This is a genomic window from Mesorhizobium qingshengii (assembly GCF_900103325.1).
Classification (GTDB): domain Bacteria; phylum Pseudomonadota; class Alphaproteobacteria; order Rhizobiales; family Rhizobiaceae; genus Mesorhizobium; species Mesorhizobium qingshengii.
In genome coordinates, this window is the sequence record NZ_FMXM01000002.1 from 57,672 (window position 1) to 114,739 (window position 57,068).

The window sequence follows — 57,068 nt, forward strand, 5'->3', positions numbered from 1 at the left end:
CGATGAGGCCCATCGGGAACCCAATTTTTGCGGGCCTTGGGACAATGCGGACTTTAGCCCGCGCCCGCCGGCATCCCCAGCGCACAAGGCGGCTTGAACTGCTTCCAATGACGTTGACCCAGGTCCTATACCCGTGTCCAATAGCGGGTGGCATTTGCCCAGTGGTCGAGTGCGCCAGTTGAATGGATAGCTGGCACCGAACGCCTTGGCCTGGGGGCAATGGATGTTGTCGAGGTCAAGGTGCATTATTCGTGTTGATGTTTTGCGCCAGGTCAAGGCGGCGACAGGCCGGGTCCAAGCAAGCTGTTTCTAAGATAGCCAGTCGCGATTGGCGTACGCGATACACAAGCGTCAATGACTGCACGGGTTGGTGTGGAAGATTGCCGAGCAGCTCGTGACACGGATCCTAACCATAACGCTCAACCCAGCGCTCGACGTTTCAAGCGAAACGGAAACCGTGCGCCCGACTCGCAAGGTGCGAACCACCGACACAAGGTTTGATCCCGGCGGTGGCGGTATCAATGTTGCCCGCGTCATCACGGCGTTAGGAGGAGAAGCCGAAGCCTACTTCCTTGCAGGAGGAGAGACAGGCTCGCTACTGGCGCGCTTGCTGCAAAAGGAAGGAGTGCTCGGTCACCTTGTGCCGATCAGGGGCGATACCAGGATCAGCTTCATGGTTCGCGAACGCAGCACGGGCCTCGAATATCGCTTCGTTCCCGAAGGGCCTTCAGTGCGGCCTGGAGAATTGAAGCCGTGTCTAGATATAATTGCATCCCACGCGGGACAGTACGTTGTTGCGAGCGGAAGTCTCCCCAAAGACACTGCTTCCGACATTTACGGCCGAATGGCCAAGTTGGCAGCAGCGCGCGGTGCGAAATTTGTTCTCGACAGTTCCGGCACCGGTCTCGGTACGACGCTCAAGCATTCTCGTGTCTTCCTGGTGAAACCGAGCCTTGGGGAGTTGGAGCAGTTTGTCGGCCACAAACTTGATGAAATGGGTGTCCGCCAAGCTGCGTCCGACATAGTGGCCAGCGGCGCGGCAGAGTTGGTCGCGGTTACCATGGGGGCGGACGGCGCACTTCTTGCCAGCGCTCAGGGTGTGCTGCGCGTGCCTGCGATCCATGTGCGCGCGCGCTCTACCGTCGGTGCGGGAGACAGCTTCCTCGGAGCAATGATCTGGGCACTTTCCGAAGGTAAGGCCCCTGAGGAGGCCCTCAGATTGGGCGTTGCGGCCGGTGCAGCTGCAATTATGAGGCCCGGCTTTCAGCTTTGCCGTCGACAGGACGTGTTCGACCTGAGCGCGGCTGCATCGTCACAATAGCGGATGGCGCCAACGCGTTGAGCTAACGCGGACCTATCCCGCGAAATGCTGTCAAATATGTTGGCATCAGAATTCCGAACGGGACAGCGCCACTGCCGCACCACGCAATCCTGCGTCCAGCGCCTTGATCACAAAGATCGGGATCGGCTCGAGATAGGATGACAGGCGCCCCTTGTATTGAAACTCCCTGTGGAAGAACGCCAAACGGAACGCGGTGGCTTCTGAAGGGTCGAAAACCCTCGCTGGGATGCCACCGCCCAGGTAGACGCCGCCCCGAGCGCCGTAGACAAGGGCCATGTCCCCAGCGAAACGACCGAGCCACCTCTCAAGATACCCGAGAGCCTCGAGGGCGAGGCGATTCTCGCCGTGCAGCGCCTGTTCCACGATCTCGGGTGCTGTTGCTAGTCCCACCGCGTCCCCCTGCGTCTCGGCCAGTGCCTGGTAGATATGCACGAGCCCTGGACCCGAAATCAAACGCTCCGCCGAGACGTGCTTTTCGTTTTTTGTGATGAGCTTGATGAGCGAGAGTTCATCCGCATCTTCCGCCGCGAAGGATATGTGGCCGCCTTCGCTGGGGATTGCGACCCATCCTGACGGAGAAGAGACAAGACCGGCGACCCCTAGACCCGTGCCCGGTCCAAGCACCACCTTCGGCGCGCGATCCACCGGGTCTCCCCCGCCGATTTTATGAAGGTCGTGTGGCCCCAAGAAGGGCAGAGACATGGCAAGCGCCTCGAAATCATTGACCAAATGAACGTACTTTGCGCCGCTCGCCAAGCACAGCTCCTTGCGCGAGAAGGACCATGGAAGATTTGTCATGCGGACAGTCTCCTCCGTAACCGGACCGGCAATAGCGAAACCCGCGATCGAGGGCCGGTGGGGGATGCAATCCATGTAGGCTTTGATCGCGGTCTGGAGCGATGGAAACATGTCGCACCGAAAACTGGCGAAATGTTGGATTGTGAGTTCATCGATGTCCGCTATCGCAAACCGCGCGTTGGTCCCACCTATGTCAGCCACAAGAGCAATGCGAGATTTATCGGTCAGGGTCATGTTTCCAACACTCATTTCAGACGGATAGGCCCAAACGCCAAAGGATGTTTGCGCTGAGTTCCCAACTGACCATCCGCAAATGCAGGTGCATAATAGGCGTCGTCATGCACCCAAGTGTTTGAATGCTAGCACAGGCTCCCAAAGCCATTTTGATTCACGTCAACATGAAAGTCGTGTCTCTCCTCGAGCTTTAACAATGAGCGTTTGAGAGAAACTCCCAGGCTCGTGCGGCGTCTGGCAGTTGCTGGTCACAGTCTGATTTCGACATTTCAAATGGCGTTTCCAATAGCGAACGGTCGGCGTCGCCAGACTGTCCGCCTGCACACGGCCGACGACTCAAATCACGAACTCGTTCTTGGGCCTGAGCGGTCTCCAATGATCGCCATATCAAATCTCTTGTGGGGATCCCCAGGCCGCTCGTATCCTTGCCCAGCAACCAATAGCCGACGCGATTTCGGGCAATTGCGATCAATTGTTGATCGCGACAACGGCGGGCCTGCTTTGGTGCGACCTTTCGAAATGCAGAACTATGACGACGCTCGCCGCAGCGGCGAAGAAGCACCAGACGGAAACAAAAGCCTCCCAGTAGAGCGTGTAGGCGACGACCAAACCCACGAGAATGATCCCTCCAAGAGCGACCACCGTTCGTTGCGTCGACAGCATCAAAGGGAGCACGGTCGCGGCAAGATAAGCAAGTGCCACCACGACACCGTGTTCAGTCACATTGACGTAGACAATATGGCCATCCTGGATGGTGGCGCCGTGTGGCCAATTGACGATGTCCCAAAGGAGGTAGGTGCCGACACCCAGACCGGCAGCTACACAGGCTAGGATGACTCTTCGGCGACTTTGGTTTGGCTCGACCAACATCACGGCAATTGGCGCGTAAATCGGCCAGAACGACTCTGCAAGGATGAGAAATAGAAATGTCAGCCCGGCTGAAATCGATCCGTCTCGCGCTGTCGGGAGATTGAGCCACAGCAAGCCTTCTAAGACCTGCTGGGCGGCGAAGAAAATAGGAGCCATGGCCAGGGGCAATTCTCGCCATGTCCTGGCTCGTCGGAGTGCGGTGATTCCCATCGCGGCGGTCAGACCCGCGGTGAGAAAACTTGCCGTTGCTGAAAAGCACATCGCCGGTCTTTCGCTGCCTAGATCCAAGCTTGGCAGGTTTAGGCCAGCGGCGCTCCAATATTCTCGAATAGTTTCGCCACCGGCTCTCCACACGTGCCGTGTCAGCCTGTACTGGATCTAGATCGCGCCAGGGCCCGCACGATTTTCGCTCGGCGCATGCCGACATGCCCCCGACTGACGCCCTTTCAGCCATTCCCGGCAAAATGCGGGACAGCCCATTGCTACGTGTCAGGCTCCAAATCGCGTCCTCCCCCGGACTGCGTTTTCGAGGGATCGCTTTGCCTTGAATCAATTTGCAGGCCTCCGGCATCGCCTAGGCTGACGCTCAATTCTGGGCGCCCCGCGCGGTGAGCACCGTTTCACTTTTTTCCCGGATTGAAGCACTTCCACCCGCCAGATACGGGACCGAACGAAAGCCAGGCCCATGCTCGCTCCCTCAACGATTTTACCCATAGAAACGCATGGCCTTTCGAAGTCGTTCGATCAAAACGTGGTTGTCGACCGCGTTGATCTGCAGGTGCGCCAGCGAGAGATCTTCGGCCTGATCGGCCCCAATGGCGCGGGAAAAACAACATTGATCAAGATGCTGACGACCCTGTTGCCGCCATCGAGTGGCAGTGCCACGGTCGCGGGATACGACCTGCGGCGCCAAGCAGGGCGCATTCGTGCCCACATCGGTTATGTGCCGCAGTTGCTTTCGGCCGACGGGGCGCTGACCGGCTACAAGAACCTGCTGTTGTCCGCGCGGCTCTACCTCATTCCGCGCGCCGAGCGCGAACAGCGGATCAGGGAAGCGCTGGAGATGACGGAACTTGCCGGAGCAGCGGATCGACGTCTTCATGGCGATCGCCGGCGGCGATGTCGAAATGGGTGGCGACTACCGGGATGTCAGGCAGACGCGCAGGAGTGCCAGCGATCATGGCTAGGACCGTTCAAGCGATCATCGATTATGGCACCGAGGTTCATGCGGTGGCCGATGCGGAGATACGCAAATTGCGGCATGATCCGAGCGAAATCCTGACACGCGCCATCCAGCCGGCGATCTGGCTTGTTTTGTTCGGCGAGGTGATGACCCAGGTGCGTGGCCTGACGTCTGGCAACGGTCGCTATCTCGACTTCCTGGCGCCGGGCATCCTCGCCCAAAGTGTGCTTTTCGCGGCGATCTTCTACGGCATCGCCGCTATCTGGGAGCGCGACCTCGGCATCCTCCACCGCTACATGGTGAGCCCGGCGCCGCGCAGCGCGCTGGTCCTCGGCAAGGCGTTGTCGTCCGCTGTTCGCGGCTTGACGCAGGCTGTCGTCGTCTATCTTCTGGCGCTGGCGCTGGCGCTCGGCAGTCGAGGTCGACCTGAGCCCTGCCAGCCTTCTTGGCGTGGCGTGCCTGATTGCACTGGGTTCGGGACTGTTCTCCACATTCTCGCTGATCATCGCCTGCATCGTGAAAACGCGCGAGCGTTTCATGGGCATCGGTCAGGTGCTGACGATGCCAATCTTCTTCGCCAGCAACGCCATCTATCCGATCGATATCATGCCGAGCTGGCTGAGGACGATCTCGCTCGCCAATCCGCTTACCTATCAGGTCGACGCCCTGCGAACGTTGATGCTGATCGGTGGACAGAGCAAGTTCGGGCTTGCGGTCGACTGCTCCGTCCTCGCGGCCGCCTTCGCGGTTTTGGTCGCGATCGCCGCAAGGCTGTATCCACGCATGACCACGTGAAGGCACTGCCGTGCCATGTGCCTCGACTGGGGCTCGCCTCGAATTGCAGCTTATCGAGAAGGTTCCGGTGTTGGCGCGAGCAATGAACCGATCCACGGCATACCTCTCTGCACCAGAGCCGCATGCCTATGACATCCGCCGAGCCGAAGAGCATAGACATTTCAGATGTGCGCCACGTCGCCCTCTTCGTTAACTTAAGAAGTTACGAACTATCAATAGGTCAGGCCAGATCTTTCTTGTTGAATGTCAGGGAATCCAATGGCTTCCGGTTAGACTGAACCGCCGGTAGCAGGTGAGTGCTTGCTATTGTCGCCGCTTTGCCGGCCTTCCCTCCGGATCATCCACAACCCAGGCAACATAGGAAGCCAAAGGGTGAAGCCGCGCAGGATCAGGGTTGCTGCGAGACTGCCTTCAACGCCTCCACCCATCAGGTGAAGCATGGCCATGCAAGTGCCTTCGAATGTCCCCAGGCCAAGTGGCACCGGCGAGAGCGTCGCCACCACGGATGCAAGCACGAAGCTGACGAAGACGCCTGCGGGATAGAGCGTCATGCCAACCGCGCGAACGACACACCACAGTGTCATTACGTCCAGCAAGAAAACGGCTATCTGGAACGCGACCGCTTCAGGATGACGCCTCCATCGCGGAGCATGTCGATGTGAACCCGCTTGAGGATATCGGCAAGCCACGCTGCCGGGCGCCAGTTGAGCACGAATTTGGGGATGAAGCGCCCGCGTGAGCGCGTCAGGGCAAGGACAGTGACGCCCAAAGTGATGACAACAGCGAAAAAGGCGATCGATAGCGATTTCCATGCCGTGCCGAGATCCCCCATGTCCCACAACAGGATGAAGGCCAGCAGCGCAACCATGAAGTAGGCGGCATAGTAGGATAGAGCCGCGACAAGCAGAGCGGTCATCGCAATCGGCGCCGAAACCCCTCGACGTTGCAGACCGCGCACGACCATCACCGTGCCACTGATACCTCCGGACGGCACAGCCTGATTGACGAAGAGCTGCACCAGCGCCAAGTTCAAAAGGCTCAAGAATGGGCGTGTTTCGCCAGCCCGCCTCAGCACGCCCCACCATACAGCCGAGGCGCATAGATAGGTTGCAGCCTGGCACAGGGCCGCTGCTGCGATCCACAGCGGATCGGCACGGCGGAGCTTGCCAACAAAAACCTGGATATCGCTGAAATGCAGGACGAAGGTAACGAGGCCGGCAAGAGCCAGGATACCAAGCACCCACCCCGCTGCAATGCCGAGCGTGAGGCCAGTTGGCTCTGGATGATCGGGAAACGGAACGTCAGCTAAAGCTGGTGGCTGCGGTACTGCAGGTTCGCGGCCACTATCGTCTGGTGCCGGTTGATTTGCGCCAACGAGCGTCAAGCTAGCTTCACCACAGCGAATGGCGCCATGCGCGCGCCGCCCGCCAAATTCAACGATGTCACGGCGTTGTGCAGAGTCGACGACGCGATGCCCCGGATGACCATTTCCGCGGAAGGTGGTGGCTCCATGCCGCGAAACCGAACCTGTGGTGTGATTTCCATGGCTGACCTCGCAACAGTAAATCCATAGTAGTCAGATTCCGCGCAGTGCGGGTCTGTGCATTGATCGGCATCAATCCGACATCCGCAGCCCCATTGCATTCTTCGGAAATTCGAGGTGACGTTCGAACACCGCGAGTACCGGCGTCAGGATCGGTATCCGATGAGGCTCTTTGTTTGCGGAGACGTGATGACCGGCCGCGGAATCGACCAGATTCCGCCGCACCCCTGCGATCCAACGTTTGCGCTTTTATTCCGATACGGATCATCTCAATCGCGCGGGGCCGGGTCGACTGGATCGTGCCTTCCGCCCCCGCCGACACCAGCTCCGACGATATCTCCGTGTCGAATATGGCGTGGAGCACGCTGGTCATCTCAGCGCTCACGTCGCCCGAGGCGGCAATGAAGCGAATGAGATGCTGGATCAGGGTCTTGGAAAATGACGCGTTGACGTTGCAGTGGGACATGTGGTCGCCGTCGCCGTACGTGTACCAGCCCAGCGCGAGCTCGGACAAGTCGCCAGTGCCGACGATGAGGCCGCCATTCTGGTTGGCGGAATAGGTAGTTCGGACAGTTTAGTCTGCACTTCCTTGCACCGAATTGACCATGATCAATGCCGCGCATGTGAAGCCGTCGATGATTTGATTTGGACGTATCCAATATCACAGAGGAAGAAATCGGCTATGAGCAGGCCCGCGCACCCGATCGAACCTTCGAGTGACCAGATCACGAAGCTATCTTCTTCTTTTTCGAAGGTGCCAAACCTTACGGACTACGCGGGCGAGTACATGCGCTTCAACTGGCGGGATGCCTGGAAGTTGCTCGACGGCCTGCCCGGCGGAAAAGGCTACAATATTGCTCACGAGGCCGTCGATCGGCATGCCGCCGGCCCAAGGGCCGACAAGGTGGCGATCCGCTGGCTCGGCAAGTCGGGTGACCGGCGAGAATTCACCTACCGCGATCTAAGCGAAGCAACCAGCCGTTTTGCAAACGCACTGATCAACCTTGGAGTTCTACCCGGTGAGCGTGTGTTCGTCCTGATGGGCCGTCTGCCTGAACTCTATGTAGCGGTTCTGGGAGCACTCAAGGCGCGCTGCGTAGTCTCACCGCTCTTCTCTGCATTCGGCCCCGAGCCGATTGCAACGCGTGTCGAGATTGGCGACGGGCGGGTCTTGGTCACGACACTCGGGCTCTACCGCCGAAAGGTGGAAAGCGTACGGGCGAAGCTTCCTGGGCTTGCCCACGTCATTGTGGTGGGCGACGAGACTTTCGAGGATGCCGGACTGCATGCTTGGTCCGCGCTGATGGAAACGGCATCAGCCCGTTTTACGATTGCCCCGACCGACCCCGAAGACATGGCGCTTCTGCATTTCACCAGCGGCACCACGGGCCGGCCAAAGGGAGCGATCCATGTGCACGGTGCGATAGCCGCGCATCATATGACTGGCATCTACGCACTCGATCTTCACGACGATGATATCTTCTGGTGTACCGCCGATCCTGGCTGGGTCACCGGGACCAGCTACGGCATTCTGGCGCCGCTGACGAACGGGGTAACCAGCGTTGTCCTCGAGGCCGAATTCGATGCGCAGACCTGGTATTCGGTGCTTCAGCACGAACGTGTGAGCGTTTGGTATACTGCACCGACCGCCATCCGTATGATGATGCGGCTGGGTTCAGACGCGGTGAAGAGCTACGATCTGTCGGCACTCCGCTTCATGGCAAGTGTTGGTGAACCCCTCAATCCTGAGGCGGTGGTGTGGGGCCAGGAAGCGTTCGGAATACCGTTTCATGACAATTGGTGGCAGACCGAAACCGGCGGCATCATGATTGCCAATTTCGCGGCACTTCCCATCAAACCGGGCTCGATGGGTCTGCCGCTGCCTGGCATCGCAGCGGCAATCGTTCGCCGCGTGAAGGATGGCGGGGTCGATGTCATGGACACGCCCATGGTCGAAGGCGAACTCGCACTCAGGAAGGGCTGGCCGTCGATGATGCGAGGCTATCTCAACGAGGAAGAGCGCTACCGCAAATGCTTCGTCGGTGACTGGTATCTGACCGGCGATCTCGCCAAGCGTGATTCCGACGGCTATTTCTGGTTCGTCGGACGAGCCGATGATGTCATCAAGTCGGCCGGCCATCTTATCGGTCCGTTCGAGGTGGAAAGCGCTCTCATGGAGCATCCGGCAGTGGCGGAGGCCGCTGTTATCGGCATACCCGATCCGACGGTCGGCGAGGTGGTCAAGGCTTTCGTCGCTCTGAAGCCCGGTCACGAGCCGAACGAGGATTTGCGCAAGGAACTCCTCGGGCACGCTCGCAAACGGCTCGGTCCCGCCGTTTCGCCAAAACAGATCGACTTCCGCGCAAACCTCCCCAAGACGCGCTCGGGCAAGATTATGCGCCGGCTGCTCAGGGCCCGCGAACTTGGGTTGCCGGAAGGGGATTTGTCGACTCTCGAAAGCGATGAGAAATGAGCGAAAGGCCACACATCGACCGTCAGCACGGGCAACAGCTTTTCAGGGATATGCTGCGCATACGCCGCTTCGAGGCCAAATGCGCCGAACTTTATCAGGCGCAGAAGATCCGCGGCTTCTTGCATCTCTATGATGGGGAGGAGGCGGTCGCAGTTGGTGTCATGCAGGCGCTCGAAGCGCACGATGCCGTCGTCGCCACTTACCGTGACCACGGCCACGCGATTGCCAGAGGCCTTGCCATGGGCTCGCTCATGGCCGAAATGTTCGGAAAGGTAGAGGGTTGCAGCCGCGGTCGTGGCGGCTCGATGCACTTTTTCGATCGGGCCAGGCGCTTCTATGGCGGCAATGCCATCGTCGGCGGCGGCTTGCCGCTTTCCATCGGCATCGCGCTCGCTGACAAGGAACTTCGTCCCGGTGCAGTCACGGCCTGCTTCTTCGGCGAAGGTGCGGCCGGCGAAGGCGAATTTCACGAGAGCATGAACCTCGCCGAGTTATGGGAACTGCCCGTCATATTCGTATGCGAGAACAATCTGTACGCCATGGGCATGCCGCTTGAGCTTGCGGAAGCCGAGACTGACATCTTCCGCAAGGCTCAAGCCTACCGCATGCCGAGCGAGAAGGTGGACGGTATGAACCCGGTCGCGGTCGAGGCCGCAGCGCGGCGGGCGGTGGAGCGGGCGCGAGGCGGAAAGGGCCCCTCCTTCCTCGAATGTCGCACCTATCGATTCCGCGCCCATTCCATGTTCGACGCCCAGCTCTACCGCACCAAAGAGGAGATAGCCCTTTGGAAGGAGCGCGACCCGGTCCCGCGAATGCAGGCGTGGCTCGAAGAGAACCACATGCTTTCCGCTGAGGAACTCAAACGCATCGAGGATCAAGTCGATGTCGAGATCGATGCAGCCGTCGCCTTCGCCGAGGCAGGCCAGTGGGAGAAGGTGGAGGATCTCGAACGTTTCGTGCTGATGGACGAGGTGCCCGAATGAGTTCCTCTGTGGCGAAACCTGTTCGAATGACCTACCGAGAGGCGTGCCGGCAGGCGATCCGAGACGCGTTGACCAACGATCCGCGCACCTTCCTCATGGGCGAGGATGTCGGCCTCTATGGCGGCTGCTACGCCGTTACCAAGGGGCTGCTCGACGAGTTCGGTCCGAGTCGTATCCGCGATACGCCGCTTGCGGAGAGTGCTTTTGTCGGCGCCGGGATTGGGGCGGCGATCGCGGGGATGCACCCGATCGTCGAAATCATGACATGCAATTTCAGCTTGCTCGCACTCGACCAGATTCTCAACAACGCCGCTTCGATCGCGCATATGTCGGGCGGGCAGTTTGCCGTGCCGCTTGTCATCCGCATGGCAACAGGCGCAGGGCGCCAACTCGCAGCCCAGCATTCCCACAGCCTCGAGGGCTGGTACGCCCATATTCCCGGCCTCAAGGTGTTGGCGCCGGGCACCGTCGAGGACGCGCGACATATGCTGAGATCGGCGTTGGCAGATCCCAATCCGGTGCTGATCTTCGAGCACATCGTGCTTTACAACGCCGAGGATGAACTCGATCCGGCGGTCGAGTCGGTGGACATTGGTTCCGCCAAAATCCGGCGGCCGGGACGCGACATAAGTGTGCTGACCTACGGCAACAGCCTGCCCAAGGCCTTGGCAGCCGCCGAGACACTTGCCAAGGAAGGCATCGAGGCAGAGGTCGTCGACCTTCGCGTTCTGCGCCCGCTCGACAATGCGACAATCTTCGAGTCCGTCACCCGCACGCGGCGCTGCATCATTGTCGACGAGGGCTGGAAGAGCGGTTCTATTTCCGCCGAGATTGCCGCACGCCTGTCGGAGGACCTATTCTTCGAACTTGACGCACCGATCCGCCGGATCTGCAGCAGTGAAGTCCCCATTCCCTATTCCCGACACATGGAAGAAGCGGCCTTGCCGCAGACGTCTGCCATCATTGAAACCGCTCGAAGCCTGGTTGGACGCCGATGAGCGATTTCCTTATGCCTTCGCTCGGAGCCGACATGGAGCGCGGCAAGCTCGTTGAGTGGCTTGTCAAACCTGGCAGCAAGGTCAGAAAAGGCGACGTGATTGCCATCGTGGAAACTCATAAAGGGGCGTTTGACGTCGACATATTCGAGGAAGGGGTGATTTCAGAGTTATGTGCCGGAGAAGGCCAAGAGGTTCCGGTTGGCGCAGTGCTGGCACGGCTCCTGCCGCCAAACGGGGTACCCGCCATCGTACCACCCGGTCCAACGGCTCCCACTGCTGCGGTGAAGGCCCCCGAAGTAGCCTTGGCAGCACCGCCCTCACCCGAAGCGTCTTCCGCCTCTGCAACACCGCCCACGGGGCAACAGAAGGTATCCTCCATCCGTCCTGCATCAAGGGCGCGTGCCAAGGTGACGCCGGCCGCTGGGCGCCGGGCGGCTGAACTTGGAATCGATCCCTACCCACTTAAGGGCACCGGAATCTACGGCTCGGTGACAATCGCCGATGTCGAGCGGGCATCAGCTTCGCAGGTCAGCCGGGAGGCATCGGCAAGACCGACAAGGCCGGGGCGTGGTTTCGATCCCCTGCAGATGCGCCAGGCAATTGCGGCGGCGATGTCACGTTCGAAGCGCGAGATCCCACACTACTACCTCACCACTACCATCGATATGGGCCCCTCATTGTCCTGGCTTGAGACGTTCAACACGGAGCGGCCGCCAGATCAGCGTCTGCTGCCCGCCACTCTGTTCCTGAAGGCCACTGCCCTGGCGCTGCGCGAGGTACCGCAGCTCAACGGCTTTTGGGAGAATGGTCGGTTTAGGCCAGGAAGCGGAATACACATCGGCTGGGCAGTGTCTTTGAGAGGTGGCGGGCTGATCGCGCCGGCCGTTCACGATGTCGACACTATGACCCTACCGGAGCTCATGAGCGCGCTGCGCGACCTCGTGGCACGTGCACGTGGTGGCGGCCTGCGCAGCTCCGAGATGACCAATCCGTCATTTACTGTAACCAGCCTCGGCGAACGCGGCGCCGATTCCGTGATCGGTGTGATTTATCCCCCTCAAGTGGCGACATTGGGTTTTGGGCGCATTGTCGTACGTCCTTGGGTCATTGACGGCAAAGTGACCGCGCGGCCCATAGTGGTGTCCTCGCTCTCAGCCGACCACCGCGCCAGCGACGGACATGCCGGCGGGCTGTTCCTCGCTGCCGTCGACCGCCTGCTTCAGGAGCCTCTCAAATTATGACCAAGGCCGAGATTCGACAGCTTGCTCTGGACATTCTCTCTGGCATCGCGCCCGAGACGGATCCTTCCGCAATTGCAGGCCACGAGGATATCCGTGAAGCCCTCGACATCGATTCAATGGATTTTCTCAATTTTGTCATAGCCCTGCACCAGCGCACGGAAATTGAAATCCCGGAGGCCGACTACCCCAAACTGTTCACTCTTGACGGGGTGGTTGCGTATCTAAGTCGATGACGCCGAGGTGGGATGGGTGCCGACAAAAGGCAATGCGGACTATGGCCGGAACGACAGATAAAGATCGCGACATGCGACCAGGCCCTCGATCTCATCAACGAGTTTCAGGGTCACAACGTTCAAGAACATCGTCTGCGAACAGCCCTCAGGACTGCGCTTCCAGAGGAGGCGGTGGTGTGACCAGCGATTTGAAGGGCGCAAGACGACACCTTGATCGGGCTTGCTACTGCCTATGTGGGGACGACGACACCAGTTGCGAGATAAGTGCATCGCTGGAGCAGTTGATTGAGGCCTCGGCGGTCATCGAGCGCATCCGTGCATCAAGCTATGTGGTGCCGCTGCGCCGGAAGGCGCAGCGGAGGCGGACTTTTTCATTAGCCCTTCACGCATCGCAATCTCAACGGACGTTCATTCGACAACGGTCTTGCGGTATGAGATACGATGCTGACCGAGCTGCTCCGCAGCTACCCCAAGGTGAATGCCATGCATTTCAGGCGCGGTAAGTTGGTGCTTGACCTGCAGCCGAGCCACCGGTCCTGATACAAAGAAGCTCAGTCCGGCATGACGGCGGAGGCGTAGGGCCCCTTCTCTCCTTCGTTCTCGGTAAAACGTACTTGAGTTCCTTCTGTAAGGGTCCCCCAATGGCTGTCGGACGCCATGCTCTCTCGCCGGAAGAAGAACTCGCGCCCATCCGGGCCTGAGATAAATCCGAAGCCTTCCTCTGGCACCAGCCTGACGACGGTGCCGTGATGCGTTTCCGGATGCGGCTTGACGCGATGCCCACTCATCTTGCGCGTGACGTCTTCCAGCTGGCGCTGTGCCGCATTGAAGCTATCTCGGATAGCAACATACACATCCTCATGAGCATGGTTTTCTTCCGAACCGTGGCCCGCGACGATTTCCCGGCCAGGCACAGTTATATCAACCCGAACATGATAGATTTTGCCCTTGTGGCCATGCCGGTGCGGCGCTTCGACCACGACGTTGCAGGATGTTATCCGGTCGTCGAAGCGCGCCAACCGCCCGATGCGCTCGCGGATGACTTCCTCCACCGACGGCGACGGCTCCATGCCGCGAAACCGGATCTGTGGTGTGATTTCCATGACTGTCCTCGAAATAAAGAATCCGTTGCAATCAAATTCCGCTCAGCACCGAGCTGATGCATTGATCGGCATCAATCCAACGCCTGCAGCCCCATTGCATTCTTCGGAAATTCGAGGTGACGTTCGAACACCGCGAATACCGGTGTCAGGATGGGTATCCGATGAGGCTCTTTGTTTGCGGAGACGTGATGACCGGCCGCGGAATCGACCAGATTCTGCCGCACCCCTGCGATCCAACGTTGTATGAGCCTAACATGCGGTCCGCTCTTGGCTATGTGGATCTTGCCGATCGCAAGTCGGGCGAGATTCCGAGGGCAGCACCCTACGACTACATCTGGGGCGATGCCCTGGATGAGATCGATCGGCGGGAACCCGATTTCAGAATCGTCAACCTCGAAACCAGCATCACCGCCGACGGCATGCCGGAAGCCAAGGGGATCAACTATCGAATGCATCCCGACAACCTTGGATGCATAACCGCAGCAGAAGTCGACTGTTGCGTGCTGGCTAACAACCATGTCGCGGACTGGGGACCCAACGGTTTGAAGGACACAGTTCAGGCTCTGGGGCGGACCGGCATTGCGACGTCGGGCGCCGGCGTAAATGCCGAAGAGGCAGCTCGGCCTGCGGTCCTCACACTGGCCGCTGGCACGCGGCTCCTGGTCTTTGCCTTTGCCTGCCCATCGAGCGGGGTTCCTGTCCATTGGGCAGCTGAGATAGGCCGTCCCGGCGTGAACTTTCTTGCGGATTTCAGCCGACACGCTGTCCAGGATATCGACCGCACCTTGGAACAGTGGAGGCGCCCTGGTGATCTTGTCGTGGTCTCAATCCATTGGGGTCTCAATTGGGGATACGATATCCCCAACGGTCATCGAAATTTTGCCCACAGTCTCGTCGACGAGGCCGGTGTTGACGTTGTCCACGGGCATTCATCGCATCATCCCTTGGGCATCGAAGTCCATGCGGGAAAGCCGATCCTCTACGGCTGCGGCGATTTCATAAACGACTATGAGGGTATCAGTGGATACGAGGCGTTCCGGCCGGACCTTGCGCTCGGCTATTTCCTCGATATCGATGATCGAACCCGCCGCCTGCGGGCAATCGAGATGGTGCCGTTTCACCTAAGGAAATTCCGCCTTGAACGCGCATCCCGCGCAGATGCCGGTTGGCTGGGCACCATGCTCGACCGCGAGTGCCGGCGCTTCGGCCATACTGTCCGCCTGACCGAAGACGATGCTCTGGCGCTGTCATGGTGAGGGCCCCTGCCCTTGGATCTTTTCTGGTCGGGCAGGAAAAACCGTAAGGAAGCCGGGATGGGCGCGCAGCTGTGGTTTCATGCTGACGCCGAATCCCAGGCAAAACGCGAGGTAGAACCGACATGGATATGATGTTCACCAGCCCAGCCTTCGACAACGACGCCTTCGTCCCGCGTCGCCATACCTGCGGCGGGGAAGATGTCTCGCCGCCCTTCAAATGGCAGGACGCACCTGAAGGCACCAAAAGCTTCGCGCTCACCTGTCACGATCCGGACGCACCGGGCGGCACATTCTTCCACTGGGCCATATTTGATATCCCCTCAAGCCAGTTGCAGCTTGCCGAACGTCTGCCGCGAACGGAGGCATTTGCTGACGGCACGAGGCAAGCGCTGAACGATTTCGGCAGGATCGGCTATGCCGGCCCCTGCCCGCCCAAGGGCCATGGCATCCACCATTATCACTTTCGGCTATTCGCACTTGATGTGGATCATCTCGACCTCGACGAGGCAGATTGCCGACAGGTCGTGGCAGCGCTACAGCCCCATGTCCTGGCTTTCACGGAAATCGTCGGCCGCTTTCAGCGCTGATCTCAATCAGAGGACGTCCACGTAACGATCAGGGATATGGCTGAGCCTCTATTTGTCGACCGCGGAGGGCCCTCCTGCGGCCACCCTGGCCCGTGCGGCGTCCATCAAAGCGATCACGTCCTGATCTCTCAATTGACGGAAATCGCGATAATAAAGACCGATCGCCTGAAAGAATTCCGGCTCTTCAAGACAGATGACATCGTCGGCCTCTTTCCTCAGCGCCTCGATCGTCTCAGGCGGGGCCACAGGAACCGCCAGTACGATGCTGCAGGGCTTGCGTCGCCTCAGGCCGCGGATCGCGGCCCGGACGGTCGCGCCTGTTGCGATCCCGTCATCGACGATGATCGCAATCCGGTTCTTGACATCGACACCATGGCGATCGCCAACGTAGAGACGACGTCGGCGTTCGATTTCGGCGAGTTCCCTTTCGCATGACTTGTCAAACTCCGCCGCCGACACCCAGGCAAGGCGAATGACATCTTCGTTGCGCACAACGATGGGATCATCGCCATCGATGATCGCGCCCATGGCGAGCTCAGGTTGGGTTGGTACCCCAATCTTACGCACCAGAAGCAGGTCGAGTGGAGCCTTCAGATAGGAGGCCACCTCTGCCGCCACCGGTACGCCGCCGCGGGGCAAGGCCAGTACCACGACATTGTCGCCTCGATAGCGATCAAGGGCCTTGCCCAGCCGTTTTCCTGCCTCGGAGCGATCTGTGAACGGCATGGGATCAACCCTCTCTCGCATTGCGGGCGGCCGGCGAGAGGTAGCGCGTGAACCACACGCTCGCCTCGGCGACAACGGCATCGAGCGCACCTGGCTCTGAAAAAAGATGGCTCGCGCCCGGAATGACTTTCAGCTCCTTGGGACAGGTGAGACAAGCGAGCGCCGATCTGTTCAGCGCAAGAACATCCTGGTCGTTGCCGCCGACAATCAGCAACGTCGGCGCACGCACCTCTTCCAGTGCAGCCGCCGCCATATCCGGTCGTCCGCCGCGCGACACGACGGCGCCTATCCTGTCTCCGAACGCCGCGGCCGAGACGAGGGCAGCTGCAGCACCAGTGCTTGCGCCAAACAATCCGACAGGCAATTTGTCCGTTCGCGGGTCCGCGAAGGTCCAATTCAAGGCTGTAGTCAGGCGCTCTGCGAGCAGCGGAACGTCGAAAACATTGGATCTATCCGCCTCTTCGTCCTGCGTCAGCAAATCGAACAGCAAAGTGGCAAATCCGGCATGATTGAGGGCTTCCGCCACATAGGTGTTGCGCGGGCTGAACCGGCTTGAACCGCTGCCGTGAGCGAAGGCAATGATGCCACGTGACTGTTGCGGAATGCGCAGCGATCCGACCAATCCAATCGGAGGGATCAAAACCTCGGCGACTTCCGCGCGATCACTGGGGTACGATTTGGGACTCCTGCTCATCGCTTCACTCCAGGCCGGTCTGATTTCAAGACCGTGACAGAGCTTTGCGGTTGGCCGTGCTGCTTCGAGGGCGCACAATGTTCGACATCAATCGGGCCGGTGAGCGTTCCAAGTGCGACCAGAACTTGACGCAGCACGTCAGTCTCTTCGCCAGGCATGCCTTCATCGAGAGCGACGGCCTCTTCTTCCGCATTGTAGAGCCAGCGACGGAGGATCTCGATCTTCTGTTCCTTTGATAGCGTTGTTCGCGCCAAGACATTCTCCGGCTGACCAAAGATCGATGCCGGGTCGTTCAAGGCCTCTTCGAGATCAATCGCTGCCATCGAATTCAATCCCTGGGCGTGGGGAGACGACGCCTATCGGTCCGATGCAAGGTCCATAATAGTATACTCACGCGCAGCAGTTATTCATGCGACGCTCAGCGCGGCATTGATGCCGATCAACGAATGTGAAAAACGATGCCTGCAAGACCAGGCGGACAAGGCGGGAAAGTTGACGATAGACCTCGCTACGATTTCTGCCCTTTCCACGGGTTACTCGACGTTCGTTCCCCAACGCCGGTGAAGAAATCGCTCCCAAGGTGAAAAAAGGATCCTGTCAGCCAGCGAACCGATGAGCACGATCATCGCCATGGCGCCGATTACCTGATCCATCGCCTGCAACTCCCGCCCATAGTGCAGCAGTTGACCAAGGCCAAATCCCGTCAGGATAGTCACATAAATCTCTGCCGCCATCAGCGAACGCCACGCGAAAGCCCAACCTTGCTTCATGCCGCTCACCAGGAACGGCAAGGATGCAGGTAGCATCACCCTGGTCCACAGATGCAGCCCCCGCGATCCCATGGTTCGCGCTGCGCGGGCATAGATCGGCGGAATTGTGCGTGCGCCGTGATCCGTTGCGATGATAACCGACCAAACAGTTCCCATGACGACCACGAACAGCATCGCGCCTTCGGTCTGGCCGAACCACAGAAGTGCGAGGGGTACCCAACATACGCTCGGCAACGTCTGCAGCCCAAGCGCTAGCGCTCCGACCGTGTCCTCCAGCATTTGTGAGGAACTTGTGACCAACCCGAGCGGCAAACCGATCAGCAAGCCGATCGCATAGCCAGCCAGAAGCCGCTTCATCGTTACAAAAATCGCCTCGACAAGGGTCCCATCCAACAGTGCTCCCCAAAGATACTCAGCAACGCTCCATGGTGAGGGAAACAGAACGGGCGACCACCGCCCACTGCCGGCAGCGATGCCCCAAATTCCCAGCAAGGCCAAGAAAAAGAGTGAGGGGACAACAATACGCCTCATTCAGGCACCCCTCCTCCAACTGTGCCACGGAGGGCATCGGCGATGCGCGCTGCGTGCCCTACCAGCTCGACGTCATAGATGCTTCGCGGCCGTGGCAACGGAATGTCAAACGCCTGGATAATCTTTCCCGGCGCCTGCGACATGAGCAGTACCCGATCACCCAGACAGACCGCCTCGCGCATGTTGTGAGTGACAAAGACGATCGTCTTGCCACTGTCGCGCCAGATGCGTTGAACGTCGTCGTAGAGGTGCTCCCGGGTCATCGCATCGAGCGCGCCAAACGGCTCATCCATAAGAAGCACTTGTGGATCCGCGGCAAGGGCGCGCGCCAATGCCACGCGCTGTTTCATGCCACCCGACAATTCGTGAACATGCACCCGCTTGAACTTCTCCAGCCCGACCAAGCCAAGGAACCGGTGTGCAATCTCGCGACGCTCGCCATTGGTAAGCTCGGGGCAGAGCTTCAGGCCGAACATGACGTTGCCGAACACGTCCAGCCACGGAAACAGCGACGGCTCCTGGAACACGACCAGCCGCTGCCGCCCGGGACCAGTGACCAGCTGACCGTCGGCGAGCACGTGCCCAGAGTCCGGCTTGGTCAGCCCGGCAATGATATCGAGGAGCGTTGACTTGCCACAACCGCTCGGTCCGACAAGGCAAACCACCTCGCCCGCAGCGACCTGCATCGAAATGCCGTCGAGTGCGTGTACGGTTGCCCGTGGCGTGCGGAACCACTTCGACACGCTTTCCACAATGAGCTTGCTTGAGGCTCCAGAGACATGCTCGGGTGTCACGCCCTGCCTTTGCGCCTCAGCCATGTTCATGGAACGTCAAGAAATCGCGACAAATCGGGTACGGCGTGCAGGAAGCCGACTTGCTGAGCGCTGCTGACAAATCTCTGTAACGTTTCAAGCGAGATGTCGCTGGTCACCGTCAAGCGCGACCACGCACGCGCAACAAGCTCTGGCGCCATATCGGTCCTGAACTGGAGCCTGAGTTCCTCCCTGACCATGCGCTGAGCTTCGGCAGGATTGTGGTTGATCCAGTCGGTCAGATCCCGGTGGGCGGCTGCGAAGCGAGCTACAACCTCCCGATGCGATGATAGAAACTCAGCACGCGACACGAGGATGGTGGTGACCGCATTTTTCTCCTCGACCAACACCTTGCCACCGGCTTCTTGCTCAAGGCGCGTTACCCATGGCTCAACGGTCCAAACAGCGTCGAGTTGTCTGGTCTTGAAAAGTGCCAGCTGATCAGGATTGGCCGTCGGTAGGACCAACGCGTCGCCGCCAGTTTGCGTGATCCGCAGTCCACCTGCCATGAGCCAAGCCCGCGCAGCAACATCCTGAGTATTTCCGAACTGAGGGGTACCGATACGTTTGCCGCGAAAGTCCGATGGGGTGGCGAGGTTCGCATCGGGCTGCACAACGAGCGCAGATCCTCCATTTACCGCTCCGGCGATCACGCGAATCTCCTGCCCGTCAGAGCGTGCGTAAGCATTGATAGCCGGATTCGGTCCAACGTAGGCAAGGTCGAGGCTTCCAGCAAAGATCGCCTCCATGGCGCTGGGACCGGCGTTGTACGCGTACCATTCGACCTTGACATCCTGGCCGATGCGCGCCGCAAACCAGCTCCGGCCCTGCCGTTCGAAATTTCTGGCTACCAGCGCTTGAGCGTGGGTGATGTTCGGAAAATGACCAACCCGCAGCGTGATGCCCTCCCCGCAAGCGGTCGATGGTACAAACACCGACACGCCCAAGGCGGCTAACAACGCCAACACCCGTCGAGGCTGAAGATGAGAGATCGACAACAAAGTGCGCCGACCCGCGTGGATTTCTCTCCTGCCGATCAATGGGCGCGGTATCCGGCGGAGGATCCCAAGGACGGCCCAAAGCACGCTCTCAGCGCGCCGGTGTAGCTCGCCGACCACGATTTCCCTCCAATACTTTGAGCCCTATGTCACGCAAGCGCCAATCCATAAGGGCCGACCCTGTCGACGCATTGATGCCGATCAACTCTTGGCCAGTGCAGAGGCGGTTCATCAAAAACCTGGATCGCGTTCCCACGTAAGTAACGGATTGTCACGAGCGTGCTTCTCATGCCATCTCGGTCCTGGCCCGCGCATATAGTGAAGTTCGGGCCGGTACGGGTCGAACAAATCTGTCGCAAGCCCTTGCAGTGCACTTGCAATGAGCTGACCTCTCCAAGAGGAGACGGCGATAACTTTGGATATCAGGTGTGCGCAGATCATCAATCCACCCCCTATGTCAGCCTACTTGAGTTGACCTCCCGTGCCCATCAGGTGCTTCAACTGAACATCGAGACGTCGTTTGCACATTGCATTTCAGTGCAAGAACGCCTTCCCGACAATTCGGTCTTACCCTTAGGGGAATCTACGAAGTGCCGCCCTTCAGGTCCGGTGGTCTTCTCACCTTCAGACGTGTCGACATGGTGTTCTGAACAGTCCCGAGCCGCGAGGCGATCTCGCCCGCCGGAATGCCTTCGGGCCCGGCGCGCACGAGCTGCTGGAAAACTTCGAGCCTAGTGTCCTTGGCCAAAGGCTCCGAGAGGCTCCACCGCAAGCTTCTTATCCACAGGCGAGGTATCCACGCTTATGGAAATGTCAGATTGAATCAGCAGGGAGGTCATCGGTTTGTAAAGATCCGTCGATCCGATTTGACGGCTCGGCACCTCGAACCGTCGTTTTCACTCTGAGGGGCGATCTTCCCGATCAGTCGGTGCCGGGGACCGGCGGCTGCCAGCCAGCGATTATGCTTTCGGGAACCGCGCGTTCAAGGGACGGACGCGCTCCGGCGTAAGTACCGATGGCAATGAAACCTACCAAATTCTCGTGAGGTCCGAGCCCGAACGATCGGACGAGGGCGCTTGTGCTGACCTTCTTGCCGCTGACGATCATGGCGCTGAAGCCGATATCCTCGGCCGCGAGCAGCATGTTCTGGATCGCGGCTCCGATCGAAATCCATTGTTCGCTTTCGGGTATCACCGGATGTGCTGTTTCGACGCGGCCGACAACCGCGATCAGGCACGGCGCGTTGTAGGCCTTTTCCGCCTCGCGCTTTGCGGAGTCACCGAAATTGTTCGGGTCAAGTTCGAGTGCCGCGTCATGGAATGCAGAGGCCAACGCTTCGCGGTCCTCATCGTGGATGACGATGAATCGCCACGGTCGCAGACGGCCGTGGTCCGGCGCGGCAACGGCAGCCTCCACCATAAGCCGGATCTGGCGTTCGTCCGGACCAGGCGCAGTCAGTCTTCGCGGCGAAATCGAACGCCGCGCAAGAATTGCATTGATGATGGGATTCTCTCCGGCCATCGCCGTCGAAACCTACTGGCAACAGAAGGATTCAAAGCGCAGCGGCATGCCGCGCTCGATCGAGCCGACGTCAGGCGGAAGCATGGCGATGCCATCAGCGAGAGCCATCGCCATCAGACTTGCCGACGAGCCACGACCGAGCATATCCAGAACGGGACGTCCGAATTCGTCACGGCCCGTGACCCGGACAGAAACGAACTCGGTCCGCCCGAGCCGTTTCTCATAGGCAAATCCTGCCACCGCCGGTGACCAGTCAGCTTCCACGCTGCGCAGTCCCGCGATCGCCCGGATCGCTGGCAGCGCGATCTGGCGAAAGGTCACCAGAGCAGCGTTAGGATTGCCGGGGAGTCCAGCGAACAGCATTGTCCCGATCATTCCGATCTTCACGGGCTTTCCCGGCCGCATTGCCACCTTGAGAATATCCAGCGTGCCACCGTGCTGCCCGAGCGCCGACACGACGTGATCCTCTTCGCCGGCGGAAACGCCACCTGTGGTGACGAGTACGTCGCAACGCGACGCCGCTTCGCCGAATGTCCGGACCAGCGCGTCGCGCCGATCGGGAACGATGCCGAAGTCAATGATCTCGGCCCAGGAAGCTGCCGACAGCATTGCCCGGATCATGACACGATTGGAATTGTAGATCTGTCCGAGATCGAGGATCTCGCCGGGTTCCTTCAGTTCGGTCCCCGTGGAGATCAGGCCGATGCGAACCTTCCGGAGCACCTCCACCTCGGCCATTCCCTGGCCCGCCAAAAGCGCAAGCCGTTGAGGCGACAGTTGGTCTCCAGCGCCCATCAGGCGCTTCCCGACCCGCACATCCTCGCCCGCGTTGCGAATGTTTTCTCCGCGCCGCGGGAGCGTTGTGATGACGACGGCATCGTTTGTGCGTTCGCAGTGCTCCTGCATGACGACGGCGTCGAACCCTGCGGGCACCGGTGCACCAGTGAAGATGCGCAGCGCTTCTTTCGAAGCAGATGGCTGTTCGGAACAGGTCTCACCTGCCGCGATCCTGCCGCTGACCGAAAAAGTCCACGGACCAGCCCCGACGAAATCAGCCAACCTTACCGCGTAGCCGTCCATCGCCGAATTGTCGAACGGCGGCAGGTCGATCGATCCGAAGAGGTCGCGAGCGAGGATCCGGCCCCTCGCCGCCATCAGCGGCACATGCTCCGTTTCGCGCACGGTCCTGGCGATCGCGATTGCCTTGGCGGCGGCGATATCGACGGAGATAACCTTGCCGCTGGCACCCGCCGGGCAGGATTCGTTTGTCAGGGCGATGGCAGTTTCCATGGGGCCTCTAATTGGGAATGCTCTTCAGGTATGCAATGACGTTCTGAATGTCTTCAGGTTTTTTCAGTCCGGCGAACGCCATTTTCGTGCCTGGAACAATCGCCTTCGGCTCAACGAGATACTTGGCCAGCGTCTCCTCGTTCCAAACCAGGCCTCCTGCTCCTGCTGTGGCCATCGCTTTCGAATAGTTGAATCCTGTAACGGTTCCCGCCGTGCGGCCGATCAGACCGCCGAGATGGGGGCCCACCTTGTTGGTCGTGCTGTCGGCCGCGTGGCAGACCGCGCATTTCTTGAAAACCGTCTTGCCTGCTTCAACGTCCTGCGCATTGGCCGCGGTCACACACGCAGTCAGAACGGAGACGGCAACGAAAACGCTTTCGCACTTCACTCAATTTCTCCCTTTTGGAAAGTCGACGGGTCCAAGGAAATCCCGCCGCGGGCTTGCGAACGCCAGGCCCGCGGCGGAGCGAGTGAAGAACTCTACGACGCCTGATATTCCAAAGACTTGAACGTCAAATGCTTCACACCTTCGGGCGCGTCCGAGATCTTTCGGATATCTGCCCAAGTCTGCTTGTAGTTTGGAATCACCAGTTCGTTGACGCCGTCGTTGATGACATTGCCCATCACCCCGGTCGGGAATCCGAACAGCATGAAGGTCTCGCCTTTCTTGGCCGTAGGCGTCGGATAGACCATAGCCTGGGTCGAGCCATCGTCGTTGAAGACCTCGACCAGATCACCGGCCTTGACCCCCAGTTCGGCCATGTCGTCCGGATTCACCTGGATGTAGGGGAACGGCATGCGGTCCATGACGAAGTCGTTGGCCTGATCGAGGAAGGCATTTTGCCAAATGAGATTGGCCCGCCCGTTGTTGATCAGATATTTGAACTTCGCCTTCTGCGCGTCCTTGCCAGGCGCCTGGAAGCCGCGCCATGGAGCATCCATGAACTGGGCTTTGCCGCCCTCCCCGGAAAACACGCCATCCGCGTAAAGGCGCTTCGTGCCGACGATCTTGCCGTCCGTAAAGGCCGTGGCCGGTTCCTGGAAGCCGTTGTTGCCCATGGCTTTCAACCGCTCGTAGGTGACGTGCTTGCCGCCGCCAGCATTCTGATGATAGCCGTCCATGAAGGCGTCCTCTTCGGTCTTCCAGTCAAAGCCCTTGAACTGGTCGGCATACTTGGTGTCGCCCATGTCGCGGAGCACCTTCTCCAGGTGCTGGGCCAGTCCGGCTGCGATCAGGCAATCAGGCTTGGCGTTGCCAGGCGGGTCCATATAGCGCTCGACAAGCCTCATACGGCGCTCGCCGTTCATGGAAGTGAGGTTCATCTCGCCGGACTCCGCCGCCGGCAGCCAGACGTGGCTCGCCGCGCCAATCTTCGAGGGGATGATGTCGACGTCGACCGAGAACAGACCTCCGGCCTTGATCGCGGCTGTGATCGCCTTGACCATTCCATCGCGGTCACCATAGGGCACGGCATTCATCGCATCCTTCACGATGTCGGTGCGCTTCTTGTAGACCATGTTGAACTGATGGGCATTCAACGTGGTCTTGTAGTGGTCGCAGGCCCAGATGTGATGAACGCCGCCCTTGCCTTCGATCAGCAGCTTGTCGACATAAGCCGCTGGCCTTCCGACATGCGCGTCGGACGGACGCACGTAACCTTCCTGGTGTCCGCCCAGGCGAACCACGCCGCCGCCTTCGCGTCCGATGTTGCCCGTCGCCAGCGCGATGTTCACGAGGGCGCCGTTGGTGCGGTAGTTGTCGTTGCCCCAGATCAGGCCCTTTTCGTAGCCGATCATGGTGCGCCGCCGCTTGCCGCCCTCCTTGGGCATGGCAATCCATTCGGCCGCCTTGACGATATCCTCCGCCTTCAGGCCGGTGATCTTGGCAGCCTCGTCGATCGAGAGTTTGCAGCCTTCCACCGCGCCCGAATAGTTCGTCAGGTGACCGGGTTTGCCGTCAGCCTCGCCGCGTGCCGGGTAGAGCGCTGGCCGTGGCTTGCCTTCCTGGACCGTGCTGTTCTTGATGAAGTCGTTGTCAGTCCATCCCTTGTCGGAGATGTAGGTGAAGAGTGCGTTGAAGAGCGCAAGGTCCGTTCCCGAATTGACAGCGAGATGGAGGACATTGTCCTTCCCGGCTTCCGCCTCGCAAGCGTTTACCGTGACCGTGCGACGAGGGTCGACGATGATGATCCTCGCCGCTGCGTGCGGCTCGTCGGGCATTTGCGCCTTCTTCTTGTCGAGCGTCGCACCCCGCAGATTGGGTATCCAGTGATTGAGAAAATAGTTGGTCTGGGTCTCGAGCGGGTTGGTGCCAACAGCCATGATCGTATCGGCCAGTTCGGCATCCTCGTAGCAATTGTTCAGTTCACCGACCCCCATGTCGCGCGTGGCGTGAACTTCGGAGTTGTAGGCCGGCCGGTTGTGGATGCGGACATTCTTGACCTTCATCGAGCCGAAATAGAGCTTTCCAGTGCCCCAGGTGTTCTCGTAGCCGCCGGCTGAGCCACCATGGTCGAACATGGAGACGAACAGCCCATCTTCGCCCTGATCCTTGACCACGGCGGCTGTCACCCTTGCGACGAGGTCGAGCGCGTCGTCCCAGGAGGTCGGCTGCATCTGGCCATATCGCCAGACCATGGGCGAGGTCAGGCGCTGCTGCTGTGTTCCGCGCGTGGCGCTGAAGCGGTTTTCAGCCATGCGGGCGCCACGGATCGATCCCAGTCCGGAATTCACCTCGCATTCCTTGTCCGGCTTGATGACGATGTGGACGTCCTGGCCGTTCTGCTTGACCACATTGTACATGGCGGGCGCATACCAGGCGTCCGTCTCGGCGGCTTGCTGCTGAGAAAGATCGACCCCGAAAGCGTTGGAGGCGGCATCGGTGCCGCCCTGCTTGTTGGTCGGCCACGTGTAGGCGTGATAGCCGCAGCCGACGATGCAGTAGTGGCAAGTGACGTTGTGCTTCTTGGCGTCGGCCGGAACGATCGGCAGACGGTCGATGTGACGTTTGTAAGCCATGATCCGATCCTCCCTTAAAGTACGTTGCTCAGGCGGCCGTAGAGGAGTTCGTCGACTCCCTCGGCATAGATGTCGCCCTTGGCGTCGATGCGCAGCGCGTATTGGGGAAGGTTGGCCGTCGACTGGCCCCAGATCTGCTGCCCTCCGGCATCCGCGTCGAAGCGCGAATAGTGGCCAGGACAGTTGAAGGAGTGATCTTCGGCGTTGTAGTTGAGCGGGAATCCCTTATGTGGGCATACAGTCGAGAACCCGACGATGTCTCCTTCAGCACCGGCACCGCCTTCCACTTTGGTTCCAAGCTTGAGCAACACGCCGGGCGCGTTCTCGTCTGGATAGTTGACCTCCAGCGGTTCGTTGACCTTCAGGTCGGCAACGTTGGCCAACTTGTTCGAAGGGTATTCGACCAGGGCGAGACCCGGTGCGGCCTTGGCCTGAGATTGCGCCGGCAAGGCCACTGCCGTGGCCATCCCTGCGGCGGCAAATGCCCCTCCCCTCAGAAATTGACGGCGACCGACGTCGACCAGCTTGTTGCAGCGATCCATGCATTCCTCCCATTGGCGAAGTCTTCTCCGCCAGGAGTGTAGCAACACCCATGCCAAACGAGCGGGTCGCTCATTTCATTAGGGAAAGTGCATTGAATCATCCGGCTGGCCGGTCGCGACGTTCGGAATTCCGAACATGTTGCAGCGCCGAAGGTTCAGCTTCCCGAACGTGGCCCTTCTACAAGGCCAAAGCGGGTCATCTTTTCCCAAAGCGTCGTCCTGGATATGGCAAGAAGGCCGGCCGCCTTGGCGATCTGTCCGCCAGTCTCTTCGAGGGCGCGCTCGATCTGGCGGCGCTCGGCGGCGTCGCGGACATCGGCGAGCGGCGCGAACGCAGCGCTTCCGACTTTCGAGGCGCGCTCGGGAAACAGGTCGCCGGGCATGATCCATTCGCTGGTCGAGAGGGCGACGGCGCGTTCGACGCGATTTCTGAGCTCCCTGACATTGCCTGGCCAGGGATGCGCAAGGGCGGCCTCCTCTGCCAGCGCGCTGAAGCCACGGATGCGTGCATCGGAGCGGCTGACGGCGTTTTCGAGGAACCTGTCGAGGAGCCAGGCAATGTCTTCGGGCCGCTCCCGCAGCGGCGGAATTGTCACCGGCAGCACCGCCAGCCGGAAGTAGAGGTCTTCGCGAAACCCGGAGGGCCCGCCGCGCTGGCCAAGGTCACGATGGGTTGCGGAAACGACGCGAGCGTGGAACGTGCAGGCCGTTTCACCACCGACGCGATTGAAACTGCCGTCCTCGACAAGCCTGAGAAACTTCGCCTGCAGCGGCAGCGGCATATCGCCGATCTCGTCAAGGAACAGCGTGCCTTTGCCGGCCCGCTCCGCATAGCCAAGGTGACGTTGCTGAGCGCCGGTAAATGCTCCCTTTTCATGGCCGAATATCTCGCTTTCGAGCAGGTCGGCGGGGATTGCCGCGCAGTTGACGGCGACGAATGGCTCTTTGCTCCTTGCCGAGATTTCGTGCAGCAACCTGGCCGCCACCTCCTTGCCCGATCCGGTTTCTCCTGTAATCAGCACCGGCAGGTCATGTCGCGCATAACGGTACAGCAGGTCTTCCACGGACTGGATGGCGCGCGATTCGCCGAGAAAATGACCTTTCAGCCGAGGCTTCGCGGTGCTCGTCCTGCGCCCCGCTGCGATGCGCCGCAGGAACTCGTCCATGGCAAAGGGCTTGGTCATGAAATCGACCGCACCCGACCGCATCAGACGAACCGCCTGGTCTATCTCCCCGTAGCCGGTGACAAACATGAAAGGCGGCGAGTTCGGCTGGTTGGCAAGCTCGTTGAACACGACTTCGCCAGATATGTCCGGGAGACGGACGTCGCAGATCACCAGATCAAGGGAATCGACAAGCCCGCCAATGCCGGAGACCGCGTCCCGGCCTGACCTCCACCAAATCACGCGCCAGCCCTCGAGTTCGAGGCGTTGAACGATGGACCCGCCCATCACCGGATCATCTTCAACGAGGCCTATTCGTGCGGGATCAGGCTGCATAGGCTTTGGTACTCTCCCTTTCGAATGGGATGGTCAGCGTCACCGTCGTCCCTCCGTCTCTTTTGGCGGCGATGGCGACACTTCCGCCAAGATCGTCAACGACGCGGCGGACCATCCAGAGGCCCAGGCCTCGCCCGGCCCGCACAGCGGGACCCGGATCGCTGTCGACGAGAATTCCGGCAATGTCGGCCGGGATACCGGGACCCTGGTCGCCGATTTCGATCTTCAGATGGTTGCCCGAGCCGTCCGCTTTCAGCGAGATCGATCCTCCGTCTGGCGTGATCGTGCTTGCATTCAAAAGAAGATTCAGCACGGCTTGGCGCACTGGCCCTCCCCTTATCGGCAATTCCCGCAATTCGTTCCATACGATATGCCAGTCCAACCGCTGCCGCTTTCGGCGCAATTCGGGTTTCAGCAGGAGACGGACATCGTTGAGATCATCCGCCGACAGCGGACGTTGCGATCGTTCCGGACGATAGGTAGCAAGCGCGGCCTCGACGACGTCGCGAATGCCAGCGAGGCCGCGCTCGATCAGGCTGATCGACGTATCGCGGACACCAGGGGTTTCGCCGTGCGTCTTCAGCGTATCCAGGGCATTGAAAAGGCCGCCCAAGGGGTTGTTGATTTCGTGGGCCATTCCCGATGCCAGCCGACCCAGGCTGGACAGCTTTTCTTCCTCGGCCAGTTGCATGGCAAAATTCGCGCGCTCACGCTCGGCATGGACGAGGGTGTTGTAGCCGCGGAAAAGCCCCGCCACCTCCGAGTCTCCTGCTGGAATTTCGCCCGGTGAAATTGGCTCGGCCGCTCCATGCGCGGCGGATCGCATGTGGTTCTCGAGGACGCGCATCGGTGCGATCATCTGCCGGACGATGAGAAAGCCGCCGAGCGAAAAAAGCACGGCCAGCAAACCATTGGTGACCAGCAGAGTGAACAAGATTTCACGACGCTCGGCGAACAGGCGCGAGACGTCGAAAGTGGCGTGGATGGTCCCGACAGGCTGTCCCTGATAGATGAGATCGCGCTTGGCGAAGCCGGTCAGCGCGGATTCGTCGATCGTCACGACACCAGGACCATAGCGGCTCAGATAACTGTCCGGCAGTTGCGAGAACGTCGCCATTCGGGTGGGGTCCGTCGCTGCCAGGATTCGACCATCCGACCCAGTCACGACCGTTTCGACCGGAGACAGAGCCGCATAAGACGACTTGGACCTGTCGAGTGCGTCGAACACCTCCCAGACGTCTCCTCTCAGGACCGATGGGATGACAGCGGACGAGAGGCCGTCGAGGTATGTTTCAGCAAGGCCGTTCAGGTACCCCTCTTGCGTGCGCGAGAGGCGGTCCAGAACGTGTTCCGAAATCACCGCGCTGATCACAACCATCAGCAACGCAACGATTGCCGGCACGCGATAGGTGACCGGGACCGACCTGAGGCGGCGGATCATGGTCATCCGAATTGCCTCACGATTTCGACCTCGGCCGCAATCGTATCGAAGAGCGATGGGGCGGTCGCCAAAAAGCCGTCCAGCCGAAGGAGGTCGAGGACTTTCTTGCCTTCGGTATCGTCTTTCATGGAAACAAGGGCCTGCTGCAGGGCCTTGACCCGGACATCGCTTGCAAGGGATTTTGGCGATGCCACCGGCGGAAAGCCGAGCCATTCCGATTGCCGGACAATTCTGGTTTGCCTGATCAGGTCAGGCTCCGTTTGGCGCATCACTTCGTAGACGTAGCCATCGACGCTGCCCGATTGTGCCAGGCCAGCTGCCACCGCGCGAACGACGTTGCGGTGCCCGTAAGTGAAAAAGTTCCGCGAAAAGAATGCCTCGGGCAAGAGCTTGTTCTTCGCGAGAAGCGTCCGGGTGACCAGGAAGCCCGAGTTCGAATCCGGGTCCGAGAATGCATGGACATCGCCCTTAAGCCCGGTCCAGTCTTCGACGACGCAGTCGGCAGACGCGATCAGGTAGGATTGGTATAGCGGTCTGCCGAGCCAGACTGGCGTTGCGACCAGATCGAGATTGGCTTTGAATTGGACGTAGGGATAGCCGCAAATCCAGGCTGAATGGATCTCGCCCGACACGAGCAGCGCGGTGATCTCCTGGTAGGTCCGACGTGTCACCAGTTCGACAGGGCCGCCGAGTTTGGACGACAGGAACGTTTGCAAATGGCCGAGAAGTTCGAGGTCGTTCGAGAGGAAGACCGGTGTCAGGCCAAACTTGAACGCAACGTCCTCTGCCGAAGCGTTCGTATGGAAAGCGAGCGAGGCTGCTCCCGCTAGCGCCCCCTTCAAAAGGGCGCGCCGGCTCGGTGGATTGCCTTGCCGCACGCACTGCCGCGCAAGACCGGTCAATTATTCCTCCCAATAGCGGCCATTCAGTCGCCAGCACGATCTTAATCGATAAACGACAGCGTGGCGACAGTTGGGCGCGCCTCGGTCCCTGTGCCTCATATCAGCCATCCGCGATGGTCCCTCACGCAGTCCCGGTCCGGCTGCACCTGCGGGTTGTCCCGAAGCACGGCCGGAACCCTGCTGACCGGACAGACGCGGCAGTTTGACCTAAATCATTGCGAATGCAGCTGCCGAGGTGTGAAATTAGATGATGGGAGGTAGTATCGATGCTGATCCGCACGCTATCTGCATTGGAATGCACGAAATTGCTGGCGTCCAATCGTATCGGCCACTTGGCCTGCGCCAGGGACGGACAACCCTACGTCGTGTGCTTCAACTACGCCTACGCCGACTATCACCTCTATGCGTTCTCCTTGCCTGGGAAGAAGATCGACTGGATGCGGACCAATCCCCTGGTGTGCGTCCAGATCGACGAACACAGCCAGGGGCGCGGATGGAGAAGCGTTGTTGTCGACGGCCGCTTTGAAGAACTGCCTGACCGGGTCGGCCACAAGCTTCAGCGCGATCACGCGTGGTCAGTGTTGAGCAAGCATGCGGACTGGTGGGAGCCTGGCGCCCTCAAGCCTGTCATACCTCCCGTGTCAGATAGCATACCGCACGTTTTCTTCCGGATCCTCATCGAGCAGGTGTCTGGCCGGGAAGCGAGTGACCGGGAAGCAAGTGCGTAGGCTGTTTCCACCGCTTGAAGCATGTGCCGAACCGCAAATGTAGATTGCGCCGGCGCGATCGTTTCGGCCGGCCCATTTGCCGTGCGTCCCCACCGAGGCGCAGAACACCCTGCCCCGGCCATCACGGGACGCAACCTTTGCGGTCAACAGAATCCGCCGCCTACCGCCTCAACGCGTAAATGTTTTCCATGTTTTCGCCACCGATGGGCAGCGCCATGTCGTCGTCCAGCAGACGGGTAATGCGGGCAAATCCAGTAAAAGCCTTCCTCGCTTCCTCGGCCGACATCTTGCCGGACAGCGCAGCGGAGCAGCAATTCAAGGCGCACTGGTAAACCGGTCCGCGCCGCCCTGTTGGCCACTTACGCAGGAACACCATCGCTTCGGCAACGCTGTCGACTTCCTGAACTGGGTATCCCACCCCGGGCGCAAGGCGCACGGGCGTGAAGAAATGCAAGCGGTCCATAAGTTTCCTCCTGGTCGATCGCCTCCGCTCGATCGAACCCCACTAAACTCCCAGATGGGCATTTGGTTCCAGAAAAAAATGAAGTTCCGCATAAAAAAGATGGGGTGGCAAGAAATGGGCAGCCTTCGGCCCTTGTTTCGGCGGAATTCGAATCGCCGTTGCAGGCATGCCAGCAGCAACTTACCCCTGCCGATAAGCGCGGTTCTCATTGAATATCTTTAAGGCCAAAGCCGGCAAATGGGTTGGTTGCCGGTTCCCCTGCGTCAGGCTTAACCTGCGCGGCCACCACGCGGAAGCGCGTGGCCATCAAGGGGAGGACATCGCAGTGACCATACAAGGCGCATCGCCTGACCTGTACAACGAGGATCTCGCTCCGGCGACGGTCCGCAACTGGGGACCATTCTCGATCTTCAACGTCTGGACATCGGACGTCCACAGCCTCTGGGGCTACTACCTGGCTGCCAGCCTGTTCCTGTTCTGCGGCGGCTTCGTCAACTTCATCATCGCCATCGGCATCGGTTCGCTGATCATCTATGCGCTGATGAACATGGTCGGCTATGCCGGCGTGAAGACAGGTGTGCCCTACCCCGTTCTCGCCCGCGCATCCTTCGGCATCTGGGGCGCCAACATACCGGCGCTGGTGCGCGCCATCGTCGCCTGCTTCTGGTACGGCGCCCAGACGGCCGCTGCTTCCGGCGCCATCGTGGCGCTGTTGATCCGCTCGCAATGGTTCGCCGACTTCAACGCCAACACGCATTTTCTCGGCCATTCCGGGCTGGAAGTCATCTGCTTCGTCGTCATCTGGGCGCTGCAACTGCTGATCATCCAGCGCGGCATGGAAACGGTGCGCCGTTTCCAGGACTGGGCTGGCCCGGCCGTCTGGGTGATGATGCTGATCCTGGCGGTCTATCTCTGCGTCAAATCCGGAACCTTCGCCATCACCAGCGATATCCCGATGGATGTGCTGAAAGAGAAGACCAAGGACGCCGGCGTGCCGGGCGAACCTGGCTCGTGGACCTCGCTCTTCGCGGTGGCAGCGATCTGGGTGACCTACTTCTCGGCGCTCTATCTCAACTTCTGCGATTTCGCCCGCTATGCGCCCGACCAGGCGTCGCTGCGCAAGGGCAACATCTGGGGCCTGCCGGTCAACCTCATCCTGTTTTCGCTCGTTGCCGGCGTCACCACCATTGCCGCCTATGACGTCTACCACGAAGTGCTGCTGCACCCCGACCAGATCTCGGCCAAGTTCGACAGCTGGTTCCTGGCAGCGCTGGCCGCCCTGACCTTCGCGGTAGCGACGCTCGGCATCAACGTCGTCGCCAACTTCGTCTCGCCGGCCTTCGACTTCTCCAATGTCTTTCCCAGGCAGATCGACTTCAAGAAGGGTGGCTACATCGCGGCTCTGATCGCGCTTGTGCTCTACCCCTTCGCGCCATGGGAAGGCAGTGCGGCCTCCTTCGTCAACGTCATCGGCGCGACGATGGGACCGATCTTCGGCGTGATGATGGTCGACTACTATCTGATCCGGAAGGGCGAGGTCGACGTCGAGGCGCTTTATCGCGAGGACGGCGAGTTCCGTTTCCAGGGCGGCTGGCACGTCAATGCCTTCATCGCCGCCGGCATCGGTGCGATCTTCTCGTCGATCCTGCCCAACTTCACCAACTGGCTGCCGTCCTGGTGGGGCGTCTATGGCTGGTTCTTCGGCGTCGCCATCGCCGGCATCATCTACTACGTGCTGCGCACCGCCGCCGTGGGCGCCGGCGCCAAGACAGCAAAAGCCTGACAGGCATCGTAAGGGGCGGCGCAATGCCGCCCCTTACGCGCCAACCATCTCGGCCAGTTTGCGCACCGTGTTCCAGTTGCGCGAGGTGCCGATGCCCAGACGCTTGTGGCTTGTCGCCGTCAGAAGCCGTGAATTGGGCGTGGCACGGGAGAAGAAAATCCAGATGTCGCCGGCGACGACCTGCATCTTTTCATCCGTGCCGACATAAGACCTAAGCGCCGTGACGGCTTCGTCGGGCACTGGCTGTCGCATCACCCGAACCGCCACCTGATCCGCCGCGGCGGCCGATTCGTCCGCGAACGGATTGCCGGCCGCAAGCCTCAGCCAATCGGCCGCGCCGCGTACGATGATGTCGACATGGCGGCCGAAGGCACTCTCGAAGGCTGCTTCCAGCCGTTCTTCAAGGCCGGCGATTTCCGTCACCGGAGCTTCGAAGACCAGATTGCCCGTCGCCACCAGCGTGCGGACATTCTTCAGGCCAAGCCCTTCCGCCATCGCCTTGAGGTCGGACATGACAACCCGACGCCCCTCGCCGAGGATGATGCTGTAGAGAAGCGCGACATAGGTTTGCATGAAGCGCGGTCCGCTTGGCGGTGCCTATACCAGGCGCGATTGCTCGACCGCCGCCTCGATGAAGCTGGCGAACAGCGGATGCGGGTCGAGCGGCCGGCTCTTCAGTTCCGGGTGGTACTGCACGCCGATGAACCAGGGATGATCGGGATATTCGACCGTTTCCGGCAGCACGCCGTCGGGTGACATGCCGGCGAACACCAGACCGCAATCCTCGAGCCGCTCCTTGTAGTCGATGTTGACCTCGTAGCGGTGGCGATGACGCTCGGAAATCTGCGTGTCGCCATAGATGTCGGCGATCTTGGACCCCTTGGCGAGCTCGGCCTGGTAGGCGCCGAGCCGCATCGTGCCGCCGAGATCTCCGGTTTCCCGGCGCTTCTCCAGCATGTTGCCCTTCAGCCATTCGGTCATCAGGCCGACGACCGGCTCCTTGGTCGGGCCGAACTCGGTCGACGAGGCATGTTCGACACCGGCCAGAGAACGCGCCGCCTCGATGCAGGCCATCTGCATGCCGAAGCAAATGCCGAAATACGGCACCTTTCGCTCGCGCGCGAACTTCGCCGCCAGGATCTTGCCTTCGGAGCCGCGCTCGCCAAAGCCGCCGGGAACCAGGATGCCATGCACCTTTTCCAGCCACGGCGCCGGATCTTCCTTTTCGAAGATCTCCGATTCGATCCAGTCGAGCTTGACCTTGACGTGGTTGGCCAAGCCGCCATGCGAGAGTGCCTCGATCAGCGATTTATAGGCGTCCTTGAGGCCGGTATATTTGCCCACCACGGCGATGGTGACCTCGCCTTCCGGATTGTGGATGCGGTTGGACACTGCCTGCCAGGGCTCCATGCGCGGCTTCGGCGCCGGATCGATGCCGAAGGCGGCGAGCACTTCCGAATCGAGCCCCTCCTTGTGATAGGCCATGGGCACGTCGTAGATGTGCGGCACGTCGAGCGCCTGGATCACGGCGCTTTCGCGCACATTGCAGAACAGCGACAGCTTGCGGCGCTCTTCCTTGGGAATGGCTCGGTCGGCGCGGACCAGCAGGATGTCGGGCGCGATGCCGATGCCGCGCAGTTCCTTGACCGAGTGCTGGGTCGGCTTGGTTTTCAGCTCACCCGCCGTCGGGATGTAGGGCATCAGTGTCAGATGCACGTAGACGGCGTTGTTGCGCGGCAGGTCGTTGCCGAGCTGGCGGATCGCCTCGAGGAACGGCATCGCCTCGATGTCGCCGACCGTGCCGCCGATCTCGCAGAGCACGAAATCATAGTCGTCATTGCCGTTGAGGACGAAATTCTTGATCTCGTCGGTAACGTGCGGGATGACCTGCACGGTTGCGCCGAGATAGTCGCCGCGTCGCTCGCGCTCGATGATGTTCTTGTAGATGCGGCCGGTGGTGATGTTGTCTTGTTGATTGGCGGAGCGGCCCGTGAAGCGCTCGTAATGGCCAAGATCGAGATCGGTCTCGGCGCCGTCATCGGTGACGAACACCTCGCCGTGCTGGTAAGGCGACATCGTGCCTGGATCGACATTGAGATAGGGATCGAGTTTTTTGATGCGTGCGCGATAGCCTCGCGCCTGCAAGAGAGCCCCAAGGGCCGCTGCGGCAATGCCTTTTCCAAGTGAGGAAACCACGCCGCCTGTGATGAATACATATCGCGCCATGGGAGTCATCGCTTAACGCGGCCGGATTGATTCCGCCAGAGAAAAAACCACCGCGAAGGTTTTTTCCCAAGAAGGCGTCGAAGTGGTGGACGAGGCAAAACAAAAGGGCCGGCAAGGCCGGCCCTTTCGGCATGATGGATGCAGGCGTCAGATGATGACGACCTTGGTGCCGACCTTGACGCGGCTGTAGAGGTCCATGACGTGCTCGTTGATCATGCGGAAGCAGCCGTTCGAGGCGCTGGTTCCGATCGACTGCGGTGCGATGGTGCCGTGGATGCGCAAATGCGTGTCCTTCTTGCCGTCGTAGAGATAGATGGCGCGCGCGCCAAGCGGGTTCTGGCCACCGCCAGGCATGCCATCCTTGTACTGGGCGTAGTGCTTCGGCTCGCGCTTCTGCATGTCCAGGGTCGGGATCCAGCGCGGCCATTCCTGCTTGTCGCCGACCGCGACCGTACCCTTGAACTGCAGGCCTTCGCGGCCGACCGCAATGGCGTAGCGGCGAGCCGTCGAAGATGATTCGACGAGATAGAGGCGCCGCGCACTGGTATCGATGACGATGGTGCCGGCATCATAGCCGGTGAATTCCACGTCCTGCGGCACGAATTCCGGCTTCACCTTGAACTGCTTCTTGGCTTCCCTCTTGGCGAGAGCCTGGTCGAGAGCACGTGTCTCGGGAAGCAGCGACATCGAGGAAGACGAAGTGCCGCCGAAGAGACCGGCGAACAGGCCGCCGCTCGGCTGCTTCTGGCCGACGACCTCGCTGCGCAGTTCGCCATTGTTGCCGGTCAAAGCGACATTCATCGCCTCGGCCGGGAGAGGCTCGGCCGACTGGATTGGTGCGATCGACTCCATCGGCTCGATGATCTTGGAAGTCTTCTTGGCTGGTTTGGCGTCAGCCACTTCAGTCGCCGGCGCGCTCTGGCCCTTCTTGGCCAGGAATGCCTGCCTTTCGGCGTCCGCCTTGGCCTTTGCGGCTTCGCGCATCGCCAGCTTCCTGGCTTCGAGCGCCTTGGCTTTGGCGGCCTCCTTGTCGGCAACGATCTTGGCCTCGATCTTCTTGATCTGGGCGAGATCGTCCGGTGTCGGGTTTTTCTTCTTCTTGAGAAGCTTCAATTGCGCCGCATCACTCTTGGCGGCGACGTTGATGGCATCGGTTTTGTCAACCGACTGATGTGCGGCCATATTTGCCGGCATGCCGGCGAAGGCCGGGGAGCTGATGCCGAGTGCGGCGCAAAGTCCCAGGAAAATGAAGCTGCGAAGCTGCATGGCGAAGATCCGATCGTTCAATGCTTGTTGCCCACGGCGTCGCCCGGCGCCCCCCAAGGACGCCGAAAATGCCGCGTGCAATCTATAGTCGAATAAGCGCGGACGCCTCAAGCGCGAGGCCGCGCCGCAGCCACTCGAATCTTCGTGATCATGCTGCATTTGCCGCGACTGTGTTCAAACGACAACAGGCCGCGGCAGCAAATGTCGAAGGTTACTGGTTCGGAACCTGCGGGGTCGCCGGTGCTGCAGGAGTGGCGCCGTTGGCCGCGGGCGGCGTCGAACCGGCGGCAGGCGCCGTGGCCGGAGCAGTCGCCGGAGGCGTTGTGGCAGCATCGTTGCCGGAGGGTGGCGTCGGCGTGGCGTTGCCAGCGGGCGCCGGAGTGGTCGTGCCGGGCAATTGGTTGAGCACGCCCTTGCCAGCACCGTCCGAGGTCGCCGGGACGCGGTCGAGGATGTCGATCGGCTTCTCGCCGTAACGGGCGACGATCGACAGTGTCAGCGACGTGGCGAAGAAAGCCGCCGCAAGGATCGCCGTCGCGCGCGTCAGCGCGTTGGCCGCACCACGCGCGGTCATGAAGCCCGAGCCGCCACCAATGCCAAGGCCGCCGCCTTCGGAGCGCTGCAGCAGCACCACGCCGACAAGGGCGAGCACGACCATGAGATGGATGACGATCAGTACGGTTTCCATAGTTTATCCTGGCAAGGCCTTGCCCGGCCGCGGACACGACCGGTGAATTGGAGGCGGCTCAATACAATGCTTTGACGGCATTTCCAAGCCCGTGGCCGGAATATGGGAAGCAACACCTGCTTTGCAACGATTTCCAGCGCCGTCAGCCCCGTCCGGCGCGGCCAGCATCCTTAGGAGATGTTGCGATAGGCCTCGGCAATGCCGAGGAAATCCGCCGCCTTCAGGCTGGCGCCGCCGACCAGCGCGCCGTCGACATTCCTGACGCCGAGCAGTTCAACCGCATTGGACGGCTTGACCGAGCCGCCGTAGAGAATACGCATCTTCGCCGCGACGTTGCCAAGCTTCTCCGACAGCTTTTCACGGATATGTTCATGCGCTTCGGCCACATCGGTGACGGTCGGCGTCAGGCCGGTGCCGATCGCCCATACCGGCTCGTAGGCGATGATGGTGTTGGACGCGGTGGCACTCGGCGGCACCGAGCCGGCGACCTGCCGCGCCAGCACCTCGAGCGTGGCGCCGGCTTCGCGCTGTTGCTGTGTCTCGCCAATGCAGATGATGGCCACAAGCCCGGCGCGCCAGGCGGCTGAGGCCTTGGCCTGGACCGTGGCGTCATCCTCGCCCCGCTGCTCGCGGCACTCTGAATGGCCGACGATGACATGGGTCGCGCCAGCATCCTTCAGCATTTCGGCCGAAATACAGCCGGTATAGGCGCCGCTTTCGTTTGTGTGGCAATCCTCGCCGCCAGCATGGACCGGGGTGCGCGACAAGATCTCGGCGGCGTGGGCAAGGAGGGTCGCCGGAACGCAGACCAGCGCTTCGGTTTCCGCATCAAGCCCGCTCATGAAACCGTTGCCGATCATCCTGAGCTCGTTGAGCGAGGCACTGGTGCCGTTCATTTTCCAGTTGCCGGCGACGAGCGGGCGAATTCCTGGCGTCATGGGTTTGCTTCTCCGGGCGATATTCGGCTCTGGCCCTCACTACCAAAATCAGGCCACAAAGCAATCGACAGTGGACCGGAAGGGCGCTATTGCGCTTGTTTCAGACTCGGCGCACGCGAAAATGCGCATAAATCGGAAGTAACGATGCTTGGTATATTGAGAAACGCGGCAGGCACCTGGGTCGCGAAGACGCTGCTTTCGCTGCTGGTGGTCAGTTTCGCCGCCTGGGGCATTTCCGGACGGCTGATGGGCGGTTTCGCCGGCCATGATTCGGTGATAACCGCCGGCGGCACCAAGGTGTCGATCAACGAATATCGCCTCGCCTATGATCGCCAGCTCAGCGTCATGTCGCAGCAGTTCGGCCAACGTCTCACCCACGAACAGGCAAAGGCGCTTGGCGTCGACAATCAGGTGCTGGCACAGCTCGTTTCAGGTGCCGTACTCGACGAACAGGCGCGCAAGCTGGGCCTCGGCCTGTCCAAGGACCGGCTGGCCGAGCTGACGCGCGAGGATCCGGCGTTCAAGGGGCCCGGCGGTCAGTTCGACAAGAAGACGTTCGAATACATGCTGCGCCAGATCGGCATGCGGCCTGAGGATTATCTGAAGAACCGTGCCCAGGTTGCGGTGCGCCAGCAGATCGTCGAGGCGGTCTCGGATGGCCTCAAGGCGCCGGATACCTTCTTCAAGGCGGTGGCGCTCTACCGCGGCGAAGATCGCACCGTCGACTACCTGACCTTGCCGAAGACGCTGGTCGAGCCGATCGAGGCGCCGAGCGACAGCGTGCTGTCGGCCTATTTCGAGGCCAACAAGAAAACCTACGCCGCACCCGAATACCGCAAATTCTCCTATGTCCGGCTCGAACCGGCGGACATCATGGATACGACCGCCGTCACCGACCAACAGGTCAGCGACGACTACAACAAGAACAAGGCGCGCTACACCACGCCGGAGCAGCGCACCATCGAGCAGCTTGTGTTCAAGACGCCGGATGCGGCAAAGGCCGCGTTCGATTCGCTCAAGGCGGGTGCGACCTTCGACAAGCTCGTCGCGGCCGAAGGCAAGACCCCGGCCGATACTCTGCTTGGCACGCTCGCCAAGGACAAGATCGCCGACAAGGCGGTCGCCGACGCGGCCTTCGCGCTCAGCGCCAATGAAGTCAGCCCCGTGGTTCAGGGCGCCTTTGGACCGGTGCTGCTGCGCGTCACCGAGATCAAGCCCGAAGTGGTCAAGCCGCTCGCTGAAGTGTCCGACCAGATCCGCAAGGACCTGGCGCTCGGTGAGGCAAGCCGCATCCTTCTGGATGTGCACGACAATTATGAGGACACCCGCGCCTCGGGCAGTTCACTGGCCGACGCCGCCACCAAGCTGAAGCTCAAGGACGTCACCATCGACGCCATCGATCGCAGTGGTCTCAAGCCGGACGGCTCCATCGTCAAGGACCTGCCGGAATCACCCGCGCTGATCAAGGCCGTCTTCGACGCGGAACCCAACACTGAGAACGACGCTCTGACCACGACGGACAACGGATTCATCTTCTATGAGGTCAGTTCGATCACGCCGGCGCGCGACCGGACGCTGGACGAGGTTCGTCAGAAAGTCGCCGCCGACTGGACGGCGACCGAAACGACCAAGCGGCTCGCCGCCAAGGCAGGTGAACTCGAAAAGCGGCTCAAGGCCGGCGCCACGCTCGACGTCATCGCCGGCGACCTCAAGCTGGAAAAGCAGACCAAGCGCGGCTTGAAGCGTGAGGCCGACGATGCCGACTTCGGCAAGGAGGGCGCCGCGGTCATGTTCGGCGTCGGCGAAGGCGGCACCGGATTGATCCCCTCGCCCACCGGCGACGGACAGATCCTGTTCAAGGTCGCCGAAGTGTTCGAGCCTGCGGGCGCCGAGGCAAGCTCGGTGCCGGAGGACGCGCAGAAGTCCTTCACCTCCGGCATGTCGGACGATCTGCTCGACCAGTTGGTGGCGCAGTTGCAGACGCAGTACGACGTTCGCATCGATCAGGCCGCTGTTGCCCAAGCCTCGACAAGATGAGCGCGCTGAAAACCCATATCGCCAAGGTCGCGGGCGGGACCGCCCTTTCCTTTGAGGAAGCGCGTGAAGCCTTCGACATCATCATGTCGGGTGACGCGACCCCTGGCCAGATCGGCGGCTTCCTGATGGCGCTTCGCGTGCGTGGCGAGACGGTGAGCGAGATTTCCGGCGCCGTCGCCACCATGCGCGCCAAGATGCTTCGCGTCGACGCGCCCGCCGGCGCCATCGATATCGTTGGCACCGGCGGCGACAATTCGCACAGCGTCAACATCTCGACAGGATCGGCCTTCGTCATCGCCGGCAGCGGCGTCCCGGTCGCCAAGCACGGCAATCGTGGCCTCTCCTCGCTGACCGGTGCGGCCGATGTCCTGACCGCGCTCGGGGTCAAGATCGACATCCCGCCGGAGACGATCGGCCGCTGCATCCACGAGGCCGGCGTCGGCTTCATGTTCGCACCGGCGCACCATCCGGCGATGAAGCATGTCGGCCCGATCCGTGGCGAGCTCGGCACACGCACCATCTTCAACCTGCTCGGCCCGCTGTCCAATCCGGCCGGCGTCGTCAGGCAGATGGTCGGTGTGTTCCTGCCGGAATGGATCATGCCGGTCGCCGAGACATTGAAGGCGCTGGGCACCGAACATGCCTGGGTCGTTCATGGCGACGGCTATGACGAAATCACCACCACCGGCGAGACGCAGGTGGCGGAACTGATCGGTGGCGAGATCCGCAGCTTCACGCTGACGCCTGAAGCCGTTGGGCTGGCGCGCCACACCAAGGATGAATTGCGCGGTGGCAACGCGGCCTACAACGCTGGGGCTTTGCGCGATATGCTCGGCGGCGCTGCCGGCGCCTATCGCGACACCGTGTTGATGAATGCTGGCGCCGGACTTGTGGTGGCAGGCAAGGCGACGACGCTTGTTGACGGCATCGCGGCGGCGGCGCAGGCCATAGACAGCGGCCGGGCGCTGCAGGTGCTCGACCGGCTGATCGAGATTTCGAACGGATAGAGCGTGTCTGACATTCTTCGCAAGATCGAGGCCTACAAGCGCGACGAGATCGCGGCGGCCAAGGCACGTGTGCCGCTGGCCGAGATCAAGGCACGTGCAAGAGACGCCGACGCACCACGCGGATTTCTTGCCGCGCTCGAGGCGAAGCGCAAGTCAGGCAGCTTCGCCCTGATCGCCGAGATCAAGAAGGCGAGCCCTTCCAAGGGCTTGATCCGTGCGGATTTCGACCCGCCGGCACTGGCGCAGGCCTATGCGAAAGGCGGCGCGGCCTGTCTTTCGGTGCTGACCGACGCGCCGTCCTTCCAGGGCGCGCCCGAATTTCTCACTAGGGCGCGCGCCGCCGTCGCCCTGCCCGCGCTGCGCAAGGATTTTCTGTTCGATCCCTACCAGGTCTATGAAGCCCGTGCGTGGGGCGCGGACGCCATCCTGATCATCATGGCCAGCGTCGACGACACCCTGGCGAGCGACCTCGAATCGACGGCATTCGATCTCGGCATGGATGCGCTGGTCGAAGTGCATGACGAGGCCGAGACGCAGCGCGCACTGAAGCTGTCGTCGCGGCTGATCGGCATCAACAACCGCAATCTGAGAACATTCGAGACCAGCCTCAATACCTCCGAGCGGCTGGCGTCGATGGTCCCGGCTGACCGTTTGCTGGTCAGCGAGAGCGGTATCTTCACGCATGACGATTGCCTGAGACTGCAGAATAGCGACATCGCTACCTTCCTTGTCGGTGAAAGCCTGATGCGGCAACAGGACGTCACTGCGGCGACGCGCTTGCTCCTGACGGGCAAGGCGCCGGATGCATCGGCCCGAAAATCGGAATCGATTTTCGGAGAGCACGATGCATAGATTCAAAGTGATAGAGCGTACTTTGTGCGTCCGAATGGACGCACGTCGCTCTATGGCGATCTAATGGTGCCGGCCGCCCTCACCCATCTCAGCGCGCAGGGCGAGGCCAACATGGTCGATGTCGGCGACAAGGCGGAGACGACGCGCACGGCGATCGCCGAGGGTTTTGTCTCGATGCAGCCAGGGACGCTGGCAACGATCCTCGCGGGCGACGCCAAGAAGGGCGATGTGCTCGGTACCGCGCGCATCGCCGGCATCATGGCGGCCAAGAAGACGCATGAGCTGATCCCGCTCTGCCATCCGCTGCTTCTGACCAAGGTCTCCGTCGACATCGAGCCGGACCATGCTTTGCCGGGTCTGAAGGTCATCGCGCTCGCGCGGGTCACCGGCAAGACGGGCGTCGAGATGGAAGCATTGACCGCCGCTTCGGTTGCCTGCCTGACCATCTACGACATGGCCAAGGCGGTGGACCGCGCGATGGTCATCTCCGGGATCCGGCTGGTCGAAAAGACCGGCGGCAAGTCCGGCGACTACAAGGCAGGCGCCTGATGGCGCTGGTTCCGGTCGCCGAGGCGCTCGAACGCCTGCTGGACGGTGCCGTGCCGCTGGCAAGCGAAAGCGTTGCACTTTTCGAGGCGGTGGATCGCGTTCTGGCGGAACCGGTTGTCGCGCTGCGCACCCAGCCGCCTTTCAACGCCTCGGCCATGGACGGCTACGCGGCCCGTGCCGCCGACGTGGCGTCGGTGCCAGCGCGGCTTTCCGTGATCGGCATGGCGCCGGCCGGGCGCGGCTTTGACGGCACGGTCGGCAAGGCCCAGGCAGTGCGCATCTTCACCGGCGCGCCGCTGCCTGACGGCGCCGACACCATCGTCATCCAGGAAAATGTCAGGGATATCGGTGGCGGCGATATCGAAGTGATCGAGCCCACCGCCGAAGGGCGCAACATCCGCCGCATCGGCCTTGACTTTTCGAAGGGCGACATCCTGCTTGAAAAAGGCCGTTTGCTCGATCCGGCGGCGCTGTCGCTGGCGGCATCGGCCAATCATCCCCGAGTGAGCGTGGTGCGACGACCGCTGGTCGCCATCATCGCCACCGGCGACGAGCTGTTGCCGCCCGGCAGCGAACTCGGGCCGGACCAGATCATCTCGTCCAACGCCTATGGCGTCGCCGCCGCCGCGCAATCGGTAGGCGCCCGCGCGCTCGATCTTGGCATTGCAGCCGACCGCAAGGAGGCCATCGCCGCGTTGGTCAAGAAGGCGGTCGCGGCCGGTGCGGATGTCATTGTCACCCTTGGCGGCGCCTCGGTCGGCGACCATGACCTGATCCATGACGTGCTGACCGGCGAAGGCATGCAGCTCGGTTTCTGGAAGATCGCCATGCGTCCCGGCAAACCGCTGATGTTCGGACGCCTCGGCGAGATCAGGTGCATCGGTCTGCCCGGCAATCCGGTCGCAAGCCTGGTTTGCTCGCAACTGTTCCTCAAGCCGCTGCTGGCGCGGCTTGGCGGCCGCAATCATCGTCAGGATATACGTACGGCGCGGCTGGGCGCCGCGATGCCGGCCAATGATCTTCGCCAGGACTATGTGCGGGCCATGGTCCAGGAAGATGCCGACGTGCTGGTTGCGACCCCGTTCAGCATCCAGGATTCCTCGATGCTGAAAAAGCTGGCCGACGCCAACGGGCTGATCGTGCGGCCGCCGTTTACCCCCGCGGCCGCCGCAGGCGAGGCTTGCAGCGTGCTGATGCTACGCTAAATGAATCCAACATAAGCCATTCACAACAATACGAAAAATAATCTCGGCCCTATTCCGAGAGCAATATCCGGGTCAGCGGATGAGCCGGATCGGCAAGGCCGTCGACAATGCTGTAATGATGCCGGTCGGGCTCGACCACGGTGCTGGTCGTGGCGCCAAGGCCGGTCCAGATGTTGGCAAGCAATGCGTTCTGGCGCAGGAATTCGGCGCGCTCGCCACCGCCGGCCCAGCAGGTGATGCGGACACCACCCATGGGGCGCAAGAGCGCCGGGCTCTCGGTCAGCGCCTCACGTTCGTCGATCGCCAATGTGGCGTTCATCTCGGTGAGCATGATCGGACGCAGGTCATGGACGCCTGAAATCGACACGACCTGGCGCACGCGCCCCGCGACATCGGCTGCCAGAGGCGTGGTTGTCGTCACCATCCGGCTGGCGAGATGTCCACCCGCCGAATGTCCGGTCAACATCAGCGGTCCGTCGATCATTTCCGCCGCCTTGCCGATCGCCGCCCCGATTTCCCCGACGATGCCGGCGATGCGTGTTTCCGGGCACAGCGTGTAGGAGGGCATCGCCACGGCGAAGCCGCTACTGACCGCGCCATTGGCGAGATGCGACCAGGAACTCTTGTCGAACGCCATCCAGTAGCCGCCATGGATGAACACCACCAGCCCCTTGGGCGTGGCGCTGGGAAGGAAGAGATCGAGCCGATTGCGCCGTCCGTCGCCATAGGCGATGTCGAGCCGTGCCCGGCCCTGTGCCGAAAGTGCATTGCGAAACGCTTGCGCCGGTTCGACCCAAGCGGCCGGCCAGCGGTCGCTGCCGGCGATGTTCGCGCCGTTGGCATAGGCGCCGTCCCAATCGACAATGTGACGCTCGAGCATCGGCATCCTCCCCCAAACGGCATCGTTTTCAGCGCTAGCAATGGCCACCGCAGCGCCTTGCGTCAATGCTTCCACGCAAAACATTTTAGGCTTGAAACAAATTTCGACTGGTGCGATCCTGCCTGACGAACAGCCGACAAAATGGGAGGTCTGCTGTGCGGCCCGAACCCTGCGGATGCTCACCCTGTCCGGGTGGCGTCGAGCAAGGTGCGACTGGCGGCACGAAGCCTCCTCTTAAAAAACAGGACCTTCAGATCCACCTTATCCGGCCAGGCGTCTCGCGCACTGGCCAGGCAACAGACGGGATAGCGGCGACATGCTTGGGCCTTCAGCGCATATCGATACGTTCACGCGCGATCACCTGCCGCCGCCGGAGCAATGGCCGGACTTCCTGCTCGACGGTTTTGATTATCCCGAACGCCTCAACGCCGGCGTCGAACTGACCGACAGGCTGGTCGAGAAAGGCCTCGGTGACCACACCGCGCTGATCGGCAATGGTCGCCGCCGCACCTACAAGGAACTGTCCGACTGGACGAACAGACTGGCCCATGCGCTGGTCGAAAATTACGGCGTCAAGCCGGGCAACCGGGTGTTGATCCGTTCGGCCAACAACCCCGCCATGGTGGCTTGCTGGCTGGCTGCCACCAAGGTCGGCGCCGTGGTCGTCAACACCATGCCGATGCTGCGCGCCGGCGAGCTTGCCAAGATCGTCGACAAGGCGGAAATCACCATCGCGCTCTGCGATACCAGGCTGATGGACGAGATGACCGCCTGCGCCAAGGACAGCGCGTTCCTCAGACAGGTCATCGGCTTCGACGGCACCGCCAACCATGACGCCGAACTCGATCGCGCCGCCCTCGACAAGCCGGTTGTCTTCACCGCCGTCAGCACCGGCCGCGACGATGTCGCGCTGCTCGGCTTCACCTCGGGCACGACCGGCGTGCCGAAGGCGACGATGCATTTCCACCGCGACCTGTTGATCATCGCCGACGCCTACGCCCGCGAGATCCTCCAGGTGACGCCGGACGACATCTTTGTCGGCTCGCCGCCGCTCGCCTTCACCTTCGGCCTTGGCGGGCTCGCCATCTTCCCGTTGCGCTTCGGCGCGGCGGCGACGCTGCTCGAGCAGGCAACGCCGCCCAACATGATCCATATCATCGAGACCTACAAAGCAACCATCTCCTTCACCGCACCGACCGCCTACCGCGCCATGCTGAAAGCCATGGATGAGGGCGCCGACTTGTCATCGCTGCGCGTTGCAGTTTCAGCGGGCGAGACGTTGCCGGCTCCGGTTTTCGAAGAGTGGACGCGAAAGACCGGCAAACCGATCCTCGACGGTATCGGCGCCACCGAAATGCTGCATATCTTCATCTCCAACCGCTTTGACGACATGAAGCCGGCGTCGACCGGCAAGCCCGTGGGTGGCTACGAGGCGCGCATCGTCGACGAAGAGATGCGCGAGGTGCCGCGCGGCGCGACTGGCAGGTTGGCGGTGCGCGGGCCGACCGGCTGCCGCTACATGGCCGATATCAGGCAGAAGGACTATGTGCGCGACGGCTGGAACCTCACCGGCGACACCTTCACCCAGGATGAGGATGGCTTCTTCCATTTCGCCGCGCGCTCCGACGACATGATCATCAGCGCCGGCTACAACATTGCCGGGCCCGAGGTCGAGGCGGCGTTGCTGTCGCATCCTGATGTCGCCGAATGCGCGGTGATCGGCGCCGCAGATGCCGAACGCGGCCAGATCGTCGAGGCACATGTCGTGCTGGTGCAGGGCGTGGCGCCCGACGCCTTGACCACCAAGCGTCTGCAAGACCATGTCAAGGCAACGATCGCCCCCTACAAATACCCGCGATCGGTGAAATTCATCGCCGCCTTGCCCAAGACCCAGACCGGCAAGATCCAGCGCTTCCGGCTGCGCACGGAGAAAATCAATTGAGCGAGCCATACGATCCGGCGTCCGAAGGCGCACAGATGTCGTTCAAGGAACGCATGTCCTACAGCGACTATCTGCACCTGGAGAAGGTGCTCGACGCGCAGACGCCGTTGTCGTCCGCGCATGACGAGATGCTGTTCATCATCCAGCACCAGACCTCGGAATTATGGATGAAGCTCGCTCTCCACGAGCTCGGCGCCGCGATCCGCTCCATCCGTGCGGACCGTCTCGAGCCGAGCTTCAAGATGCTGTCGCGCGTCGCCCGCATCTTCGAGCAGTTGAACAACGCCTGGGACGTACTGCGGACGATGACGCCCAGCGAATACACCGAGTTCCGTGACGCGCTCGGCCAGTCCTCGGGCTTCCAGTCCTGGCAATATCGCGCCATCGAATTCATGGCCGGCAACCGCAACCCAGCCATGCTCGGTCCGCACAAGCACCGGCCGGACCTCAGCCGGAAGCTGGAGGCGATCCTGGCCGAGCCATCGCTCTACGATGAAGCGTTGCTGCTTTTGGCGCGCAACGGATTCGACATCGGCGCCGACGCCAGACGCAAGGACTGGCGTGAGACACGCACCGAGAATGAAGAGGTTCTGGTGGCCTGGCAGACCGTCTACCGCGACCCGCAGCGCTACTGGATGTTCTATGAGCTGGCCGAAAAACTGGTCGACTTCGAGGATTATTTCCGCCGCTGGCGCTTCAACCACGTCACGACAGTCGAACGCATCATCGGCATGAAGCGCGGCACCGGCGGCACGTCGGGAGCGTCCTATCTGAAAAAGATGCTCGAGGTCGTCCTGTTTCCGGAGCTCTGGACGGTTCGCACCCGGCTCTGACTTTTCAGGTGACGGCCGTCTTGACCGCGAAGCGGGCATCCTGCCAGGCGCCAGTGCGCAGGATATCCTCCAGCACCTCGACCGCCTGCCAGACATCCTTGTAGCCGACATAAAGCGGCGTGAAGCCGAAGCGGATGGTCGACGGCGCGCGGAAATCGCCGATCACGCCACGCTCGATCAACGCCCGCATCACCTGGTAGCCATGCGGATGAAGGAACGACACCTGGCTGCCACGCTCCTTGCCGTTGCGCGGACTTTCGAGTTCGAGGCCGAAGGCGCCGCATCTGGCTTCAACGAGCAGGATGAACAGCTCGGTCAGCGCGATGCTCTTCTCGCGCACCGCCGCCATGTCGACCTCGTCCCAGAGGTCCAGCGCGCCCTTTAGCGCCCGCATCGACAATACCGGCTGCGTACCGCACAGGAACCGGCGGATGCCGACGCCAGCCGCATAGCCCTGTTCGAAGGCGAAAGGCCGCGCGTGGCCCCACCAGCCGCTGAGCGGCTGGTGGACATCGCCATGGTGGCGCTTTGCGGCATAGATGAAGGCCGGCGAGCCCGGGCCGCCATTGAGGTACTTGTAGGTGCAGCCGACAGCGAAATCGGCATTGGCGCGATCGAGCTCGACCGGCAAGGCACCCGCCGTGTGGCAGAGGTCCCAGACGATCAGCGCGCCGGCTTGATGGGCCTTGCGCGTCAGCGCCGCCATGTCGCGCAACTGGCCGGATTTGTAATTGACGTGGTTGACCAGGATGACGGCGACGCGCTCATCGATCAGCTCTTCGATGGTTGGCGCATCGACGCCCTCGAGCCGCAGCACAGTGCCCGGTCGCGTCGATGCCACGCCTTCGGCCATATAGAGGTCTGTTGGAAAGCTGTCGCCCTCGGCGACGATGACCGACCGGTCTGGCCGCATGCCAAGCGCCGCATGAAGCACCTTGTAGATGTTGATCGAGGTCGTATCGCAGACCACCGTCTGGCCAGCCGCGGCGCCGATCAGGCGTCCGAGTTGGTCGCCGAGCGCCACCGGCATGTCGAACCAGCCGGCGGTGTTCCAGGCCCGGATGAGGTCCTGCGCCCATTCTTGTGTCGCGGCCTTCTGGATCTCGTTGAAGACGGCGGGTGAAGCGGCACCCAGCGAATTGCCGTCGAGATAGATCACCCCTTCCGGCAAGACGAAGCGATCACGCATGGAGCGCAGCGGATCCGCTGCGTCCATCGCCTCGATTGTTGCGAGATCGGGAGTTGCATTCATGATCGATTGTCCTCCGCGCATGAGCGCGCCCAGATGAACAAGACAGGTGAAATTGGCCGGCCGAACATGCGCGGTCTGCCGGACTGTGTCAAACATTATATATAATTTACACCATGGAAGGCTTTCATATATAATTTATGTGTGCAATCCGTGGATGGGGCAACGATATTGGATGAAGGACACTCGAAGACTGAAGCGGCCTACAGGCTGCTGCGTCGCGATATCCTCACGACCCGCCTGAAGCCCGGCGCGCCGCTCAAGCTCAGCACGCTGCGCAATGGCTATGGCATTGGCTGGACACCGTTGCGCGAAGCGCTGTCGCGACTGGAGGCCGAGCGCCTGGTGACTTCCATCAGCAATCGCGGTTTCGCCGTCGCTCCGGTCTCGCGCACCGAACTGGAAGACCTGTCACGCGCCAGGTTGGTGATTGAGCTGCCCCTGCTCCAGGAATCGATCGAGAAAGGCGGCCATGAATGGGAAGATGCCGTCGTCACGGCCCATTACCGGCTGTCGCGCTGCAAGACCGCGGTTGATGACCCTTCAGATGAAGTGGTCGACGAATGGGACGAAAAGCACGAGGCCTTCCACGCGGCGCTACTCAGCGCGGCAACATCCCCCTGGCTGTTCAACTTCCAGTCCACGATCGCGGATCAGTTGCGTCGCCATCACCGCTTCCTGGGCCTTGCGCCAACGTTGCGGGCGGCCGCCGGCCTGCTGCATGGCTATGAGGAGGCCATGGAGGCGTTGCGCCAGGCCGTCGCGATCGAACATCACACCGCGCTCATGAAAGCGGCGCTGGATCGGGACATCGAACGCGCGAAAGCGCTGATGACCGCCCATATCGGCTACACGCTGCATGTCTATGTCCATGCCGGCGACGGCAGCACAAACAAGCATTGAGGTAGACGAACTTGGGCAAACCCCAACATAGGCATTTCTCGGGCAAAAGTTGGCGTTTTGGCTTCGTTTCGTTCACGGCGGACGAACGACTGCTGAAAGTGGAAAAGCCGCTTTCCGATGTCTGTCGGCGACCAATGCCAAGCCTCGAAGCAGGCTGGTCCACAGGCTGTTAACCATAACAATTTCAATGCGTGCAAGTGCACCGCAGCCGCGGGCAGCCGCCGATCAGGGCCCGCTGCCGAGCGCCAAATAATTTCAGCCGTCTTAACAAATTCACTAAACTTTAAACGGTTGCGGAACACAACTGGAACAGATAGTGTTTGTTCTGGGTTTGTTTTTCGATTCTGGTTCAAACCCTCGTTCAATGCCTCGGGGGCCGCCATGCTGACGCGCAAGCAACATGAACTGCTGATGTTCATCCATGAACGGCTCAAGGAAAGCGGCATTCCGCCCTCCTTCGACGAGATGAAGGAAGCGCTCGATCTCGCCTCCAAATCCGGAATTCATCGACTGATCACGGCGCTGGAGGAACGCGGCTTCATTCGCAGGCTGCCCAATCGCGCGCGCGCCCTGGAAGTGCTGCGGCTGCCGGATTCGATCGCGCCCGGCCTCAACGCGGCCCGCAAATTCTCGCCAAGCGTCATCCAGGGCAGCCTCGGTCAAGGCAGCGGCCTTGGCCGGCAGATCAAGCCGGCTTCTTCGCGCATGCCCTCGGCCGGCAATGACGACGACGTGGTCTCCGCGGTGTCGATCCCGGTGATGGGTCGGATCGCAGCCGGCGTGCCGATCGACGCCATCCAGCATCAGACGCATTCGATCTCCGTGCCGCCGGACATGATCATGGGTGGCGAGCACTATGCGCTGGAGGTCAAGGGCGACTCGATGATCGAGGCTGGCATCTTCGACGGGGATACTGTGATCATCCGCAATGCCAATACCGCAAGTCCGGGCGAGATCATCGTGGCACTGGTGGACGACGAGGAGGCGACGCTGAAGCGGTTTCGCCGCAAGGGTGCCTCGATTGCCCTCGAAGCCGCCAATCCGGCCTATGAAACACGCATTTTCGGACCGGACAGGGTCAAGGTGCAAGGCAAGCTCGTCGGGCTGATCAGGCGCTACTGAACAGGGCCCGCATTCGGCTTTTCAGGGTTGCGATAGGGCGGCAGCCCCCTCGCCTCGCGTGAGAATTTTCGCTGGGTGTGCCAGGGTCGATATGGCCTGTTCACAGCGAAGCTGACCGTTGCTGGCATAATTGCCGATCGGCGATCGAAGAAAACGGCCGCACTGCCTTTGCGGGCGAGTTGCCGCTTGGTGATGACCAGAACCAGCGGATTGTGACAGGGATCATAGGCTGTCGCGTCATTGATGACGATCAGCTCCGCGAAGCCGCAGGCCTTCCACGCGTCCTTGCGGTCCTCGACTTGCGCAATGATCGCACCTGAAGGGTGCTTGGCAAGACATACGCCGGCGGTGCAGTAGAAGGGCGCTCCCGGTGGCAGTTCGGCGGAATCCGCGATGTCGAATTGTCCGTCTCCCTTGTCGAACACCTCCGGCACGACGATGGTTTCGGATGCCAGCGCGCGTTTCCAGTTGTCGACTGTGAATTCGTTTGGACGCGCCCGGCTGACCGCGAGTTCGCCGTCGCCGATCGGCAGCGCCACCAGCCTCGCGTCCTCCGAGATCAGCACATCCGGTGCGCGCGTATCCGAGACGGTCAACAGGCCGGCAAGCGCGAATGGCAGCGCCAAGAGCCGCAGCCATGTCGTCGCCATCGTCGCAATGACCAGGGCAATCGCCACCAACAGTACGGATTGCTGTGAAATCAACCCGACCGCATCGATCGGCGAGCGTTCCGATATCCACGCCGACAAGGCGATCATCGCGGTCAGGCCTTTGCCCATCACATAGAGGAAGGGACCGTCGATGCCGAACGGCATCGCCAGCGCGCTGAGGACGGCGAAAGGCATCACAACCAACGAGACGATCGGCATGATGGCCAGATTGGCGAACAGGCTGAGCGGCGACACGCGCTGGAAATGCCAGATGGCGAACAGCGCCGTCGCGCTGCCGGCGATGATGGAGGTCATGGCAAGGCCACCCATTGCCAGCAGGAATTTTCGCGTCAGGAAACTGGGCAACGACCGCTTCGGCGGCGGCGGTCTCGTTTTCCCCGCACGATGATCCGACCAGCCGGCATAGGCACCGACCAGCGCCGCGGTCGCGGCGAAGGACATCTGGAAGCTCGGGCCGACCACCTCATGCGGCGACACCACGATGACGGCGATCGCCGAGATCGCCAGATTGCGCATGGTCAGTGCCGCGCGATCGAACAGCACGGCAATCAGCATCACCGCCAGCATGATGAAGCTGCGCTCGGCGGCAACGACGACGCCCGAGATGATGAGATAGGCCGCGATCGAGAAAAGTGCTGCGGCTGCCGCGTATTTCTTGACCGGCCGGCGCGCGGAAAAGTCCGGAAACAGGGCGAAGGCGCCGCGCAGCAGACCCATGATGGTGCCGGCGACCAGCGCCATATGCAGTCCGGAAATGGAAATGATGTGATAGATGCCGGTCCGCCGCATCGCTTCGTTGATTTCATCGGGAATGCCGGCGCGCACGCCGACGATCAGCGCCGCGGCGATCTCGCCTTCGGCGCCACCGACGCTGGCCCTGATATGGTCTGCAATGGCTTCGCGGGCATTTTCTACCGCCGAGGAAAGACGGGCCGCCCGCGGCATGTCATCGTCATCGGTCGCGACAATCCTTGGATTGCCAAGGAAGAAGCCGCTGCCGCCTATGCCGGAGAAATAGCTGTCGAAAGAAAAGTCATAGCTGTTCGGACGCACCGGGCCGGTCGGCGGCAACAGCTTGGCATAACCCGATATCAGGGAGCCGGCGGTCATTTCGGCCGGTATTTTGCGCGCCGAAAGCCGAACGCGTTCCGGCATATAGCGTAATTTCGGCCGTGCGGTTGACGTCACGTCGATGGTCAGCCGAATACGGCCGCTCTCCATCTGGTCGAGCGAGACGACGCGGCCGGTCACTTGCGTCGAGATCTCCGAGCCCAGCATCTGAGTTCCGGCCCGCCACGTCTCGACCTTGCCGGCAAGCAAGCCCAGCGCGCACAACAATGCTGCCATGAAGCACAGATGGGTTTTCGGCCAGGGGCGCGAGACAAGCGCGCAGAGCCCCGCGAGGGCGACGACCGCGACGGGTTTTGCAAAGTCAGGCTCCGTCGCCAGAGAAAAGTAGCCGATCGCTCCACCAGCCAGGCAGACCGGCACCAGCAGGAAGGCAATGCCTCGGTCAAGTTCGAGGCCCGCCGCCGTGGCCACGCTATGGCGCAGGCGAGGCAGCGAAACCTGACGGAATTGCCGGTGCAGCCGCACGATCGCGCCGGCCTCGGCAACCGGATCGGGGGTGGAGACATCCGCCTGTAACGGTTGGTCTCCGGGGCTCGGCACGAGGGGCAATGGCGACCGCGGCGAGGCCGGCGGAGGCGTCGCAAACAGGGACCGTTCGCTGACGCCAATTGTAGCGCGCAAAATCGTTTGGCACCTCCGCGCAACTTCATTTGGCACCAGCTTGCGCGCTTTAATGGCTCCTTAAAGCCCCGCTTAAACCAGCCGGCTTGGTTTTCACCGACAGGCAAGGTTGAGGCCGTCCTTTTCCGCGTGCTATGGCACCCTGGATGGCGGCACTTCGAAATTATGATCTAGATGGACTTCGCGGCCTGGCGGCGCTCAGCGTTGCGGTTGGGCATTGCGCTTCTGTCGCTGGTGGCCTTGGCCTCGCCTATCGGATGACGATCAAAACCGCGCCAGATGCGACCCTGCAGGATGTGGTCTTCCGGTTCCTGCACATCGGCTTTCACGCCGACGCTGCGGTCATCGTGTTCTTCGTGCTGTCCGGCCTTGTGCTTTCGAGATCACTCCGAAACAAAGATGCCGGCATCGTTTCTTATATCCTCCGAAGGGCTTTCCGCCTGGTTCCGGTCGCCGTGGCGTCAGCGCTCATCATCGGCTACCTGACGCCCGCAAGCACTTGGTCGCAGATCATCGGCGCGTCGATCTTCTACGATATCTCTCTCAACGGTGTGCTCTGGACCCTGCAGATCGAGGTGTGGGGAAGCCTGTGGGTCTATGCGGCGGCGACGGCCAGACGAACACACCCGGCGCTTTTCGTCGCCTTGCTAGTCGCAACGTTCGCGGTCTCCTACCTCGACCACCGCCCGATCCCTTTGTTCATGAGCGCCTTCGCCTTGGGAGCGCTCGTTGACGATCTTCCGACTGTTGCCGTCAACCGCGTCACAGCGTCGGTTGGGCTTCTCGCCTTGATGACCGCTGATTTCATACTCGGCCCAGGGTTCGCTATGCGCTGCTGGCAGATGCTTGGGGCTTTCTGCATTGTTGCCTACGTCTCGCGGCATTCGGTCTGGCTGACGGCGAATTCATTCGCCCACTTCCTGGGGCGGATCAGCTACCCTTTTTACCTACTCCACCTCGCGGGAGCGCTGATCATCGTCAAACTGGGCGTCAGGTCGCTGGGTCTCGACCCCTATTCGCTCTTTGTGGTCTACGGCGTGGCGTCGATCACCATAGCCATGTTCGTCGCGTGGCTCATTCATACCGCTGTCGAAGTTCCAGGCATGACCGCCGGGGAGACGGCCAGGGGTCTTCTTGCGACGCCTAGCATCTCGCCCACATCGGCCGAGGGGGAAGCAGATGCCTAACAACGAACAGCGACGCTACCTGGGGCTACAGGCTTTGCGTGCGATCGCAGCGCTGCTGGTGGTCGTTCAGCACTCTGTCTATTTTTCATGCCTCGCGACAGGCGCTGACACCATCAGTTTCCGCCGCCTTCAGCTCGGCACTACCGGCGTCTTCATTTTCTTCGTCATTTCGGGGGCTGTGATGGCGTTGGCAACGACCAATGAGGGGCCAAGGTCATTTGCTCTCTCGCGCTTGACGAGAATTTACCCTGCCTATTTCCTCGCGCTCGGCCTGGCGTATGTCGTGTTGTCGACCGCTGGACAGCCACCGACGATAACACCAGACGCTTCCCTGTTTCTGCTTCCTACAGGGGACCTCAATTCGACCTTCAATGTTCCCTACTGGACGCTCATTTATGAGATGCAGTTCTATGCGCTGCTTTGGTTGGCGGTCGTTTGCCGGACCTCTCACACCGCGAGGATGTGGCTTGCCGTCTGTTGGGCCGTGGTTATCCTCGTTTCAGGGACATCCGGAATAGCAGTTCCGGTGCTTAATCCGACCGCAATTCAGATACCTTTTTCCGGCGTCAACCTGTTTTTCGTCCTGGGCTATGTCATGGCATCAGGGATGATGACCAGAGACTGGCGACCCTTCTTTGCTCTAGTGCTTCTGACTTCTGTCATGAGCCTCTACGCAAACGCCTGGAGCCAGTCCTATCTTGGTCTCGGCGTCCTATGCGCCTCAGCCGTGTTCATATCCATCTGGATCGAAGCCGGGTTTGTGCCGAAGTGGCTGGCGAAAGCAGGTGACTATTCTTACGGGCTCTATCTGGCCCACTTGTCGATCGTCTTTGCGATCTACAAAGCGGCACCGGGTTGGCCGCTATGGGCAATGATAGTCGCGACGCTGTCTTGCGGCCTGCTAGGCGGCTTGGCGTTCGGACGCCTAGAGCAGTGGCTCTATCGGAAATACTGGAGACCGATCGCCAAGCGCGCCAACCGCGATAGGGAATTTTCGGCCCCTGATCTTGCCGCTATTCGGTCGGACCAAAGATAGTAGCCGGGTCGCCCCCTATGCTCTGTAGCATCTGGAGAGCAGTCGGATCATTGGCATAGATATCGGTCCGTGCGTTCCAACGTTCCTGCGTATATAGATCGGCGCTGTCGATCTCGGTCTTCGCCGCTTCGAGCAGGCCCGCAGCCTGCAGCCGATCGATGATGACACGTTTGGGCACTAATCGCGCCGGCTTCAGCTGTTGCGGCAATCCGTCAGGAAATTGAGCGCGTAGCACATCCCACAGCTCATCCTCGCTCGCGATGCGTGTCACGCCAGCACCTTCAGGCAAGGCGTCAACATAAGCGCCGGTTGAGCTTGACCAGAATCGGCTTTCGTTGCCGGCCACAACCCAGAACCAATTGCTGGGATCATAATCAGGCATACGTGCCTCCCGATGATGTCGACCCGGCAGCATCGCCGGGAAGATATGACGCGCCGGCACCCGCAACATCCGCCCACGCAGTATAGCTGACTGAGTAGCGAGAGCCGGTAGCCGAACCGCTGAATGTATTGCTGCTAATAAGTGCGCCACCATCGCGACTTGCGATAAGGAACCCTGAAGAGAACGCGGGCGTCCCTGTGAGAGTCACGGTCTTGCCGGTGCATTGGATAAGCGCGCCGGTCGTTGTGAACCAGTGCCTCGTGCCGCCACCGGAGATGGTGTAGTTGTTGAGGAATGTGACGATTGCCTGCTGTTCCGCGTCGATATGACCGGAGGCGCAAGCGCCGAACTCAACAACACCAAGGTCAATCTTCGAGGCCCCGCCCGCGCTGATGGCGTAGCCAGAGGTCGTGGCGGCGAACTTGAAGCCGGTAATGGTATATTTGCCGATTATCCCAAGCGCGTTGATGCAGTTGGCCGAAGTCGTGGCGATGGTCACGTTGGACGGCGTTCCTGTGTCACCCTGAAGTGTGATCGTTCCGCCGCCAACGAAGCTTTTAAGGTTGATACCGGATGTTCCGCCTGTGCCCGTGCCGCACTGAATGGTCACAGAATAAATTGAGAGGTCGAGCGTTGCGGCCGTATCGATGGCTTTCTGGATGGTGAGGAAGGCGCCGCCGCTGTTGTTTACCAGGCCGGTGTTGCCGTCGTTGCCATCGGTGCGGACATAGTAGGTCCGGTTGGCAGTCAAGACTTCGCGGATGACGGTCGACGACAATAACAGCGCCTTCAGCTGCGCCATTGTCAGGTCTTCGGGGTCGCCCGTGCCTGCCGTCGTGCGGCCTTTGATCGTCGCATTGGCCATGTTGGCCAGTTTGGCGTTGGTGACGCTATCGTTAGGCACGGATGCCATCTGGGTGAAGACGATGGCTGTCGTGTCGAGCACGCCACCCACGTCCGAGGTACACGACCACAGGGTGTCCGCG

Annotated in this window: 55 protein-coding genes and 1 pseudogene (1 of these 56 only partly in view); 24 read left to right on the top strand and 32 right to left on the bottom strand. The window is 61.1% G+C overall.

The window, feature by feature from the left end; genetic code table 11:
* Positions 1-370: 370 nt before the first annotated feature.
* Complete coding sequence (locus BLS48_RS00255) at positions 371-1,321, top strand: 1-phosphofructokinase family hexose kinase (protein ID WP_244529472.1); 951 nt, start codon at positions 371-373, stop codon at positions 1,319-1,321.
* A gap of 66 nt (positions 1,322-1,387) precedes the next feature.
* Here BLS48_RS00255 and glk read toward each other — a convergent pair whose 3' ends face one another.
* A complete protein-coding gene (gene glk / locus BLS48_RS00260; protein WP_167364888.1) occupies positions 1,388-2,374 on the bottom strand; it encodes a glucokinase in 987 nt (328 codons plus the stop codon).
* Positions 2,375-2,842: 468 nt separating this feature from the next.
* Positions 2,843-3,505, bottom strand: a complete 663-nt coding sequence (locus BLS48_RS00265; RefSeq protein ID WP_143019360.1) for a DUF6629 family protein — start codon at positions 3,503-3,505, stop codon at positions 2,843-2,845.
* A 424-nt stretch (positions 3,506-3,929) separates the two neighbouring features.
* On the opposite strand from BLS48_RS00265, the gene BLS48_RS36730 reads away from it, so the two are divergent.
* The 3 genes and pseudogenes from BLS48_RS36730 (at position 3,930) to BLS48_RS36520 (ending at position 5,222) form a co-directional block, all read left to right on the top strand.
* On the top strand, positions 3,930-4,526 hold the full coding sequence (locus tag BLS48_RS36730; RefSeq protein ID WP_091575593.1) for an ATP-binding cassette domain-containing protein: 597 nt from the start codon (positions 3,930-3,932) through the stop codon (positions 4,524-4,526).
* Positions 4,424-4,771: pseudogene (locus BLS48_RS36735) on the top strand (ABC transporter permease); the annotation flags it as partial. The gene BLS48_RS36730 and the pseudogene BLS48_RS36735, both read left to right, overlap by 103 nt.
* A gap of 106 nt (positions 4,772-4,877) precedes the next feature.
* Entirely contained in the window at positions 4,878-5,222 is a 345-nt protein-coding gene (locus BLS48_RS36520) for an ABC transporter permease (protein WP_280142497.1), read from the top strand.
* Positions 5,223-5,491: 269 nt separating this feature from the next.
* Here BLS48_RS36520 and BLS48_RS36525 read toward each other — a convergent pair whose 3' ends face one another.
* The 3 genes from BLS48_RS36525 to BLS48_RS35515 all read right to left on the bottom strand — a co-directional run bounded on the left by BLS48_RS36525 (position 5,492) and on the right by BLS48_RS35515 (position 6,767).
* Positions 5,492-5,911, bottom strand: coding sequence for a lysylphosphatidylglycerol synthase transmembrane domain-containing protein (locus tag BLS48_RS36525; protein WP_167364889.1), 420 nt, complete (start codon positions 5,909-5,911; stop codon positions 5,492-5,494).
* A complete protein-coding gene (locus BLS48_RS35510) occupies positions 5,827-6,462 on the bottom strand; it encodes a lysylphosphatidylglycerol synthase domain-containing protein (RefSeq protein ID WP_167364890.1) in 636 nt (211 codons plus the stop codon). The genes BLS48_RS36525 and BLS48_RS35510 overlap by 85 nt, the downstream gene beginning before the upstream one ends.
* Positions 6,463-6,602: 140 nt before the next feature.
* Complete coding sequence (locus BLS48_RS35515) at positions 6,603-6,767, bottom strand: hypothetical protein (protein ID WP_167364891.1); 165 nt, start codon at positions 6,765-6,767, stop codon at positions 6,603-6,605.
* 464 nt (positions 6,768-7,231) lie between these two features.
* Here BLS48_RS35515 and acsA point away from each other — a divergent pair, with 464 nt between their 5' ends.
* From acsA to BLS48_RS00310, 5 genes are read left to right on the top strand one after another with little or no spacing between them, the layout of a single operon-like run.
* A complete protein-coding gene (acsA, locus tag BLS48_RS00290) occupies positions 7,232-9,238 on the top strand; it encodes an acetate--CoA ligase (RefSeq protein ID WP_244529474.1) in 2,007 nt (668 codons plus the stop codon).
* Positions 9,235-10,221: a pyruvate dehydrogenase (acetyl-transferring) E1 component subunit alpha gene (gene pdhA / locus BLS48_RS00295; protein ID WP_091574571.1), complete on the top strand. Its 987-nt coding sequence runs from the start codon at positions 9,235-9,237 to the stop codon at positions 10,219-10,221. The genes acsA and pdhA overlap by 4 nt, the downstream gene beginning before the upstream one ends.
* A 26-nt stretch (positions 10,222-10,247) precedes the next feature.
* Positions 10,248-11,219 carry an alpha-ketoacid dehydrogenase subunit beta gene (locus tag BLS48_RS00300; protein WP_244529475.1) on the top strand — a complete coding sequence of 324 codons (972 nt, stop codon included), beginning with the start codon at positions 10,248-10,250 and terminating at the stop codon, positions 11,217-11,219.
* Positions 11,216-12,460, top strand: coding sequence for a dihydrolipoamide acetyltransferase family protein (locus BLS48_RS00305; RefSeq protein ID WP_091574577.1), 1,245 nt, complete (start codon positions 11,216-11,218; stop codon positions 12,458-12,460). The genes BLS48_RS00300 and BLS48_RS00305 overlap by 4 nt, the downstream gene beginning before the upstream one ends.
* Positions 12,457-12,693: an acyl carrier protein gene (locus tag BLS48_RS00310; RefSeq protein ID WP_091574579.1), complete on the top strand. Its 237-nt coding sequence runs from the start codon at positions 12,457-12,459 to the stop codon at positions 12,691-12,693. Before BLS48_RS00305 ends, BLS48_RS00310 begins: the two co-directional genes overlap by 4 nt.
* A gap of 551 nt (positions 12,694-13,244) precedes the next feature.
* On the opposite strand, the gene BLS48_RS00315 is transcribed toward BLS48_RS00310, so the two are convergent.
* Positions 13,245-13,796 (bottom strand): HPF/RaiA family ribosome-associated protein, encoded by a 552-nt coding sequence (locus BLS48_RS00315; RefSeq protein ID WP_091574581.1) that lies wholly within the window; start codon positions 13,794-13,796, stop codon positions 13,245-13,247.
* 116 nt (positions 13,797-13,912) lie between these two features.
* Between BLS48_RS00315 and BLS48_RS00320 the strand changes: the two genes are divergently transcribed.
* Entirely contained in the window at positions 13,913-15,052 is a 1,140-nt protein-coding gene (locus tag BLS48_RS00320; protein ID WP_244529476.1) for a CapA family protein, read from the top strand.
* A gap of 122 nt (positions 15,053-15,174) precedes the next feature.
* Positions 15,175-15,639, top strand: coding sequence for a YbhB/YbcL family Raf kinase inhibitor-like protein (locus BLS48_RS00325; protein ID WP_244529477.1), 465 nt, complete (start codon positions 15,175-15,177; stop codon positions 15,637-15,639).
* A 48-nt stretch (positions 15,640-15,687) separates the two neighbouring features.
* On the opposite strand, the gene BLS48_RS00330 is transcribed toward BLS48_RS00325, so the two are convergent.
* The 15 genes from BLS48_RS00330 to BLS48_RS00405 all read right to left on the bottom strand — a co-directional run bounded on the left by BLS48_RS00330 (position 15,688) and on the right by BLS48_RS00405 (position 30,242).
* Positions 15,688-16,365, bottom strand: coding sequence for a phosphoribosyltransferase (locus BLS48_RS00330; protein WP_091574586.1), 678 nt, complete (start codon positions 16,363-16,365; stop codon positions 15,688-15,690).
* 4 nt (positions 16,366-16,369) lie between these two features.
* Positions 16,370-17,059 (bottom strand): dienelactone hydrolase family protein, encoded by a 690-nt coding sequence (locus tag BLS48_RS00335; RefSeq protein WP_091574587.1) that lies wholly within the window; start codon positions 17,057-17,059, stop codon positions 16,370-16,372.
* Entirely contained in the window at positions 17,056-17,382 is a 327-nt protein-coding gene (locus tag BLS48_RS00340) for a hypothetical protein (protein ID WP_208604564.1), read from the bottom strand. The genes BLS48_RS00335 and BLS48_RS00340 overlap by 4 nt, the downstream gene beginning before the upstream one ends.
* A gap of 210 nt (positions 17,383-17,592) precedes the next feature.
* Entirely contained in the window at positions 17,593-18,360 is a 768-nt protein-coding gene (locus BLS48_RS00345) for an ABC transporter permease (RefSeq protein WP_091574589.1), read from the bottom strand.
* Positions 18,357-19,184: an ABC transporter ATP-binding protein gene (locus BLS48_RS00350; protein ID WP_244529478.1), complete on the bottom strand. Its 828-nt coding sequence runs from the start codon at positions 19,182-19,184 to the stop codon at positions 18,357-18,359. Before BLS48_RS00350 ends, BLS48_RS00345 begins: the two co-directional genes overlap by 4 nt.
* Positions 19,181-20,212: an ABC transporter substrate-binding protein gene (locus BLS48_RS00355; RefSeq protein ID WP_244529479.1), complete on the bottom strand. Its 1,032-nt coding sequence runs from the start codon at positions 20,210-20,212 to the stop codon at positions 19,181-19,183. The genes BLS48_RS00350 and BLS48_RS00355 overlap by 4 nt, the downstream gene beginning before the upstream one ends.
* A gap of 541 nt (positions 20,213-20,753) precedes the next feature.
* Entirely contained in the window at positions 20,754-20,942 is a 189-nt protein-coding gene (locus BLS48_RS00365; protein WP_091574592.1) for a winged helix-turn-helix domain-containing protein, read from the bottom strand.
* Between the two features lie 149 nt (positions 20,943-21,091).
* On the bottom strand, positions 21,092-21,691 hold the full coding sequence (locus tag BLS48_RS00370) for a nitroreductase family protein (protein ID WP_091574595.1): 600 nt from the start codon (positions 21,689-21,691) through the stop codon (positions 21,092-21,094).
* Positions 21,692-21,703: 12 nt separating this feature from the next.
* Positions 21,704-22,981, bottom strand: coding sequence for a molybdopterin molybdotransferase MoeA (locus BLS48_RS00375; RefSeq protein WP_091574597.1), 1,278 nt, complete (start codon positions 22,979-22,981; stop codon positions 21,704-21,706).
* A 7-nt stretch (positions 22,982-22,988) separates the two neighbouring features.
* Positions 22,989-23,369, bottom strand: coding sequence for a c-type cytochrome (locus BLS48_RS00380; protein ID WP_091574600.1), 381 nt, complete (start codon positions 23,367-23,369; stop codon positions 22,989-22,991).
* 92 nt (positions 23,370-23,461) lie between these two features.
* Positions 23,462-25,999, bottom strand: a complete 2,538-nt coding sequence (locus BLS48_RS00385; protein WP_091574602.1) for an arsenate reductase (azurin) large subunit — start codon at positions 25,997-25,999, stop codon at positions 23,462-23,464.
* Positions 26,000-26,013: 14 nt separating this feature from the next.
* Entirely contained in the window at positions 26,014-26,541 is a 528-nt protein-coding gene (locus BLS48_RS00390) for an arsenate reductase (azurin) small subunit (RefSeq protein WP_091574605.1), read from the bottom strand.
* A gap of 155 nt (positions 26,542-26,696) precedes the next feature.
* Positions 26,697-28,040 (bottom strand): sigma-54-dependent transcriptional regulator, encoded by a 1,344-nt coding sequence (locus BLS48_RS00395; RefSeq protein ID WP_091574607.1) that lies wholly within the window; start codon positions 28,038-28,040, stop codon positions 26,697-26,699.
* Complete coding sequence (locus tag BLS48_RS00400) at positions 28,030-29,487, bottom strand: sensor histidine kinase (protein ID WP_091574610.1); 1,458 nt, start codon at positions 29,485-29,487, stop codon at positions 28,030-28,032. Before BLS48_RS00400 ends, BLS48_RS00395 begins: the two co-directional genes overlap by 11 nt.
* Positions 29,484-30,242, bottom strand: a complete 759-nt coding sequence (locus BLS48_RS00405) for a substrate-binding domain-containing protein (protein ID WP_342028497.1) — start codon at positions 30,240-30,242, stop codon at positions 29,484-29,486. Before BLS48_RS00405 ends, BLS48_RS00400 begins: the two co-directional genes overlap by 4 nt.
* 407 nt (positions 30,243-30,649) lie before the next feature.
* Between BLS48_RS00405 and BLS48_RS00410 the strand changes: the two genes are divergently transcribed.
* Positions 30,650-31,111, top strand: coding sequence for a pyridoxamine 5'-phosphate oxidase family protein (locus BLS48_RS00410; protein ID WP_091574614.1), 462 nt, complete (start codon positions 30,650-30,652; stop codon positions 31,109-31,111).
* Positions 31,112-31,271: 160 nt separating this feature from the next.
* Here BLS48_RS00410 and BLS48_RS00415 read toward each other — a convergent pair whose 3' ends face one another.
* Complete coding sequence (locus BLS48_RS00415; protein WP_091574616.1) at positions 31,272-31,574, bottom strand: DUF982 domain-containing protein; 303 nt, start codon at positions 31,572-31,574, stop codon at positions 31,272-31,274.
* 325 nt (positions 31,575-31,899) lie between these two features.
* On the opposite strand from BLS48_RS00415, the gene BLS48_RS00420 reads away from it, so the two are divergent.
* The gene (locus BLS48_RS00420; protein ID WP_091574619.1) at positions 31,900-33,357 is read left to right on the top strand and encodes an NCS1 family nucleobase:cation symporter-1; all 1,458 of its coding nucleotides are present in this window, start codon (positions 31,900-31,902) and stop codon (positions 33,355-33,357) included.
* A 33-nt stretch (positions 33,358-33,390) separates the two neighbouring features.
* On the opposite strand, the gene BLS48_RS00425 is transcribed toward BLS48_RS00420, so the two are convergent.
* From BLS48_RS00425 to tpiA, 5 genes are all read right to left on the bottom strand, one after another.
* Complete coding sequence (locus BLS48_RS00425; protein ID WP_091574620.1) at positions 33,391-33,930, bottom strand: DUF1697 domain-containing protein; 540 nt, start codon at positions 33,928-33,930, stop codon at positions 33,391-33,393.
* A gap of 24 nt (positions 33,931-33,954) precedes the next feature.
* The gene (locus BLS48_RS00430) at positions 33,955-35,592 is read right to left on the bottom strand and encodes a CTP synthase (protein WP_091574623.1); all 1,638 of its coding nucleotides are present in this window, start codon (positions 35,590-35,592) and stop codon (positions 33,955-33,957) included.
* Between the two features lie 138 nt (positions 35,593-35,730).
* Complete coding sequence (locus tag BLS48_RS00435) at positions 35,731-36,849, bottom strand: L,D-transpeptidase (protein ID WP_091575598.1); 1,119 nt, start codon at positions 36,847-36,849, stop codon at positions 35,731-35,733.
* A gap of 211 nt (positions 36,850-37,060) precedes the next feature.
* Positions 37,061-37,537, bottom strand: coding sequence for a preprotein translocase subunit SecG (secG, locus tag BLS48_RS00440; RefSeq protein WP_091574625.1), 477 nt, complete (start codon positions 37,535-37,537; stop codon positions 37,061-37,063).
* Positions 37,538-37,707: 170 nt separating this feature from the next.
* On the bottom strand, positions 37,708-38,475 hold the full coding sequence (tpiA, locus tag BLS48_RS00445) for a triose-phosphate isomerase (protein WP_091574627.1): 768 nt from the start codon (positions 38,473-38,475) through the stop codon (positions 37,708-37,710).
* A 144-nt stretch (positions 38,476-38,619) separates the two neighbouring features.
* Between tpiA and BLS48_RS00450 the strand changes: the two genes are divergently transcribed.
* From BLS48_RS00450 to BLS48_RS00470, 5 genes are all read left to right on the top strand, one after another.
* Positions 38,620-40,512, top strand: coding sequence for a SurA N-terminal domain-containing protein (locus tag BLS48_RS00450; protein WP_091574629.1), 1,893 nt, complete (start codon positions 38,620-38,622; stop codon positions 40,510-40,512).
* Complete coding sequence (trpD, locus tag BLS48_RS00455; RefSeq protein WP_091574631.1) at positions 40,509-41,519, top strand: anthranilate phosphoribosyltransferase; 1,011 nt, start codon at positions 40,509-40,511, stop codon at positions 41,517-41,519. The genes BLS48_RS00450 and trpD overlap by 4 nt, the downstream gene beginning before the upstream one ends.
* Positions 41,520-41,522: 3 nt before the next feature.
* The gene (trpC, locus tag BLS48_RS00460; RefSeq protein ID WP_091574633.1) at positions 41,523-42,371 is read left to right on the top strand and encodes an indole-3-glycerol phosphate synthase TrpC; all 849 of its coding nucleotides are present in this window, start codon (positions 41,523-41,525) and stop codon (positions 42,369-42,371) included.
* A 66-nt stretch (positions 42,372-42,437) separates the two neighbouring features.
* Positions 42,438-42,920 carry a cyclic pyranopterin monophosphate synthase MoaC gene (gene moaC, locus BLS48_RS00465; RefSeq protein WP_091575599.1) on the top strand — a complete coding sequence of 161 codons (483 nt, stop codon included), beginning with the start codon at positions 42,438-42,440 and terminating at the stop codon, positions 42,918-42,920.
* Positions 42,920-44,125 (top strand): molybdopterin molybdotransferase MoeA, encoded by a 1,206-nt coding sequence (locus BLS48_RS00470; RefSeq protein WP_091574634.1) that lies wholly within the window; start codon positions 42,920-42,922, stop codon positions 44,123-44,125. Before moaC ends, BLS48_RS00470 begins: the two co-directional genes overlap by 1 nt.
* 49 nt (positions 44,126-44,174) lie before the next feature.
* Here BLS48_RS00470 and BLS48_RS00475 read toward each other — a convergent pair whose 3' ends face one another.
* Positions 44,175-45,005 carry an alpha/beta hydrolase gene (locus BLS48_RS00475; protein WP_091575600.1) on the bottom strand — a complete coding sequence of 277 codons (831 nt, stop codon included), beginning with the start codon at positions 45,003-45,005 and terminating at the stop codon, positions 44,175-44,177.
* A gap of 316 nt (positions 45,006-45,321) precedes the next feature.
* On the opposite strand from BLS48_RS00475, the gene BLS48_RS00480 reads away from it, so the two are divergent.
* Together BLS48_RS00480 and kynA are read left to right on the top strand one after the other, a co-directional pair.
* Positions 45,322-46,947 carry an AMP-binding protein gene (locus BLS48_RS00480; RefSeq protein ID WP_091574636.1) on the top strand — a complete coding sequence of 542 codons (1,626 nt, stop codon included), beginning with the start codon at positions 45,322-45,324 and terminating at the stop codon, positions 46,945-46,947.
* Complete coding sequence (gene kynA / locus BLS48_RS00485) at positions 46,944-47,780, top strand: tryptophan 2,3-dioxygenase (RefSeq protein WP_091574637.1); 837 nt, start codon at positions 46,944-46,946, stop codon at positions 47,778-47,780. Before BLS48_RS00480 ends, kynA begins: the two co-directional genes overlap by 4 nt.
* 4 nt (positions 47,781-47,784) lie before the next feature.
* Here kynA and kynU read toward each other — a convergent pair whose 3' ends face one another.
* Entirely contained in the window at positions 47,785-49,032 is a 1,248-nt protein-coding gene (gene kynU, locus BLS48_RS00490; protein ID WP_091575601.1) for a kynureninase, read from the bottom strand.
* A gap of 165 nt (positions 49,033-49,197) precedes the next feature.
* On the opposite strand from kynU, the gene BLS48_RS00495 reads away from it, so the two are divergent.
* Positions 49,198-49,932, top strand: coding sequence for a GntR family transcriptional regulator (locus tag BLS48_RS00495; RefSeq protein WP_091575602.1), 735 nt, complete (start codon positions 49,198-49,200; stop codon positions 49,930-49,932).
* A gap of 381 nt (positions 49,933-50,313) precedes the next feature.
* Positions 50,314-51,054 (top strand): transcriptional repressor LexA, encoded by a 741-nt coding sequence (gene lexA, locus BLS48_RS00500; RefSeq protein ID WP_091574639.1) that lies wholly within the window; start codon positions 50,314-50,316, stop codon positions 51,052-51,054.
* Here the strand turns inward: lexA and BLS48_RS00505 are convergent.
* On the bottom strand, positions 51,048-53,396 hold the full coding sequence (locus tag BLS48_RS00505; RefSeq protein WP_244529501.1) for a ComEC/Rec2 family competence protein: 2,349 nt from the start codon (positions 53,394-53,396) through the stop codon (positions 51,048-51,050). The two genes, lexA and BLS48_RS00505, sit on opposite strands and share 7 nt — an antisense overlap.
* A gap of 227 nt (positions 53,397-53,623) precedes the next feature.
* Between BLS48_RS00505 and BLS48_RS00510 the strand changes: the two genes are divergently transcribed.
* Entirely contained in the window at positions 53,624-54,664 is a 1,041-nt protein-coding gene (locus BLS48_RS00510; protein ID WP_167364893.1) for an acyltransferase family protein, read from the top strand.
* A complete protein-coding gene (locus tag BLS48_RS00515) occupies positions 54,657-55,700 on the top strand; it encodes an acyltransferase family protein (RefSeq protein WP_091574644.1) in 1,044 nt (347 codons plus the stop codon). The genes BLS48_RS00510 and BLS48_RS00515 overlap by 8 nt, the downstream gene beginning before the upstream one ends.
* Here BLS48_RS00515 and BLS48_RS00520 read toward each other — a convergent pair.
* The gene (locus BLS48_RS00520; RefSeq protein WP_091574646.1) at positions 55,678-56,082 is read right to left on the bottom strand and encodes a hypothetical protein; all 405 of its coding nucleotides are present in this window, start codon (positions 56,080-56,082) and stop codon (positions 55,678-55,680) included. The genes BLS48_RS00515 and BLS48_RS00520 overlap by 23 nt on opposite strands.
* Positions 56,075-57,068: the 3' portion of a hypothetical protein gene (locus BLS48_RS00525; RefSeq protein ID WP_091574648.1), read on the bottom strand. The gene runs 716 nt beyond the window's last position; the window shows 994 of its 1,710 coding nt (coding positions 717-1,710); the start codon falls outside the window, past its right edge; its stop codon occupies positions 56,075-56,077. Before BLS48_RS00525 ends, BLS48_RS00520 begins: the two co-directional genes overlap by 8 nt.

What these genes read in the sequence shown, in the direction of transcription:
- BLS48_RS00450 (WP_091574629.1), top strand. Translation starts at nt 38,620, where the DNA reads ATGCTTGGTATATTGAGAAACGCGGCAGGCACCTGGGTCGCGAAGACG.
- BLS48_RS00390 (WP_091574605.1), bottom strand. Translation starts at nt 26,541, where the DNA reads ATGGATCGCTGCAACAAGCTGGTCGACGTCGGTCGCCGTCAATTTCTG.
- BLS48_RS00310 (WP_091574579.1), top strand. Translation starts at nt 12,457, where the DNA reads ATGACCAAGGCCGAGATTCGACAGCTTGCTCTGGACATTCTCTCTGGC.
- BLS48_RS00480 (WP_091574636.1), top strand. Translation starts at nt 45,322, where the DNA reads ATGCTTGGGCCTTCAGCGCATATCGATACGTTCACGCGCGATCACCTG.
- BLS48_RS00435 (WP_091575598.1), bottom strand. Translation starts at nt 36,849, where the DNA reads ATGCAGCTTCGCAGCTTCATTTTCCTGGGACTTTGCGCCGCACTCGGC.
- glk (WP_167364888.1), bottom strand. Translation starts at nt 2,374, where the DNA reads ATGACCCTGACCGATAAATCTCGCATTGCTCTTGTGGCTGACATAGGT.
- BLS48_RS00415 (WP_091574616.1), bottom strand. Translation starts at nt 31,574, where the DNA reads ATGGACCGCTTGCATTTCTTCACGCCCGTGCGCCTTGCGCCCGGGGTG.
- BLS48_RS00340 (WP_208604564.1), bottom strand. Translation starts at nt 17,382, where the DNA reads ATGGCAGCGATTGATCTCGAAGAGGCCTTGAACGACCCGGCATCGATC.
- BLS48_RS00385 (WP_091574602.1), bottom strand. Translation starts at nt 25,999, where the DNA reads ATGGCTTACAAACGTCACATCGACCGTCTGCCGATCGTTCCGGCCGAC.
- pdhA (WP_091574571.1), top strand. Translation starts at nt 9,235, where the DNA reads ATGAGCGAAAGGCCACACATCGACCGTCAGCACGGGCAACAGCTTTTC.
- BLS48_RS00315 (WP_091574581.1), bottom strand. Translation starts at nt 13,796, where the DNA reads ATGGAAATCACACCACAGATCCGGTTTCGCGGCATGGAGCCGTCGCCG.
- BLS48_RS00475 (WP_091575600.1), bottom strand. Translation starts at nt 45,005, where the DNA reads ATGCTCGAGCGTCACATTGTCGATTGGGACGGCGCCTATGCCAACGGC.
- BLS48_RS00350 (WP_244529478.1), bottom strand. Translation starts at nt 19,184, where the DNA reads ATGAACATGGCTGAGGCGCAAAGGCAGGGCGTGACACCCGAGCATGTC.
- BLS48_RS00370 (WP_091574595.1), bottom strand. Translation starts at nt 21,691, where the DNA reads ATGGCCGGAGAGAATCCCATCATCAATGCAATTCTTGCGCGGCGTTCG.
- BLS48_RS00375 (WP_091574597.1), bottom strand. Translation starts at nt 22,981, where the DNA reads ATGGAAACTGCCATCGCCCTGACAAACGAATCCTGCCCGGCGGGTGCC.
- BLS48_RS36730 (WP_091575593.1), top strand. Translation starts at nt 3,930, where the DNA reads ATGCTCGCTCCCTCAACGATTTTACCCATAGAAACGCATGGCCTTTCG.
- lexA (WP_091574639.1), top strand. Translation starts at nt 50,314, where the DNA reads ATGCTGACGCGCAAGCAACATGAACTGCTGATGTTCATCCATGAACGG.
- BLS48_RS00345 (WP_091574589.1), bottom strand. Translation starts at nt 18,360, where the DNA reads ATGAGGCGTATTGTTGTCCCCTCACTCTTTTTCTTGGCCTTGCTGGGA.
- kynU (WP_091575601.1), bottom strand. Translation starts at nt 49,032, where the DNA reads ATGAATGCAACTCCCGATCTCGCAACAATCGAGGCGATGGACGCAGCG.
- BLS48_RS00515 (WP_091574644.1), top strand. Translation starts at nt 54,657, where the DNA reads ATGCCTAACAACGAACAGCGACGCTACCTGGGGCTACAGGCTTTGCGT.
- BLS48_RS00410 (WP_091574614.1), top strand. Translation starts at nt 30,650, where the DNA reads ATGCTGATCCGCACGCTATCTGCATTGGAATGCACGAAATTGCTGGCG.
- BLS48_RS00510 (WP_167364893.1), top strand. Translation starts at nt 53,624, where the DNA reads ATGGCGGCACTTCGAAATTATGATCTAGATGGACTTCGCGGCCTGGCG.
- secG (WP_091574625.1), bottom strand. Translation starts at nt 37,537, where the DNA reads ATGGAAACCGTACTGATCGTCATCCATCTCATGGTCGTGCTCGCCCTT.
- BLS48_RS00335 (WP_091574587.1), bottom strand. Translation starts at nt 17,059, where the DNA reads ATGAGCAGGAGTCCCAAATCGTACCCCAGTGATCGCGCGGAAGTCGCC.
- BLS48_RS00425 (WP_091574620.1), bottom strand. Translation starts at nt 33,930, where the DNA reads ATGCAAACCTATGTCGCGCTTCTCTACAGCATCATCCTCGGCGAGGGG.
- BLS48_RS00400 (WP_091574610.1), bottom strand. Translation starts at nt 29,487, where the DNA reads ATGACCATGATCCGCCGCCTCAGGTCGGTCCCGGTCACCTATCGCGTG.
- BLS48_RS00520 (WP_091574646.1), bottom strand. Translation starts at nt 56,082, where the DNA reads ATGCCTGATTATGATCCCAGCAATTGGTTCTGGGTTGTGGCCGGCAAC.
- BLS48_RS00330 (WP_091574586.1), bottom strand. Translation starts at nt 16,365, where the DNA reads ATGCCGTTCACAGATCGCTCCGAGGCAGGAAAACGGCTGGGCAAGGCC.
- tpiA (WP_091574627.1), bottom strand. Translation starts at nt 38,475, where the DNA reads ATGACGCCAGGAATTCGCCCGCTCGTCGCCGGCAACTGGAAAATGAAC.
- BLS48_RS00325 (WP_244529477.1), top strand. Translation starts at nt 15,175, where the DNA reads ATGGATATGATGTTCACCAGCCCAGCCTTCGACAACGACGCCTTCGTC.
- trpD (WP_091574631.1), top strand. Translation starts at nt 40,509, where the DNA reads ATGAGCGCGCTGAAAACCCATATCGCCAAGGTCGCGGGCGGGACCGCC.
- BLS48_RS00265 (WP_143019360.1), bottom strand. Translation starts at nt 3,505, where the DNA reads ATGTGCTTTTCAGCAACGGCAAGTTTTCTCACCGCGGGTCTGACCGCC.
- BLS48_RS00470 (WP_091574634.1), top strand. Translation starts at nt 42,920, where the DNA reads ATGGCGCTGGTTCCGGTCGCCGAGGCGCTCGAACGCCTGCTGGACGGT.
- BLS48_RS00305 (WP_091574577.1), top strand. Translation starts at nt 11,216, where the DNA reads ATGAGCGATTTCCTTATGCCTTCGCTCGGAGCCGACATGGAGCGCGGC.
- BLS48_RS35515 (WP_167364891.1), bottom strand. Translation starts at nt 6,767, where the DNA reads ATGGAAATCACACCACAGGTTCGGTTTCGCGGCATGGAGCCACCACCT.
- BLS48_RS00430 (WP_091574623.1), bottom strand. Translation starts at nt 35,592, where the DNA reads ATGACTCCCATGGCGCGATATGTATTCATCACAGGCGGCGTGGTTTCC.
- BLS48_RS00300 (WP_244529475.1), top strand. Translation starts at nt 10,248, where the DNA reads ATGACCTACCGAGAGGCGTGCCGGCAGGCGATCCGAGACGCGTTGACC.
- BLS48_RS00395 (WP_091574607.1), bottom strand. Translation starts at nt 28,040, where the DNA reads ATGCAGCCTGATCCCGCACGAATAGGCCTCGTTGAAGATGATCCGGTG.